The 42,030-nt window shown below is 40.5% G+C and carries 40 protein-coding genes and 1 pseudogene; 17 read left to right on the forward strand and 24 right to left on the reverse strand.

Going from position 1 to position 42,030, the window contains the following annotated elements; genetic code table 11:
• Positions 1-14 precede the first annotated feature (14 nt).
• Both H6G26_RS08335 and H6G26_RS08340 read left to right on the forward strand, forming a co-directional pair.
• Positions 15-794 carry a Uma2 family endonuclease gene (locus tag H6G26_RS08335; RefSeq protein WP_190728803.1) on the forward strand — a complete coding sequence of 260 codons (780 nt, stop codon included), beginning with the start codon at positions 15-17 and terminating at the stop codon, positions 792-794.
• Positions 795-1,022: 228 nt separating this feature from the next.
• Positions 1,023-2,489: an AIPR family protein gene (locus tag H6G26_RS08340; RefSeq protein ID WP_190728804.1), complete on the forward strand. Its 1,467-nt coding sequence runs from the start codon at positions 1,023-1,025 to the stop codon at positions 2,487-2,489.
• 293 nt (positions 2,490-2,782) lie between these two features.
• On the opposite strand, the gene H6G26_RS08345 is transcribed toward H6G26_RS08340, so the two are convergent.
• From H6G26_RS08345 to H6G26_RS08365, 4 genes are all read right to left on the reverse strand, one after another.
• Positions 2,783-3,226, reverse strand: coding sequence for a type II toxin-antitoxin system VapC family toxin (locus H6G26_RS08345; protein WP_190728805.1), 444 nt, complete (start codon positions 3,224-3,226; stop codon positions 2,783-2,785).
• 11 nt (positions 3,227-3,237) lie between these two features.
• Entirely contained in the window at positions 3,238-3,648 is a 411-nt protein-coding gene (locus tag H6G26_RS08350; protein ID WP_190728806.1) for a hypothetical protein, read from the reverse strand.
• A 339-nt stretch (positions 3,649-3,987) separates the two neighbouring features.
• Positions 3,988-4,305: a DNA-binding transcriptional regulator gene (locus tag H6G26_RS08355; protein WP_190728807.1), complete on the reverse strand. Its 318-nt coding sequence runs from the start codon at positions 4,303-4,305 to the stop codon at positions 3,988-3,990.
• Positions 4,306-4,692: 387 nt separating this feature from the next.
• Positions 4,693-6,522, reverse strand: a complete 1,830-nt coding sequence (locus tag H6G26_RS08365) for an N-acetylmuramoyl-L-alanine amidase (protein ID WP_190728838.1) — start codon at positions 6,520-6,522, stop codon at positions 4,693-4,695.
• An 86-nt stretch (positions 6,523-6,608) separates the two neighbouring features.
• Here H6G26_RS08365 and H6G26_RS08370 point away from each other — a divergent pair, with 86 nt between their 5' ends.
• Both H6G26_RS08370 and H6G26_RS08375 read left to right on the forward strand, forming a co-directional pair.
• The gene (locus H6G26_RS08370; protein ID WP_190728808.1) at positions 6,609-8,243 is read left to right on the forward strand and encodes a CTP synthase; all 1,635 of its coding nucleotides are present in this window, start codon (positions 6,609-6,611) and stop codon (positions 8,241-8,243) included.
• Positions 8,244-8,372: 129 nt separating this feature from the next.
• Positions 8,373-8,795, forward strand: a complete 423-nt coding sequence (locus H6G26_RS08375) for a hypothetical protein (RefSeq protein ID WP_190728809.1) — start codon at positions 8,373-8,375, stop codon at positions 8,793-8,795.
• Positions 8,796-8,804: 9 nt separating this feature from the next.
• On the opposite strand, the gene H6G26_RS08380 is transcribed toward H6G26_RS08375, so the two are convergent.
• The 4 genes from H6G26_RS08380 to H6G26_RS08395 form a co-directional block, all read right to left on the reverse strand.
• Positions 8,805-9,428: a type I restriction endonuclease gene (locus H6G26_RS08380; protein ID WP_190728810.1), complete on the reverse strand. Its 624-nt coding sequence runs from the start codon at positions 9,426-9,428 to the stop codon at positions 8,805-8,807.
• Between the two features lie 3 nt (positions 9,429-9,431).
• Positions 9,432-10,334: an ROK family protein gene (locus H6G26_RS08385; protein WP_190728811.1), complete on the reverse strand. Its 903-nt coding sequence runs from the start codon at positions 10,332-10,334 to the stop codon at positions 9,432-9,434.
• Between the two features lie 96 nt (positions 10,335-10,430).
• Positions 10,431-10,640 (reverse strand): hypothetical protein, encoded by a 210-nt coding sequence (locus H6G26_RS08390; protein ID WP_190728812.1) that lies wholly within the window; start codon positions 10,638-10,640, stop codon positions 10,431-10,433.
• 73 nt (positions 10,641-10,713) lie between these two features.
• The gene (locus tag H6G26_RS08395) at positions 10,714-11,610 is read right to left on the reverse strand and encodes an ABC transporter permease (RefSeq protein ID WP_190728813.1); all 897 of its coding nucleotides are present in this window, start codon (positions 11,608-11,610) and stop codon (positions 10,714-10,716) included.
• Between the two features lie 352 nt (positions 11,611-11,962).
• Between H6G26_RS08395 and H6G26_RS08400 the strand changes: the two genes are divergently transcribed.
• Together H6G26_RS08400 and H6G26_RS08405 are read left to right on the forward strand one after the other, a co-directional pair.
• Positions 11,963-12,364, forward strand: a complete 402-nt coding sequence (locus tag H6G26_RS08400; protein ID WP_347242447.1) for an element excision factor XisH family protein — start codon at positions 11,963-11,965, stop codon at positions 12,362-12,364.
• On the forward strand, positions 12,352-12,687 hold the full coding sequence (locus H6G26_RS08405) for a XisI protein (protein ID WP_190728814.1): 336 nt from the start codon (positions 12,352-12,354) through the stop codon (positions 12,685-12,687). Before H6G26_RS08400 ends, H6G26_RS08405 begins: the two co-directional genes overlap by 13 nt.
• A 73-nt stretch (positions 12,688-12,760) precedes the next feature.
• Here H6G26_RS08405 and trxB read toward each other — a convergent pair whose 3' ends face one another.
• Together trxB and H6G26_RS08415 are read right to left on the reverse strand one after the other, a co-directional pair.
• Complete coding sequence (gene trxB / locus H6G26_RS08410; protein WP_190728815.1) at positions 12,761-14,131, reverse strand: thioredoxin-disulfide reductase; 1,371 nt, start codon at positions 14,129-14,131, stop codon at positions 12,761-12,763.
• A gap of 154 nt (positions 14,132-14,285) precedes the next feature.
• Entirely contained in the window at positions 14,286-15,071 is a 786-nt protein-coding gene (locus H6G26_RS08415) for an Rpn family recombination-promoting nuclease/putative transposase (protein ID WP_190728816.1), read from the reverse strand.
• A 109-nt stretch (positions 15,072-15,180) separates the two neighbouring features.
• Here H6G26_RS08415 and H6G26_RS08420 point away from each other — a divergent pair.
• The 5 genes and pseudogenes from H6G26_RS08420 (at position 15,181) to H6G26_RS08440 (ending at position 19,802) form a co-directional block, all read left to right on the forward strand.
• Positions 15,181-15,769: pseudogene (locus tag H6G26_RS08420) on the forward strand (Uma2 family endonuclease).
• Between the two features lie 187 nt (positions 15,770-15,956).
• Positions 15,957-16,478, forward strand: coding sequence for a type IV pilin-like G/H family protein (locus H6G26_RS08425; protein ID WP_190728817.1), 522 nt, complete (start codon positions 15,957-15,959; stop codon positions 16,476-16,478).
• Between the two features lie 188 nt (positions 16,479-16,666).
• On the forward strand, positions 16,667-18,859 hold the full coding sequence (locus H6G26_RS08430) for a hypothetical protein (protein WP_242053639.1): 2,193 nt from the start codon (positions 16,667-16,669) through the stop codon (positions 18,857-18,859).
• Positions 18,860-19,101: 242 nt separating this feature from the next.
• Positions 19,102-19,479 (forward strand): XisH family protein, encoded by a 378-nt coding sequence (locus H6G26_RS08435; RefSeq protein WP_190728818.1) that lies wholly within the window; start codon positions 19,102-19,104, stop codon positions 19,477-19,479.
• Positions 19,467-19,802 carry a XisI protein gene (locus tag H6G26_RS08440; protein ID WP_190728819.1) on the forward strand — a complete coding sequence of 112 codons (336 nt, stop codon included), beginning with the start codon at positions 19,467-19,469 and terminating at the stop codon, positions 19,800-19,802. Before H6G26_RS08435 ends, H6G26_RS08440 begins: the two co-directional genes overlap by 13 nt.
• A gap of 8 nt (positions 19,803-19,810) precedes the next feature.
• On the opposite strand, the gene H6G26_RS08445 is transcribed toward H6G26_RS08440, so the two are convergent.
• The 7 genes from H6G26_RS08445 to tnpA all read right to left on the reverse strand — a co-directional run bounded on the left by H6G26_RS08445 (position 19,811) and on the right by tnpA (position 26,820).
• Positions 19,811-24,001 carry a glycosyltransferase gene (locus H6G26_RS08445; protein WP_242053640.1) on the reverse strand — a complete coding sequence of 1,397 codons (4,191 nt, stop codon included), beginning with the start codon at positions 23,999-24,001 and terminating at the stop codon, positions 19,811-19,813.
• Positions 23,988-24,278 (reverse strand): DegT/DnrJ/EryC1/StrS family aminotransferase, encoded by a 291-nt coding sequence (locus H6G26_RS08450; protein ID WP_190728820.1) that lies wholly within the window; start codon positions 24,276-24,278, stop codon positions 23,988-23,990. The genes H6G26_RS08445 and H6G26_RS08450 overlap by 14 nt, the downstream gene beginning before the upstream one ends.
• A complete protein-coding gene (locus tag H6G26_RS08455; RefSeq protein WP_190728821.1) occupies positions 24,251-24,436 on the reverse strand; it encodes a DegT/DnrJ/EryC1/StrS family aminotransferase in 186 nt (61 codons plus the stop codon). Before H6G26_RS08455 ends, H6G26_RS08450 begins: the two co-directional genes overlap by 28 nt.
• Positions 24,417-24,848 carry an FdtA/QdtA family cupin domain-containing protein gene (locus H6G26_RS08460; RefSeq protein WP_190728822.1) on the reverse strand — a complete coding sequence of 144 codons (432 nt, stop codon included), beginning with the start codon at positions 24,846-24,848 and terminating at the stop codon, positions 24,417-24,419. The genes H6G26_RS08455 and H6G26_RS08460 overlap by 20 nt, the downstream gene beginning before the upstream one ends.
• A gap of 223 nt (positions 24,849-25,071) precedes the next feature.
• Positions 25,072-25,803, reverse strand: coding sequence for an N-acetyltransferase (locus H6G26_RS43720; RefSeq protein WP_190728823.1), 732 nt, complete (start codon positions 25,801-25,803; stop codon positions 25,072-25,074).
• 91 nt (positions 25,804-25,894) lie between these two features.
• Entirely contained in the window at positions 25,895-26,275 is a 381-nt protein-coding gene (locus tag H6G26_RS08470) for a tetratricopeptide repeat protein (protein ID WP_190728824.1), read from the reverse strand.
• Between the two features lie 224 nt (positions 26,276-26,499).
• Positions 26,500-26,820 (reverse strand): IS200/IS605 family transposase, encoded by a 321-nt coding sequence (gene tnpA / locus H6G26_RS08475; protein WP_347242444.1) that lies wholly within the window; start codon positions 26,818-26,820, stop codon positions 26,500-26,502.
• A 164-nt stretch (positions 26,821-26,984) separates the two neighbouring features.
• Here tnpA and H6G26_RS08480 point away from each other — a divergent pair, with 164 nt between their 5' ends.
• Entirely contained in the window at positions 26,985-28,232 is a 1,248-nt protein-coding gene (locus H6G26_RS08480; protein WP_190728825.1) for an RNA-guided endonuclease TnpB family protein, read from the forward strand.
• A gap of 734 nt (positions 28,233-28,966) precedes the next feature.
• Positions 28,967-29,185: a DUF4327 family protein gene (locus tag H6G26_RS08485; protein ID WP_012407469.1), complete on the forward strand. Its 219-nt coding sequence runs from the start codon at positions 28,967-28,969 to the stop codon at positions 29,183-29,185.
• A 67-nt stretch (positions 29,186-29,252) separates the two neighbouring features.
• Here the strand turns inward: H6G26_RS08485 and H6G26_RS08490 are convergent, their stop codons facing one another.
• The 3 genes from H6G26_RS08490 to H6G26_RS08500 all read right to left on the reverse strand — a co-directional run bounded on the left by H6G26_RS08490 (position 29,253) and on the right by H6G26_RS08500 (position 33,725).
• Positions 29,253-30,527 (reverse strand): protein kinase, encoded by a 1,275-nt coding sequence (locus tag H6G26_RS08490; protein WP_190728842.1) that lies wholly within the window; start codon positions 30,525-30,527, stop codon positions 29,253-29,255.
• 144 nt (positions 30,528-30,671) lie between these two features.
• Entirely contained in the window at positions 30,672-32,663 is a 1,992-nt protein-coding gene (locus H6G26_RS08495; protein ID WP_190728826.1) for a serine/threonine phosphatase, read from the reverse strand.
• A 249-nt stretch (positions 32,664-32,912) separates the two neighbouring features.
• Entirely contained in the window at positions 32,913-33,725 is an 813-nt protein-coding gene (locus tag H6G26_RS08500) for a transporter substrate-binding domain-containing protein (protein ID WP_190728827.1), read from the reverse strand.
• Between the two features lie 226 nt (positions 33,726-33,951).
• Between H6G26_RS08500 and H6G26_RS08505 the strand changes: the two genes are divergently transcribed.
• Complete coding sequence (locus tag H6G26_RS08505; RefSeq protein ID WP_190728828.1) at positions 33,952-35,151, forward strand: PLP-dependent aminotransferase family protein; 1,200 nt, start codon at positions 33,952-33,954, stop codon at positions 35,149-35,151.
• Positions 35,152-35,478: 327 nt separating this feature from the next.
• Here H6G26_RS08505 and H6G26_RS08510 read toward each other — a convergent pair whose 3' ends face one another.
• The 3 genes from H6G26_RS08510 to H6G26_RS08520 form a co-directional block, all read right to left on the reverse strand.
• Positions 35,479-36,105 carry a J domain-containing protein gene (locus H6G26_RS08510; RefSeq protein WP_190728829.1) on the reverse strand — a complete coding sequence of 209 codons (627 nt, stop codon included), beginning with the start codon at positions 36,103-36,105 and terminating at the stop codon, positions 35,479-35,481.
• A 218-nt stretch (positions 36,106-36,323) separates the two neighbouring features.
• Positions 36,324-36,935, reverse strand: coding sequence for an ATP-dependent Clp protease proteolytic subunit (locus H6G26_RS08515; protein ID WP_190728830.1), 612 nt, complete (start codon positions 36,933-36,935; stop codon positions 36,324-36,326).
• A gap of 165 nt (positions 36,936-37,100) precedes the next feature.
• Positions 37,101-37,763 carry an ATP-dependent Clp protease proteolytic subunit gene (locus H6G26_RS08520; RefSeq protein ID WP_190728831.1) on the reverse strand — a complete coding sequence of 221 codons (663 nt, stop codon included), beginning with the start codon at positions 37,761-37,763 and terminating at the stop codon, positions 37,101-37,103.
• Positions 37,764-38,001: 238 nt separating this feature from the next.
• Between H6G26_RS08520 and H6G26_RS08525 the strand changes: the two genes are divergently transcribed.
• The 3 genes from H6G26_RS08525 to H6G26_RS08535 all read left to right on the forward strand — a co-directional run bounded on the left by H6G26_RS08525 (position 38,002) and on the right by H6G26_RS08535 (position 40,913).
• Positions 38,002-39,258: a VWA domain-containing protein gene (locus H6G26_RS08525; RefSeq protein ID WP_190728832.1), complete on the forward strand. Its 1,257-nt coding sequence runs from the start codon at positions 38,002-38,004 to the stop codon at positions 39,256-39,258.
• A gap of 12 nt (positions 39,259-39,270) precedes the next feature.
• Entirely contained in the window at positions 39,271-40,551 is a 1,281-nt protein-coding gene (locus H6G26_RS08530) for a VWA domain-containing protein (protein ID WP_190728833.1), read from the forward strand.
• 149 nt (positions 40,552-40,700) lie between these two features.
• On the forward strand, positions 40,701-40,913 hold the full coding sequence (locus H6G26_RS08535; protein ID WP_190728834.1) for a hypothetical protein: 213 nt from the start codon (positions 40,701-40,703) through the stop codon (positions 40,911-40,913).
• Between the two features lie 869 nt (positions 40,914-41,782).
• Here H6G26_RS08535 and H6G26_RS08540 read toward each other — a convergent pair.
• The coding region (locus H6G26_RS08540) for a chemotaxis protein CheB (RefSeq protein ID WP_277883779.1) at positions 41,783-42,030 on the reverse strand (248 nt) is incomplete at its 5' end.

Here is a 42,030-nt window from a genome sequence, read left to right on the forward strand (position 1 = left end):
ATACTTGTCAAAGCATGAGTGAAACACTTGCTGACGTTGCCATACCGCCTCAGTTTCCCGATCACGCTCAACTACCAGAGTCTGATGGTACGTTTGTAAAAAATTTTCAAGAGCATCCCCAAACCATCATTTTCACAGACTCAATTATTCAAGTTTTGCAACGCCTACATCCAGATGGACAGTATTGTATTGGTCAAGATTGTGGTATTTACTGGCGAGAGACTGAACCACCAGAAAAAGGACCAGCAGCACCGGACTGGTTTTATGTTCCTGGTGTACCACCAAGGCTAGATGGCAAAAACCGCCGCTCCTATGTTTTGTGGCGGGAATATATACCCCCATTGATTGCCGTAGAACTAGCTAGTGGTAATGGCGATGAAGAACGAGATGTCACTCCTTTACCTCTAGCTGGTAGTCGGGAAGGCACAAAACCAGGTAAATTCTGGGTATATGAGCGAATAATCCGAATTCCCTACTATGCCATTTATGAAATTAGTAATAACAAACTGGAAGTTTATCACCTGGTAGATTTTTCTTACCACAAGATGCAGCCTAATGAGCGAGACCACTACCCAATTCCTCCTTTAGGAGTAGAACTAGGGTTATGGCAAGGAAGCTACTTGAATAATCCTGAGCAATTTTGGTTACGCTGGTGGGATTTAGAGGGAAATCTGTTACTGATTGGTCAAGAAAAAGCCGAGTTGCAAAGGCAAAGAGCCGAGCAAGTTGAACGAAAATCTGCACAACTAGCAGAACGGCTCAGGGCAATGGGTATCGACCCAGATGTAGAGTAATATTTACCAACCTTATGGGAAACTGAAAAACTTAGTAATCACAGGTAAAAGCTTACCACAGAAGAGGTTAGAGAGCAATGCTTGATTTTTTTGTAGGAGTTGAGAGAGCGTTGTTTTTAGAAGGTTGTGTGGGTTTTACAAAAACGTGGCAGTTTTCATATCTTAGATGCTACATCAAATTTATGTTATATAATATACTAACATTAACCGTATATATAAGTAATCATTATGCAAGAGTCAGAACTGGAATACTCAAATTTATCTGACTTATTATCACCCTACAGGAAAAAAGAAAGGAGTATCGGTAGATCATTTCTAAATTGGTTTTTAGAAAATATTTTCGCCATGGATGATACATCTGCTGACGATGCAATTTGCGATGGAAGCCAGGATAAGGGTATAGATGCAATATACGTTGATGAATTAAATGAAGAAATTATAGTTTTTCAATCCAAAACTGTTGAAAGTGCAAACAAAACTATTGGTGATACAAGTTTAAAGGAATTTGCAGGAACTCTTAACCAGCTTTCAACTATTGAAAACATTGAGCTTATAGAGAAAGGAAATGCTAATGAAATACTAAAAAAGCTCGTAGTAGACCTAAAGCTGAAAAACAAGATTACAAATGGATTTATAGTAAAAGGTATTTTTATAACTAATGCATCAGCCGATCAAAATGCAGCAGAATATTTGGCTTCTAACGAGAGTATTAAGCTTTTTGACAAGAAAAAGATAGTAGAAGTACATATAGACTTTGAGAAACAAGGTGGAGTTAATGATGAATTTGTCTTTGATTGCTCTCACGTAACCCCTCTAAACTTTTCTACTCTCGACAACATCGCAGAGGTATGGGTATTTACTGCTTTTGCAAGCGATTTAGTAAAAATGTCTGGAATTGAAGATGCTTCATTATTTCAACAAAATGTACGACTGGCTTTAGGTTCAACAAAAGTTAATAAAGCAATTAAAAAAAGTATCTTAGATCCAAATGAACATGTTAAATTTCAACTGTATCACAATGGAATTACTATAATTTGTGACTCGGCTAAACATGAAAATGAAAAAATAATTATAGATAACTATGTGGTAGTGAATGGTGCTCAGAGTATTACTACTCTCTACAATCAAAGGAAAAATATTACTGAGAATTTAAAGATACTTACTAAGATCATAAAACTTAATACTAACGATGTAAGTCTTGTAAAAAAAATTACGACTAATAGCAATAATCAGAATGCTATCAAGCCTAGAGATTTACAATCAAATCAAACTATACAACAAAGGCTAAAAAAAGAATTTGAAAGCATTGATGGCTATGAATTTGCCGTCAAAAGGGGAGAAATATTGGATGAAGGTAAGGTAATAAGCAACGAAGATGCTGGAAGAATGCTATTAACATTTGATCTGAATGAACCTTGGAACTCCCACCAAAAATCGCAGATTTTTGACGAGTACTATTCAAAAATATTCGGTAGACCAGAAGTTAATGCCCAAAGAATAATTCTTGTATATGAAATCCTCTCTGTTGTTGAAGAACAACTAGACCAAATTGACCATAAACAATATGCTTATTATTCGGCGACAAAGTATTTTCTACTATATGTTATTTCTCAAATTATGCAAAAGGATGAAGTTGGTAAAGCTGTATATACAAATAAATTAAAAATTGTGTTAAATTCTAAAGACTTAAACTAATTTAAGAGAATAATAACTGATATCCTCAGAAACAACATTATTGTAGATTTAAACTACTTTTTGAAAGACGAAAAAAATCTACTTTTGATTACAAAAAAGTATCTAAAAACACAACTGAGTTGCAAAGTTTGTGCATGGAACTATTAAAAGATTATGAAAAAGACCTGAAACGGGCAAAAGCAAAAAGTATATCTGAGCAGTGGAAAGCCTTTAAAGAGCAGGATCTAGCTAAAAATAGCGATGTTTATTAAATTGGCACTTAATTTATTAGTTCAGCATACTAGGTAAAGCAATTAAATCCAGGATTCGACTGAAAAGCTGTAAACTTGCTGAATCCTAGTGAAATCGCTGTCAGCAGAGACGAGAGTAATATTATGATAAATTGTTGTTGCGGCAATCCATAGATCATTATCATCAAAACCGAGATCCTGAATGCGGGCACTACGGCGTTTGTTTTTTTCTTTTGGGGCAAATTGACGAAAAATGCGGTTCTTCAGTTGACTGTATATCTCAGCTATTTCTTTGTTGATCAGATAGATATCAATCTCTGTCAAGAATGCTTGAACTACTTGTAAGTTCATCTCTCGACGCTCTGATTTTTCCGTCATGTAGAGCAACTCACCATAGCTAATGATGCTAATCCCAAAAGGATCTTGAGCATAGCTTTGAGCAGTTGCCACAACTTGAGGGTTGTTGTTAATGAGATAACTACAGTGATTGGTATCGAGCAAATACATAAATTATTGACTTAAAACTTCGCTTTTGAGCGAGTTGCATCAAGAAATGCTAGGCACTCCTTTAGGTCGTCTCCATGCCAAGTACCAGCAAATTTGAGCAAGTCTTGACCTGTAGAGCCTCGTCGGATCACAGATTGAGAACGATCGCCACGTTGTTTGATTTCAGCGATCCTAGCAGCAAAATCTTCAGGTGGTTCTGCTAGAGTCTCATCCTCCAGAAGAGAATCGGGCGGAATGTGTGCTTGCTCTAAAGATGCCAGAATCGAAGCTCCAGTGGAAGGTGATTTGGTCACTTCTGATTGAGATGCAACTGTTTTCTGAAGACCAAGAAATGCTAGATATTGCTCAACCTGAGTTAGTTGGTCATCTGGAAGTTGAGCAATTTGTTGTTGAAGTTGACGGCGGCGATCAAGCATAGTCATCGGACACCTCTCAGGAACTAGTAAACTTTCATTCTACTTGATTGATACAGTAGGAATGGTTTTGACGATCGCACTATAAACCCTCTTTTGTCACTTTCGGCAGAGAATAATCTGTAACCCTTGCCCGGATAGGATTTTAACTGTAGAGCTTTGTTTGAAGGTTTCTATTAGCTTGCGATCGCTAATCTTCCCACTAAATCTAAGTTTCATCATTTAGCCTCAATTTTTATTTCCCCAGAGTGACAAAAGAGGGATAAAAGTCACAAAGTTTGAACAAAGAGCAATGGGCTACGCCCCGCCGCAGGCATCGCACTCCAGCAAGTACGCAGGGTTAACCCTTTAATCAATCACGCTATTCAATCCCCGTTTTTTAACTAGGTGCAACAGCTTAAGAGCAGTGCCACTGGGACGCTTCTGACCGATTTCCCACTTTTGAACCGTTGATAGACTTGTATTTAAAATCGCAGCAAATACTGCCTGGCTGACATGAGATGATTCGCGTATTTCCTTAATTTGCTTAGGCTCTAGCGGTTCAATTGGAGACAAGCACAGACAGTCGAATTCACGCAATGTAGTCTGATCCATAAGTCCAGCCTTGTGCAGCCCCATAGCCGTTTCGTGAACGGCTTCAAGAATCGCTGATTTCTTCTTCGGCATTGCAAATTACCTCCATTACGCTTTTTGAACAGTCCGCCTCCTAGATCGGCTTCGTAAAGTCCTGCCGTCATTTCGTTTACAGCAGCGCAGAGGCTAACCCTCTTTGCGTGCCCAACGGTTAAACCATCGGGTTTGGTAGATTATCATGCTATGGTCATTAGCTTCGCTTATTATATAGCACTAAGTGCTATGTTTGGCAATACACTATAAAAGTCAAAAAGCTTGAACAAAGAGCGATCGCAACATTGAGCAAGAACTAGCTAAAAAAGAGCAATGGGCTACGCCTCGCTGAAGGGGATGGCTTCTCTCCGAGACGCTACGCGAACGCCCGCCGCAGGCATCGCACTCTATTAAATACAATGAGGAACTAGTGTTGTACCTCAAAATTTATCTCACACTCCTAAACCACTCAGTAATTCCCTGAGCGATCGCATAAGCCATTTTCTTCTGTTCTTCTGGGTTCACTACCTGCTCAAATTCATCGGGATTGCTCATAAAACCCAATTCCAGTAACACCGATGGCGCAGCAGATGGACGTGTCAGCGCTAGGTTGTTCCAAAACACACCATAGGAAGGTCTGCCGAGGTTTTTGACTACATAATTCTGTAAAAATATTGCGAGATTGTGGGCTTGGGGATGATACCAAAAAGTGCCGAATCCCTTGGTTTTTTCGGCATCGCCATTATCGGGTAGAGAGTTGTGATGTATGGAAAGAGCGATCGCAGGTTCTTCTTGGTTGATAATTGCTTGACGCTCTACTAGCGAAACTTCCTTATCATCCTCCCGCGTCATTACCACCGTTGCTCCTAGCTTCAGCAACTCATCCCGCAACAACTTAGATACCACCAAATTCACATCTTTTTCTAAATATCCAGTTGGGCCACTGGCACCAGATTCTTTACCTCCATGCCCTGGATCAAGTACAATCTTGAAATTAGCTAAAGGCTTGCGTTTTGTGTTCCCAATTTTCGGCGGATGACGCAAAGCCAAAACCAGGGTTGTACCGTCGTATCTCAGTTTATATCCCCATTGTTGAGCTTTTTTGAGGTTAAAGGTGTATTTTACTTGTTCTGGTGTCTCCTGTTGCCAATCTAGGCGAGAAATTAGGGGGTCATCATCCAGGCGAATAATGTCCGTTTGGGCAGTGGTATTGTAGAGAGTGAGAGCGAGAGCTTGCTCACTTTGTTGCACGCTCACAGGTACGGGAACTTGTAAAGGAAAAACTATCTCTGTCACATCAGGGAGTTGACGGTATCCGACACTGCGAATTATTGTTTGTGGCGGAATTGCACCAGGTAGAATGCGGGTTTCCTGACTATTAATCCAAGCACCATAGTCTAGGCGTAACCATTCACCTTCCCTACCTGTTACTGTTGCGCGTGTACCTTTAGGCAGTGGTGTAAGTCGAGAATAATCGGTGCTTGGTCCAGTACGAGCAACGCCTGACTCTACTGTAACCTCAGAAACTGGCAACTGTGCTTTTGAAAGGATTTGAATTTTACCAGTCCCTGGTTGAGTTATCGTCTTGCCATTGAGCGTCAGTTGAAACTGAGGTTGTCCCAAATCTACCTCTTTAATGGAGTCTGGGACAACAGCACCAGAAATGATGTTGTTACCGTAAATTAGGGATGAAAAAGCAGGATCAGGTTGTTGCAGTGTAATGCAACCCTCATACTTTCCTACGCTAGACTGGGCATGAGGCTGATTTTGCCCTGTCAAAGCTGCCAAATTACTTGGTAGTTGTGCCTGTTGAGGTTGAGGTGAAAGGGCAATAGTTTGATTAGCTAACTTGACAGAGACATTAGCGTTAGGGGGTGCGATCGCGCTAAAACAAATTATTTCTCCCGGTAGTCTGGCAATGTCAGCTGCTGGAGTCAGGGAATTTTTAGCAAAGGCTAACCCCTGTGGTAGCTCAGGGCTAGTGTTAAGCCTTGTCACCTTAATCTGGAGTTCTTGATTTTGGTGACGCACGGTAAAAAGATTCTCCCCCAACTGCAAGGGGAAACTAGGGGAAAAATGACCAGCTTTGCTGCGGTTAATTGGCTTACTATTGATCAAAACCTGGCCATTTGGTGGTGCAGTCCCCAGAAAAAAGATTTTTTGGGCACTCGTCTGGTAGTTTGTTTGGGGAAAAACGACTATAAGAGATGGCTCTGCCAATGCTACGGAGGATGTGAGAATACAGCCGAATATTACTAATCCTAAAAGGTTTTTCACAAGCTCAATCACAGAAGATTACACCACAACAACTGTGGCACAATGACGGGATGTATTTTTAGAAGTTGTTAGAAATTCAAACTACTATGACTAAGTTTATTTTTGTAACTGGGGGCGTAGTTTCCAGTATAGGTAAGGGCATTGTAGCAGCAAGTTTAGGGCGTTTGCTCAAGTCGCGCGAATATTCTGTGTCGATTCTCAAACTCGACCCTTATATTAATATTGATCCCGGCACAATGAGTCCTTTTCAGCATGGGGAAGTATTCGTTACCCAGGATGGTGCGGAAACAGATTTGGACTTGGGGCATTACGAGCGCTTCACCGATACCTCAATGTCGCGTTTGAATTGTGTAACTACTGGCTCGATTTACCAGGCAGTTATCAATAAAGAGCGGCGCGGAGACTACAATGGCGGCACTGTACAGGTTATTCCTCATATTACTAATGAAATAAAAGAGCGGATTCTACGAGTTGCTAAAAGTACAAACCCATCTGTAGTAATTACAGAAATCGGCGGTACGGTGGGAGATATTGAATCACTGCCGTTTTTGGAAGCAATTCGTCAGTTCCGCAAAGAGGTGGGGCGGCAGAATGTGCTGTATATGCACGTAACTCTCGTACCGTGGATTGCCTCTGCGGGTGAAATGAAAACTAAGCCAACACAGCATTCAGTTAAAGAACTGAGATCCATTGGTATTCAACCAGATATTTTAGTTTGTCGCAGCGATCGCCCATTACCCAAGGGATTAAAGCAGAAATTATCGGGATTTTGTGATGTGCCCGAAGAATGCGTCATCACTTCCCAAGATGCCAAAAGTATCTATGAAGTACCCCTGAATCTAGAACGCGAAGGAATGGCAGAACAAGTACTGAACTTGCTGCAAATGGAGCAACGCAAACCAGATTTGACGCAGTGGCAAACCTTGGTACAACGGTTACATACTCCCAAGCACGAGTTAGAAATTGCCATTGTCGGTAAATATGTGCAGTTAAGTGATGCCTACCTATCTGTAGTGGAAGCACTAAACCATGCTGCAATTTCCACTTATGGCAAACTGCGCCTGCGTTGGGTGAACTCAGAAGATTTGGAAACTCAACTGCCCGAAACTTATCTTAAAGGTGTTGATGGCATAGTTGTGCCAGGAGGTTTCGGCGTTCGGGGGGTGGATGGCAAAATTGCCGCCATTAAATACGCGCGCGATCGCCAAATTCCCTTTTTGGGTTTATGCCTGGGAATGCAATGCTCTGTGATTGAATGGGCCCGGCACGTAGGAGGATTAACAGGTGCTAATAGTGCTGAATTTGACGCTCATACAACTGATCCGGTAATTAATTTATTGCCAGGACAGCAGGAAGTTGTCGATTTAGGGGGTACAATGCGCTTGGGGCTATATCCTTGCCGTGTTCTTCCTGATACATTGGCTTTCAAGCTTTATCAAGAAGATGTAATTTATGAACGACATCGACATCGGTATGAGTTTAACAACGCTTACCGCGATTTGTTATTAAAGTCTGGCTATGTGATCAGTGGGACTTCTCCCGATGGACGCTTAGTTGAAATTGTGGAATTACCCAAGCACCCATTCTTTCTTGCTTGCCAATTTCATCCAGAATTTCAATCGCGCCCCAGTAGCCCTCATCCTTTATTTAAAGGGTTTATTCAAGCAGCGATCGCTCTTTCTCTTTCGATAGGTACACCAACACCATTGGAGGTGTCATAACAATTAAAAATTAAAAATTAGAAATTAAAAATAATTTTTAATTGGTACACAGCAACATTAACTTAAGGCTTCAGTACATTTGGTTATACAGGGTGCATCATTCGTAAATTTCAGACTTGAGGAGATGTTGTGGCGTACTGGGTGAAAATCCTTTACGAGAGGAAAGAATATGTAGTGAACTTTGAACGTGTCCACGCTTTTTGTTATGAACTAAACGGTAGGGTTACTTTTTGGTTACCCGATAGTGCCATTCCGATAGTGATTAACCCGCACAGTAACTTGGAAGATTATCAAAAAATCCTCGATTATTTAGAATGTGTGACTGGGTTGGAATTAGATCATGCCCACTGGGTGAAAATCCTTTACGAAAAAAATGAATATGTAATTAATCTCAACTGCATCAGTTCCTTTTGCCATGAACCGAACGGCAGGATAACTTTTTGGTTGCCAGATGGCACTATCCCCATCATCATCAACCCTGTGAGTAATCCCGAATCTTATGAAAAAGTTGTGAAATACGTTTATAAGGCAACAGGATATTCTTTGTCTTAGTATTACGAATTACGCGATTAATTCTCCAAGGCGCTTCAATATACTGAGTACTTGGTGTAGTTCTGAATCACGTTCAATTGATAGCGCATAAGAACGTGTATACCAAGGATGTTCTTGTTGAATCAATTTTACAAAAACAAATTCCCTACCGTTGATTAGTAAACCAAAAGTCGGTTGTACAGGATTTGGACGATCAAGCATATAAGCTAGTGCTTGAGGTAGGGCTGTCATCACATCAAATTTACTGCTTTTAGATTCGATGACAAGTACCCAAAAACGTTTTTGGATGACAAGAACATCAATATTTCCTTTAACTATAAAGCTCTCATCTTCAGCGCAAATCTCAACAGAAGTCTCGGTTTCAATCACAAAAGTAAGTTGATAAAATCCAGCTAAATCGAGTAAAGGAGACAGCACTACCATCTTTACCGCCTCTTCTGACATTAGACGGTGCTTATTTAAGTTTAAATAGTTGCTTTTTACTCGCGCCATCGCTTGCTTTTCACCATCAGTTAGAGTTGGTAAGTTTTCTGTCCACTCTGGAAAAAAGTTGGTGTCTGTGGCAAGTTGCAAACCAAATTTTTCTTCTAATTCGTAAAGACTGATGTCTCTAGCTGGGATTGTTTGAACCATAATTTAAAACCTTGAATAGTGTTGCAATGCCAACTTTGCTGCACCTACTATCCCTGCAAAATTGCCTAACTCTGCTGGCAATATTTGTAAACCCGCTCGTGATAAAGGCTGAACTCGCTTCTCAATTTCTGCCTTCACTGCTGGGGAGAAAAATTCAAAGCTGCCACTTATGCCGCCACCAATGACGATCGCTTGCGGTGTTAGTACATAAATCAAACTCGTCAATCCAATTCCCAAATCTTTACCATATTGTTGCCAAAAAGTCAATGCTGCAGGATCTCCTTGTTGTGCCAGAAAACCTAATTCGATGGGTTCCTTGAAAGTGCGGCGGCGAATTGCATTAACACAGGCGTATTGTTCCAAAGAGCCTTGATTGCCACTATTACAAATTGGCCCATCTGGGTTGAATGAAATTAAACCCAATTCCCCGGCGGCTCCTTGATGTCCAACAAATAGTTTGCCATTTAGAATAATTGCGCCACCAACCCCAGTTCCTAAAGTTAGCAGAATCAGATTTTGAAAGTGGCGACCGGCTCCCAGCCAAGCTTCTCCCAAACCAGCGCAGTTGGCATCGTTAGCGATCGCAGTAGGTTTACTAGTTTTGGTTTCTAACCAGTCTGCTAGAGGCACATCAAGCCACCCAGGTAAGTTGATGGCGATTTTCGCAATGCGTCCTGCTGCATCGGATGGGCCAGGAGTCCCAACACCAATAGCAACAGTTTGATTATTTGGATCAATTTGCGCGATCGCATCTACGATCACTGCCAGCACGGCCTCTGGTGTTGTTGGTTGGGGAGCCGCCACAGTCAAGGATTGCAGGCAAGTACCATCGGCTGTAAACCGCCCCAGCTTAATTGCTGTTCCCCCCACATCAATGCCAATTACTTGAATTTTGTCATTTGTCATTTGTCATTTGTCATTTGTCATTTGTCATTGGGCATTGGGCATTGGTAATTGGCGAACAGCTATTCTCTATTCCCTATTATTGGGTGCGAGTAGTTTTCATCCCCGATCTGTTAGCGCAGCGTCTTTGCTTGGGAGAAGACGCGCGGCTTTCAACTCCGATTTCTGTAAATTAGCAAAATTCGTGGTACGGAAACTCGATTGCTCATGCCAACCTGTAACTGGCGCACCTCTTAAAATACCAGCAAGGGCAACAGAAAGGATAAATCCGCCAGTAGCGGCGGCAATTAACGTTAGATTATCTTTCATACAAATCTCTCTATTGTTTATTTGTCAATTGTTATTTGTCATTTGTCCTTTGTCCAAAACTAATGACCAATGACTACTTTCGGATTCTATTTTCTCTACGTAAACGGGGATTGACAAATTCATTCAACCCTTCACCAAGTAGTGATAACCCTACCACCATGAATGTCATGGTTAAACCAGGGAAAAGTGTAGTCCACCAAATGCCAGTAGGTAGAGCTTCTAAGGCTTGTTTTAAATCATGTCCCCATTCTGGCACTTCTTCGGGAAGTCCTAGCCCCAAAAAACCCAAACCGCCCAACACCAAAATTGCATCAGCAGCGTTGAGTGTAAATAGGACGGGTACGCTTTGAATGACGTTGAAAAATAGATAACGAGAAAGCACAACCCAAGTAGAAGCGCCCATTGCTTGAGCCGCTTCGATGAACACTTCAGTTTTCACGCTCACAGTGTGGTTGCGAACAACGCGGTAATATTGGGGAATGTAGGCAATGCTAATAGCGATCGCTGCATTTAATATCCCACGCCCCACCACAAACGCCAGTGTCACAGATAGCAGTAGTCCCGGTAGAGTGTAGATGCTATCCATAATAAACAGCAACACTTTATCCAATTTACCGCCGAGATAACCACTCAGCATCCCCAGAGGCACACCGATAATCATACTCAGCGCTGTTGCCAAAATCACCACCTGCAAAGCAGCTTGAGCGCCAAACAACGTCCGGGAGAACACATCATAACCCAAACGACTAGTACCAAACCAATGTTTAGCTGAGGGTGGCTCATGAATTGGATTAGAAAGAAAATCTTTGGGGTTTTGCAGCCATCCCCAAGCTTGCAATACGGGAGCGAAGAATGCCAGGAAGATGAAAAATAGGGTAATGGCTAACCCGATGAGCATGAGTTTTTGGGAAAGATTGAGACTTTTGCCAAACTGTAAAAATGTCGGTAGTCGCCGTTTTGTAATGGCCATGTGCGATCGCCTGGATCAAAGCTTGATACGCTGACCATTTTACATATCAGATAGGGGATTGCGTAAACATCGTGAATAAAAGTCTAACTGTTTCGCGGTGGATACAGAGCTAGACTGAGTTAGAGGTGAGATTATGCCTTATTTTTGGTGGAGATAAATTACTAGCCAAGTGTTACCGCAAAGGTAAATGATTACAAGTAAAGAAAAATTTTAATACAATACAGTTCAGATAAGACCAAAACACTTGTAGAGACGGCTATTTATAGCGTCTCGAAAACCCACAATTTTGTACAATTAGCCCTTAACCCAAGCGTATTGGATTTTAATATACTTTGATATACCTGCAAGAGATATTTATCATGACGCTGTTAAGAATGCCTTAGTTAAAGAAGGCTGGATAATTACAGATGACCCCTTACATTTAAAGTGGGGGCAAAAAGATATGTATGTAGATTTAGGAGCCAAGCAACTCTTAGCCGCAGAACAAGGAAGTAAAAAAATAGCTGTAGAAATTAAAAGTTTTGTCAGTCCCTCAGAAATGGCAGACCTTAAAGATGCTATTGGGGGATTTATCATGTATCGTGCTGTTATCCATCGCCTCGAACCAGAAAGAACATTATATTTGGCAGTGCGCGACAGTGTATTTACAGCTTTGTTTGAGGAACCGATTGGTACACTTTTAATAGAGACTGAAAATCTAAATTTACTCGTTTTTAATCCAGAAGCTGAGAGGATTATCCAATGGATACCTTAGATAATTATCGACGTATGATCAAAGAGGTATTAGTACCCTACACACAAATTCCTTATTCACACGCAGCCATTGAATGTAAAGCAGTATTTGATAGCGAAAATGATAGTTATTTGCTGATAACTTTAGGCTGGGATGGTGTTAAACGAATTCACGGTTGCTTAGTTCATCTCGATATTATTGATGACAAAATTTGGGTGCAACGGGATGACACAGAAGATGGTGTTACCTACGAATTAGTAGCAGCAGGAATTCCCAAAGAGAAAATTGTCTTGGGATTTCACCCGCCAAATGTTAGGCAACACACAGGGTATGCTATTGCCTAACTTATTAAAGCTAACATTTAAGCGAGTATTGGATACTGGGCAGAGTCTTTCCTAGTCTCCAATACCCAATATCTCAAAGATTACTTTCAATCAACTGGCGGTATTCGCTCTTTTGCTTTACACCTTTAACTTCCTTCACCAGCTCCTTATCTTTGAACAATTGAACCGTTGGTGTTCCTGTCACACCAGCATTTTCAGCAATATCTCGGTCTTTGTCGATGTCAATTTCTACAAAGTGGATTTTGCTGTCAAATTCATCCACCACTTTATTTAAAATTGGCTTCAGGGTATGGCAAGGGCCACAGCCAGGAGAGACATATTTAACAAGGAGTAAGCGATCGCTTTCATGGAACAATTTCCGTAAAGCATAACCTCCCTCATGGCGCGTCGCATCCAAGTAAAATCCAGCTTCTTCCTCGGCTTCAGTCTTTTTGGCTGGCTGATGTTCTAATTCATTGTCTGCTATTTCTGGTTGTTGATGGAATTCTTGAATCAAGCCAGTGAATGACAACCAACGTTCTGCCAACATCGCCGCCATACAGCCAGTACCCGCAGCCGTGATTGCTTGCCGAAACTCATGATCTTGTACGTCGCCAGCAGCAAAAACGCCTTCTACACTGGTTTCTACAGAACCGGGCTTAGTGACAACATAACCGACCTCATCCAGTTCTAATTGCCCCTTGAATAAAGAGGTGTTGGGACTGTGACCAACGGCGTAGAATAAACCCTTAGCGTGGAGTTTGCTTTCTTCACCAGTCTTGGTATTACGGACTTTCACCCCTTCCATGTGGCCGTTACCGAAGATATCCACGGCTTCTGTGTTCCAATGCACTTGGATTTTCGGGTTGTTCAAAACGCGGTCTTGCATGGCTTTAGAAGCCCGCATTTTATCGGTGCGTACCAACATATTTACCTTAGAACCGTATTTGGTGAGGTAAATAGACTCTTCCGCCGCCGAGTCGCCAGCACCAATTACAGCCAATTCTGCGCCATGAAAAATTGGTGTTGCACCATCGCAAATTGCACAAGCGGAAATACCCCGACTCCAAAATTCATGTTCGTTGGGTAAACCCAAACGCTTTGCTGTTGCACCCGTAGCAATGACGATGCTGTTGGTTTTTATTTCCCTCTCTTGCGATCGCACTGTAAATGGACGCTGATTCAAGTCAACTGATATAACATCTTCAGTATATAGTTCAGCCCCCCAGCGCTCTGCCTGAGCCTTCATTTGATCCATCAGTTCTGGCCCGGTAATCCCTTTGGGAAACCCTGGAAAGTTCTCAACTTCCGTCGTTGTCATTAATTGCCCACCCGGTAAACCCCCGGCTTGGAAACCTTCAAATACAACGGGTTTCAGGTTAGCGCGTCCCGCATAAATAGCTGCTGTGTACCCTGCTGGGCCAGAACCGATAATTACTAAGTTTTCTGTTGTTGTGTTAGCCATGAAAATATACAAACTCATAACGACTACGCTTAATATAGCATAACAAACTGTGATTGGCTACGCCAAATAGTAAGCGATGTCTGCGACGGGCTACGCCTACGCCAAATGCCTAGGGTACTATGCGCTCAACACTTGCCAAACATCTTCTTAACTATTAAGACTGTTCTTGCAGATATTTCTTGATAATTTCAACGTCTAGCTCTAGAAATTCAGCTATTTCTTGAATGCTCATACCTTTCTCAACACATTTTGGGGCTAATTTCAGCTTGGTTTCTGGTTCTGTCTTTGCCACGATACTCTCGTACAATCGAGTATTTTTGAATGCATCTAAATCAAGCATGGCTTCAATTTCCTCTAAGGTAAGATTGGGAAACTTATAAAATACAATGGCTTGGATAAATGCTATCACTTTCTTTTGAAGGTTTTCATCCAGGAAGTCTTCTCGTGCCTGAATGATTAGCTGTTGGGCTAAAGAAGGAGCTTTTGTAGGTACTTCTACAAATAGTTTGGCAATTCCTATCCCCAAGGAATCTTCAGCCCTGGTAGAAAGTTCATTTAGATAAATGCAGCGTAGATGTTGTTCTACTAAAGCCTGATAGCGTGGATGAGGTGGGGTTTCATGGATACGTTTGTCGTAAATAACAATTGCGTACCAGCCTGAGTTGGCTGGTTTATATTGACGAAAGTAAACAAAAATTTCCCCAAAAAGTCGTTCGTAAAATTCTTCATCTTTGTAGGTTTGCAATTCTACAAAGTACATAGGTTCATTTTCAAATCCCTTGACAGTAGTAAATAAACCATCTAAACGAAATGATTGTTGCTTAACTTCAGGTGCAATAAATGTGTAGATATTAGGATTAGTGTCAGGTTTATTAATAAGTTCAAAAAATATCTGTGGTAGTTCCTTGATAAGTTCATAAAAAATTACATCTGTTTTCATTGATGCTACTAATGGCGAACTATGAGGCGTTTTTATTTCAACACAATACATTCTAGCTTTCGTAGGTTGAGGTACGTATGATAGAGATTAAAGCGTTATTTGGCGTGTTATGTCCCTCACCATCACCGATTTAGAGCAGTTACACACTGAGCATCCAGAATGGCAGATGGAACTGGTAGAGGGAAAAATCATAGTTTCTCCTTTATCAGATTACGAGTCAGAGGAAATTGGCGCTCGGTTGAGTACCTTCTTAAATATCTGGGTCATGTCACGCAAACTAGGGCGTGTAACTGGTTCTAGCGCAGGGTTTGTTTATCCTACCGAATATAGAAGAAGACGACTTAGAAAAAAGAAATGTGCGTAGTTTACCGCCGTAGGCATCGCCTGACGTATCATTTGTTCGCCCTGATCGGCTGAAGAAGACCAAGCGCGACTTTGTAGGGTTGGTTCCAGACCTGATGGTTGGGATTAAATCTAAAGGCGACAGAATTAAACCGCTTGAAGAGAAGATTCAGTTATTTTTGCAACTTGGGTCTGTAGTCGGCATACTAATTGACCCTGACAAATTAACAGTAACGGTTTACCGATTAAACCAAGCTCCAGTGGTGTTGGAAAATGGAGACACACTTAGATTACCGGATTTGCTACCAGGTTGGGAAATGGCAATATCAGAACTGTGGCTACCTGAATTTGAATAAAGCACTCTCACAAACAAAATTGAAAATCTAGCCCCTGGTATACATCAGGGGCTTTTGAATGCAAGGATTTTGGATTGTGTAACCGCATCTCCCAAAACTTTTTTTCTGAAGGTGATAGGAAAGCGATCGCAGGTGGGTAAGTTATATCTAGAACAAACAAACACTTCCTACCCCAGGGTAAACACTTATGAAAACCGAACTAAAAGCTAAATTTCTTCAACACATCCTCAACAAGAAGAACGAAAATGAAGGTTTTACACTCATTGAATTACTAGTAGTAATTATTATCATCGGTATTTTGTCTGCGATCGCTCTACCTTCTTTCTTAAACCAAGCAGCAAAAGCTAAACAATCTGAAGCTAAAACCTACGTTGGTTCAGTTAACAGAGCGCAACAATCTTACCGAATAGAAAATACATCGTTTGCTGGCACTATTGACCAACTACAAATTGGTATTCCTGTTTCGACGCCTAACTATGACTATACTCTCTCCGCTGCGGCTCTCAACACTACTAGTGTTACAGCAACAGCTAAAGATCCCTCTTCTCTTAGAGGCTTTAATGGTGGTGTCACCATTCTCACAAGTGGACAAACCGCTGCTGTTGCTTGTCAGACAAAGGGAGTACAAGCTCAAAATGCCCTTGTCGCTCCTAGCTTAACTAACACCAGTGCGGGTTGTGGAGCAGGTACGATGGAGGAAATGAAATAAAGTTTAATTCTTTGTTTTTGAAAATGCTAGATGGATTGCAATGCATCTGGTATTTTTTTATCTGATTTTCTCAAACCTTGTGGGGGTTAACAGCTGTTAATCCCTACATTGCTTTTTATTTTTAAGCTTATTTTAAATCAGATTTCGTCTCTTTGGTAATAAATTATCAAACTGGGTCAAGGGTATTAATGATGACTATTAATTTAGATAATCAAGTTTCTTCAACTCAAAAATTGTTAAGTATTCAACAATATGAACAAAATATTGTTGAAGATACCAGAGAAGTTTCTAATTATTGGTATTTAGGATTAGCCTTCTTATTAGAGGGCAGAGAGGAAGAAGCGCAAATTACATGGATGACTCCTTTTCTAGAATTTGAGGAAGAATCAGAACAATGGCTGCAACAATTAACTGAAATTTTATTAAATGCTGCTCAACAACAAGAAGCAAATTCCAACTATCAATTAGCTTGGGTAATTCGTCAACATATCAAAGAATTTTTTCCTGATGATATTAATAATATTTTAAAAATAATCGAGCTAGACATTGATTTAAACATTCATGCTCTGGAAAATAATATTAATCAACTTATTGAAGTTATATCTCAACTAACAGAAGTTCCTATTTTTGATGAAAATTTATTAACTACAGTGCTTGAAAAGTTAGTTTATCCTGATCCAGTTAATATTCCTCCCTTTGTTAATCAACTGGTTGAAACACTTGTACCTTATTTAGAAAACTCTGAAAATATTATTCCATTACTAATAGGAAAAGCTGATGCCTATTATCGTTGTTCTAATTATTATATCTCAATTTATTTGGCTGAATTTGCTCTTCGTTTAGAACCTAATAATTTAGATTGTATTATCAAAATAATTCCTCCTCTACAAAGATTAGGACTAGATTATATTAAAAAATCTATTGATTGGGTAAAAAAATATTTGAACCTGGCTCAAGAACCAATTGATCAAATTATTGGTAGTCACTATTTACTAGAAGCATTCTTAACTTCTTGTGAAAGTTGGGAAGAATCAGTTCGGGCTTACCAAAAACATAAATCATGTTTATCTAATCTTGTAATTAGTAAACCAGACAACGAAACTTTAGTGCGAATTTTATCTGTTGGTTCTTTTTTACTATATATGGAAGATAATCCACGTGAAAATAGATTAATTCGTAATGGATTAGCTGCTTTATGTCAACAAGTGGTATGGAAAAGTTTTCCTGAAAATATTAACACTTATAAACAACGTTTTAACTCAACTCGTCCTTCTCTAAAAGAGCGTCCTTTAAGAATAGGCTATTTATCAGAATGTTTTCGTACTCATTCTGTGGGTTTCTTAGCTTGGTGGTTATTAAAATATCATAATCGTCAACAATTTGATATTTATTTATATTCTTTAAAGGAGAATATTTACGATCCACAACAACAAGCTTATAAAATAGAATTTGGTGATCGTTTTCATCAAGAATGTTTTTCTATGGTGGCAATGGCAGATAAAATTAACCAAGATGAAATAGATATTTTAGTGGATTTAGATAGTTTGACTTCTTATGGTAATTGTGCTATTTTAGCCCTTAAGCCTGCACCAATTCAAGTTAGTTGGTTAGGTTATGATGCAACTGGTTTCTCAACAGTTGATTACTTTATTGCTGATAACTACGTATTGCCAGAATCAGCACAAGATTACTATACTGAAAAAATTTGGCGTCTCCCTCAAAATTATATTGGTATAGATGGCTTTACTGTAGGAACACCCACTATCAGCAGAGAATCTTTACATATTCCTAATAATGGAATTATTTATTTTAGCTCCCAAACCGGATTAAAACGTAATCCCCATAACATCCGGTTACAGATGCAAATTATTAAACAAGTTCCTAATAGTTATTTTCTTCTCAAAAGTCATCGAAGTAATCATCAAGATTTACAAGACTTTATTGGCCCAATTGCTGAAGCAGAAGGGGTTGATTTAGAATGCTTAAGATTTCTACCTTCTGCACCTACAGACATGGAACATCGTGCCAATTTAGCCATTGCTGATGTTGTCTTAGATACCTATCCATACAATGGTGCAACCACAACCCTAGAAACTTTATGGATGGGTATACCATTAGTAACCAGAGTCGGAGAACAATTTGCAGCGCGTAACAGCTACACAATGATGATGAATGTAGGTGTAACTGAAGGTTTAGCTTGGAGTGATGAAGAGTATGTAGAGTGGGGTGTGCGCTTGGGTAAAGATGCTGCATTAAGGCAGCAAATTGCTTGGAAACTGCGACAATCAAGGCAAACATCACCTCTGTGGAATGGTAAGAAATTTGCCCGTGAAATGGAGAATGCCTATCAACAGATGTGGCAGAACTATAGCGGTTCTTAATTACATGGAATACAGACCTAACCCCCAGCCCCTTCCCTGCAAGGGAAGGGGAGTAAGATTCAAAGCTTCTTTCCTTTTAGGACAGAGGAATGGAAGCTAGGTCATAGTGTATTGTTTCTATAGACGGGTAGCGATAGCGGTTCGGATAAGACTTGATCCCCCCAACCCCCCTTAAAAAGGGGGGCTAATAATGGCTCTATTTCCCCCTTTTTAAGGGGGACTAAGGGGGATCTTTAAGGACTATGCACCTAAACCGAACCGTATTGGCTCATGACCCACTCTCAATTAGCGTAGGTGGTGTGAATGCCTCTATTGATTTAGCTGCTGAAAAACTCATTGCGGCAGAACGTGAGGGAGAAAAAATTGCTGTTGAAGTCAAAAGTTTTTTAGAGAAATCTTCTGCAATCTCAGAATTTCATACAGCATTGGGACAGTTTATTAACTATAGAGGCGCATTAAGGCGACGACAGCCAGAGCGTGTTTTGTATTTAACAGTACCTTTAACAACTTACAAAACATTTTTTCAACTTGATTTTCCCCAAGCGATGATTGAAGAGAATCAAGTCAAAATGATTATTTATGATGTAGAGCAAGAGGTGATTTTTAAATGGATAAACTAGCTCAGTATCGGCAGATTATACAACAGATATTACAGGGTTATAGTGAGGAAAAACCCTCTGGCAGTAATATAGATGTTGAGAATATTTTTGATATAGAACGTGACCATTACCAAGTAGTCCATGTAGGCTGGGAGGGTCAAGATTGGGTACATAGTTGTATCCTCCACATTGATATTAAGGGTGGAAAAATTTGGCTTCAGTGGAATGGTACAGAAGAAGATATTGCAGAAATTTTGGTTAGCATGGGAGTTCCTAAAGAAGATATTGTGTTAGGATTTCAGTCTCCTTTCATGAGGAAGTTTACAGAATATGCAGTGGGTTAGACCATTTATTAGAAAGCAGGCATTATCTCTAACTTGGATGCGATCAAGCTATCTACATCGCAAGATGGAAGTGTTTCTGCTTTTGCTTGTGCGATCGCAGATTCATTATCTGTTGTTAAAGCAATTCGAGTATTAATTCTAGGCAAAAGAGTTTTCCATTGTGCATCACTTAACTTACCTAGTAGAGAAATTTCTGGCCCCTCAGTTATATCTATATCATCTTCCATGAGCAAATTCATGGTCAAAGAAGATAAGAGTATATCGGCTTCCTCATCAGAAATATTTTGAGTATCTATGAGAAGAGTTATATGACTTTTATCTGGGTGAGTAGTGAGGGTAGAAATGGCACTTGCTAAATCTTGATATAATAAGTCTTCTGGCTGTGACCAGTCTGGGAAAATAATTAGGTTGATATCTCCTAAGCGGAAATTTTGACTCAGAGTATCTGCAAGATATTTACTAAATAGTTCTTGGAAGAGGTTGCCTATTTTAGTTGAGTAAGAGCGACTATCAAGAAAACTAGGATTATTTTGCATTTTTTCTTTGATTTGGGCGCTCTTTTGTTGGCGTAATTCAGGATCAGTTCCGAGTGCGATCGCTAACTGTATATAAGACTCTCCACTATCCGCAACTAAATCAGGTATATTCAATGTTTGGATCATTGCTGCTCCCATTGCTGAACGGAAGCTATTTCCCTGCCTAGCAATTACTGGTAAATTAACTTGTAGTGGTTCTATCAAAGAAGTTGTTCCAGCAAAGGGAAAAGAATCTAGATAAACATCGGCAATACTGAAGTATGCTTTAACATCTTGTCGATTTGGTACGGGCTGAGGATCTAAGACTATTAATCGGTCTGCTGTTATTCCATGCTTTAAAAATACTTTATTCAAGTGATTCACAAAAGCTTTTTTAGGATAAGCGGTTGACCAATTTGGCCCAAATGGCAGAAGTACTAAAACAGATTTTGGTACACCAAAAATAACTTTTGCCCACGTATCAATCAGTTCAGGGATAATTTTGAAGTAGTTAGCGGCAGAGATGAAAATAACAGCATCGTCAGCAATACCTAAACTTTGTCGCTCACTTTTTACAATTACTTTGTCTTCTTCATTACCATAACTAAAGCAATGAGCACTTCCTTCTAGTTTCACCAACTTTTCTTGATATTGCTGCTCTGCCGTTGCCGATGGATCGGTTAGTGTACCAGAGATGTAATAATCAATATGCCGCATTCCTGTTGTTACCACAGATCCGCCACTTGTGACTTGTATTCTAGCTAACCTATGCATTGATAAGAGGCAGATTTGATTCGTTATTAACGTCACATTCGTAGCAATGAACAATATATCGATATTATCAGCACGAATAATATTTACCTGTTCTGTTAAATCTTGTGGTAGTAGTTTAAAAGAGTTTGCACAGCTTTGGCAATATTGCTCTAGTTGATGACCAGTTTGATTAAGAGAGTATAAAATTACTTCAAAGTCTCGACTGATATACTCATAAACAGGAAGGTAAGCAAATGTTTCAGAGCCAGGTATAAAATATGCAGCTAGGACACCCAACCGAATTTTTTTTCTAGTTGTAGGCCTATCAGCAAACTCGTAATCTACCTCATAACCCTTAAGCTTCAGTAGAAACTCTATAATCTCTCCACGTTTAACATAGATATCTTTAAGATTATGCTCATTAAAATATAAGGGAACAAAATTAGCAATTGAAGCAAAGTTATTAACTATTTCATTCCACAACTGAGAATCAGAATTTTTTAATATCGATGTGTGTAAGTAATTAATCCACCCCTGCATATAGTAATAATAATTATCTGCATCGCCTACTTCTTGAAAGTGGAGTGGCGAAGAAAATAGGAATTGTAAATAGTCCTTAAGTAACCAACGGGGTATGCGAGAGAGGTCGTGCTGTAACGGTAACTGGTCAGCGCGCCGATACAGCATAGCTGCTAGTAAATGCTGAATTGCCTTTGGCTGATCAAAACCTTGAGATATGATTTTAACGATATTATTAACAAAAATCTGTTCTTCATCAGTCAGACTTTCATATTTGATGCTACTATTCACTAACATCTTATGTGTTTTACCTAACAGACCTAGATACATATCTGTTATCTGCTCATCTGAAATATTCAAACATTCTTCTGCTAGTTGTTTTCGTAACTGATGCAACTCTGCATTTTGTTCACTCAAAGTTGCATATCTATAAAGAGCTTGTTGCCTCGTTGCTTGAGGATATCGTGTATCACTGTAAATTGTCTTAAATAGCTTTTGATAATCTAATAAAATAGCATCCTTTAAAGCAACATTTCGACGAGTTTGTTGTTGTGGATGTATCCTAAATTGAGATAAAACTTTATTAACAAAACCAATTTTGTATTGGCTCATAATTCTGAGCCACATTTCTAAATCTACAAGTTGACAAAACTCAGAATTAAATAATCCAACTTTTTCAAAAACATCTTTTCTAATGAGAACTGTGCTTGGCTCTCCAATCTTATTAATTGGATTATCAAGTATATTTGGATCTAGCAAAAGTTGCTGTCCTGATTGAATCAGCTTTAATCTTGACCAACTTTTGTGTACATCCTTAGCCTCGTGATGCATTAAAAAGTTTGAATCATAAACAGTATGACCAGTATTATTGAAGAGTGTTCGCGGCGAAAAAACTAAACCTATCTCTCCATCTTGTTCAGCCAAATTAACCATTTCTTCAATAGCAGTTGGCTCTAGTAAATCATCTTGAAATAAAAATTTTATATATTTTCCTTTAGCTTGAGAAATACAAAAATTCCAATTTTGGGATAGTCCATACTGAGCATGTTCAAGAATTAAAAATTCAAAAGATGATTTTTTTTCTAATAATTTAGCAATCTCAACTGTTCTGTCAGTAGAATTATCATCAGATAAGATTATTTCTATGTTTGGATATGTCTGCCATAAAGCACTGGCAATTGATTCTGCAATAAAAACTTCACCATTATAAGTAGGAATACAAATAGTAACTAGAGGTTGAGGCTTTTTTATCGATGTTATTTTATAAGTTACAGCATCAGATAAGTTAAGCTGTTCTTCTTGAGGCTCTTTATCTTCTTTGCTTTCATCTACTTTAGCTTCGAGAAAACTTTGCCTAAATAAAGATTTTAAGTGAGCTATTTCACCGTTTTTAGCTGAGATTTTATCTTTTAGTTGATGTAATAATACAAAATTAGTAGCATCTAAATCTTTAGTTAATTGATATAATTCAATTAGCCCAAAATCATATTTTTGCTTGGCAACATCTAGTACATCTTGATCTTGCAGTAGTTCAAACAGTTTTTCTACTCCAATACATTGGATAAAATGTAAATTATGCAGCAAATATATAAAAGCTTTTTCTAGATTGTATTCAATTTCAGTGTTAAAGTCTGGTTTTTTAATGTGATTTGAAAATGCCTCCTTGAATATTTCAATACTAACATCATTAAAGATATTTCTATGTATTTGACAAAGTTCAAAATTTGAACGAGCTTGATTAGATATGCTACTGAGGTTAGCATTATCGGCTCTGATTCTATACTTAATAAGTTTATTATTTAAAATAAATAAGTTATGTTTTTTCAATAGCTTCAGCCACATTTCAAAATCTTGCAACTGAATAGATGCTAAATTAAATAGTCCAGCATCTAAAATTAATTCTCTACATATAAAACCAGTTACAGCATTAATATAATTACCATTAAAAAAGAAATGTCTTAGTATTTCGCTCTTTGTTTTATTAGGATAATTAAATAAGTTTTTTGCAAAATGACTATCAGTTATTATATGGCTATTTTCATCGATAAAATCTACCCATGAAAAAACAGCTTTTTTTTGAGATGTAACTAAATAGTTATATTGTGTTTCTAGTCTATGAGGATAACAAATATCATCTCCAGACATAAGAGCAACATACTTTCCTCTAGAATCTAATATAGCTCGATTGATTGCACTACTTGTCCCTTGATTCTCCTGATAAATATAAGTTATACGCTCATCTCTAAATTGTTTTATGATGTCATCAGTCTTATCGTTAGAACCATCATTAACAATAACTAACTCAAAATTTTTATATGTTTGAGTAAGAACACTTTCTATGGCTTCACCTATATATTTTTCATGGTTATAGGTAGTCATAGTTACGCTAATTAAAGGATTAGATAATGTCATATTTAAATACCTCCAGCAAAATTTTAACAACTTTTTGTACTTCTGTTTTATGCAGATGAGGACCAATCGGTAAACTAAGTATTTGGCTAGATATCGTTTGTGTAATTGGATAACTATTTATTTGCCAATTGGTTACTAACTCTTCTGCATAAGCATCTGATAAATGAGGCGCAATAGGATAGTGAATTAAAGTACTAACTTCCGCACTATTTAAGTAGCATTTTAATTTATCTCTTTGAGGATAACTGACTACAAAAAGATGCCAACTCCAACGCAATATTTAGTTTCACAGTAAACTGCAAACTCTTCTTCAAAAGCTGCCACTTCCTGACCAAGAATATACCAGCCAGACTCCATGACGCGCTGATAAGCTGCATCAAGTTCTTCTTTTAGCTCCAGATAAGGAGCTTTTAAATCAAGAAATGGAACTTCCATTGTCTATGCTCTTTACAGCTTTAATAAATTCATCATAATCGCGATAGTAGTCAGATTCTTCGTAATAGGTGGATGCTAGAACCATACAAACAGAGCCTGAAGAGAAATTATCTAGTTCTCGCCAAACCATAGAGCTGATATAAAGACCGTAGTAAGAGCGATTTAGAGGAAAACGCCATTTGCCATGTCCATCATCTAAAATCACATCAAAACTACCAGACATAGCAATGATTAATTGCTGTAATTCTTTATGAGCATGGCCGCCTCTTTCTGCGCCTCCAGGAACATCGTAGAGATAATAAACTCTCTTGAGATCAAAAGGAACATGCTTATTACCTTCTATAAATGTTAAATTTCCTCGCGGATCTTGTACTTTTGGTAGATGAATAATACGACACTGTTCAATACTCATGATGAGAGGTTAATTATTTTAAAAGATTTTTAAATTGATATGTATCAGTCCATAGCAAATTATCGCAATATTAAGCATTTGAAAATATTTAATACTTATGTAATACATTGATTTGCTATTTTCAACAAATTGAAGATACACTAAATAGATGCCATCATAAGTCATCAAGCAAAATAGCTTTTAGTTTTAACATCGTATTCAAATATGAATAAAGTTAACCAGCTTACTCGTTATTGCTGATATCTTTGATAACTCGTGCTGGATTACCTGCGACCATTTTACCAGCAGGAACATCTTTGCTCACAACGGATGCAGCCGCAACAACAGATTTTTCACCAATAGTTACTCCTGGTAAGATATTTGCTCCCGCACCAATAGCTACTCCATCACTAATTTTTGGTCCTCTAACACGATCTTCGTCGTAATCTAGTTTTCCTATAGCTCGATCATTTGTAGTGCTAACTAGCACGCTAATAAATACATCATTACCAATTTCACAATTACCTGTAATATGGGTAAGATCCATGATTTTAGTATGATTACCAATATTGGTGTTGTAATTTATAGTTACATTTCTACTAATAAGACAAAAATTGCCGATTGTAACCTTCTCTCTAATTGAAGTGTTCTCACAAATTAAGGTATTATTACCAATACAAATATCATAATAGATTACTGTATTTGGTCCAATTACACAGTTATCACCAATAATCAGCTTTTCTTCATAGTCGATTTTTCTGGAAACTGTACCCGTTCCTTTAGGTCGCTTGCCTAAATAAGCACCTGGGAAAATTTCTACATTGTCACCGATTATTACTCCTGCTTCTATAACAACATGAGGATGAATAATCACATTGTTGCCTAGAATAGCTCCAGCAGAAATAACTGAGTAGTGTCCTATAAATATATCTTGTCCAATTTTATCTGTTTCAATTATTGCGGTTTTGTGTAGCATAATCAGCCTTTAATATTCAGTCGATATCTGAAATAATTTAATCTTAGTCTTAATAAACAAACTAATTAATCACTTAATGAGCGCTCTTTCCCTATTGCTTCTTAACCTGCTCTAATACAACTTTGTAATCTTGCCGTTCGGGGTGCAACTTCACCAGCTTCTCCAAAAGTTCCATAGCACCTTTAGCATCTTTCAATTGCAACCGCAGCAAAGACAGTTTCTCTAAAGCAAGTTGGTTTTCTGGTTCCCGTTGCAAAACCAGTTCATAACCCCGCGCCTGTTGCTGTAATACTGACTCAGCAGAGGGAGACGCAATTGCTGGCTTAGGTTGGCTAGCCTGTTGAATTGCTGGAATGACTGCAAATACCGTAGAGCCAAAAAACGAGAACATCGACACTATCGTTAAAATCTTTTGTCGCCGCCCAATCTGCTTTTTGCGGGCGATTAGGTATTCTTCCCCTGAACCAGCCATGTATCAATTATTGCTGCTATAAATGCTTAGGTGTCAGCAACCCTCCCGTTATGAGGTTACCCATCCGCCCAATAGAAACTAACATCTTAAACTGGAAATTTTTTACACAAACTTTAAAAGCTGACTCCGAGGAGGAGAGAAGTTTATCAGAATTCGCGGAAAATCCCATCCGTCTATAGCTCAGGGGATGGATAGTGGTCTGCGGAGCGGAGCGAAGTAGACAATCATTCTTTTCCGCCTGACTGTTCTTTAATATAAGCCTTGACTATTTCTAGTGGCGCTCCACCGCATGAGACTACACATTTAGAATCGTGCCATAGTTTAACTTTTTCACCCCAGTAAAACTTACCTATTTCTGATTTGTATTGTTGTCTTAAAATCCTGCTCGTTGCAGATTTAAGCGAAGCCATTAAATCAGAAATATTGTTATCTGGATGTAAATTGACAAGTAAATGCACATGATCAGGCTCTCCATTAAATTCCTCAAGGACGCACTGATTAGCGGTCAATACGCGCACAAAAATAGGCTCCATATCTGCAAGCATAGCTTCTGTGAAAACTAACCTACGAAACTTGGTTATAAAACCATGTGTAAATGGATGTCAAAAACTACGTGCGCTCCTTTTCTTAGACTATTTCTATTCACTTCGAGTCAGCCTCAAAATCTATGGTATAGTTTTTACAGTAATATGTTCAAGCAATTCGACTCATGCCGTATGGTTGCCAACAAATACTATTAAATCCTGATAATGATCTAAAGGCAATCTTAGAGTTTCTGTGTGGTGAAGCAACAAAACTCTCTAATTGCGGAACGTACTATGCCCGACAACTTTACTTTAAAACGGGTAGAATCCCTAGCAAATTTGATTTAAATAATCAACTTGCTGATAATATTCATTTTGCAGCAATGTACTCTCAAGCAGCCCAACAATGCTTAATGAGTGTAGCAGAGTCATTCAAATCATTTGTGGGACTACTTAAAGGAATAAAAAATGGTACTGTAACGCAAAAACCTAAACTTCCAGGTTATCGAGATGGCGGGTTAAGCTTGGTAACATATCCGGCTCAAGCTATAAAACTAAAGCCTGAAGGTCTGCGATTCCCATTGGGTAGCAAGGTTAAAACATGGTTTGGACTAGCAGAATTTTACTTGCCTATGCCATCGAATCTTGACCACAAGCAAATTAGAGAGTATCGAATTCTTCCTAGAAATGGTGAATTCTATTTAGAGCTTGTTTACAAACTGTCAACCGTTAAATCTGATCTAGATTTTAACAAAGCCATTGGTATAGATCCAGGGCTTAATAATTGGCTAACTTGTGTTAGCAATGTCGGTACATCTTTGATTGTCGATGGTTTACACCTCAAGAGTTTGAATCAATGGTATAACAAACGAGTGTCTGTTCTTAAAGAAAATCAACCACAAGGTTTTTGGTCTAAGCAGTTAGCTCTCATCACCGAAAAGCGAAATAGACAAGTCAGAGATGCCGTCAATAAAGCTGCTCGACTGATATTGAATCACTGCCTTGAAAACAAAATAGGAACAATCGTTTTTGGGTGGAATGAAGGTCAGCGCCAAAACATCAATCTTGGTAGCAAGACTAATCAAAAGTTTGTTCAGATTCCTACTGCTAGGTTGAAAGATAGAATCGCTCAACTCTGCCAACAGTACGGGCTAAGGTTTGAGGAAACTGAAGAAAGCTACACAAGTAAAGCGAGTTTTTTAGACTCTGACTTGCTACCTATATTCGGCGAAAAACCTGAAGGGTGGCAAGAGTCTGGTAAGCGAGTTAAGCGTGGCTTGTACGCTTGTGCAAATGGTACAAAAATAAATGCTGATGCCAACGGTGCAGCGAATATTTTAAGAAAAGTAGCGGTGAAGCTTGGGCTAGACCTGAGTAGAATCAGTAGCGGCGATTTGATAGCGCCTTTAAGAATCCGGTTCTGGATTTCTTAAGAATCCCCATCCGCCCATGCGGTGGGGAGTATCAAGGTGAGCTTATGCTGTACTGACAATTTTGCCATGCGATCGCTCTCCAGATCTTATTCACTGGGCAAAAAATTAAGATTATATAAAGATTTGCGATTATTCAGCCTAAAGTTAGATGTTTGCGATATTGTAAATATCGTTTAAATAAAAAGAAAGAGTAGATATTTCTACTCAATTGCAAATTTACCTGTTAGTCAAAAGCTTTCAAACTAGCCCGTATTCTATGCGTTCTTCAACAAGCACACATATTTTTTGTGATTAAAACAAATAAAATTTTCCTACTTGTCCTTAGTCAGACTTCTTAGTGCAACTTCCCAGACGGCTAATTATTCCGCTCGGTGTCTACAATATATCTATGACAAAGGGTACTGTTGCACTCTAGTGGAGAAAGGGTAAAAGTTAAGAGTAAAAAGAAAAGGGGAAACAAAAGCATCCCTTATTCCTTCACCTCTTCCCCCTCAACCTCTGCCCGGCTTCTGCAAAAAGTTTAAGGACTGCTTGGTGAAATTGGAGTTTTGTGGTGGTAATTACCGTACAAAACTGGATTTACCAGTAATTTAGTAGAGTTTGTTATGGTATAGTTAAAAAGTTAAGACTAGCTTTACCAAAAATTACACCACTCTACGATCCAGCAACAATTGCAGAATGGGAAGCAGTTTTAATCAAGTATTTACCAACAAAATCTGAATTCAATCGAGGTTATGACTCAGCAAGTGATTCACCCAATGGTGAAATTGCAGCGCAATGTGCAATCACTCATAGAATCGAATATTATCAAGCCAAGCGATAGCATCTGGAAAATCGCTTTGCTCTACGGTAATGAATGGCAGCACTGGAAACAGGAACTGCTTGACTTTGGCTTTAGTATGCAAGACCCAGTTAGTGAATTGCTAGCTGTAGAAACTTGGGATGAAGAGTAGGGAATAGGGAATAGGGAATAGGGGAAGAATTCTAACTCTTAACTCCCCACTCCCCACTCCCCACTCCCTAAAGTTGGCAACCAGCTAACGCCGCAGCTAATTCCTTCGCCGTTTGATAGCGATCGCGTGGCAATGGTTCTGTAACGCGATCAATCACATCTCTTAATTGGGAACTAATCGTGGGAACTTTTGCCACATCAAACCTGAAGTTTCGCCCCCTTTGGCGGTAATACTTGAACGGGTTTTCGCCTGTGAGCAAAAAAATCAGCGTTGGCCCAATTGCATACAAATCAGATTGAGTCAAAGGTTGTCCTCGTTCTTGTTCAGGAGCGCAATAACCTTCTGCACCAATCCGAGTACCGGGGACTGTGCCAATTTCTTTAACTGCGCCAAAATCTAGCACTACTATGCCATTTAAAGAACTTCGCACCATCAGGTTAGCGGGTTTAATATCGCGGTGAATCAGTGGAGGCTCTTGGCTATGAAGATATTCTAAAATATCGCAGGTTTGGATCATCCAAGCGATCGCTTGATTTGGTGTAACTGGCCCAGTAGTATAAACACGTTTCTCTAAATCTTGTCCGTGAATTAGTTCCATTGCCAAGTATTTTTTTCCGTCTTCTACAAAGAAGTCGTAATACTTGGGAATTCCCGGATGGTTAAGAGATTTGAGAGTATGCGCCTCACGCTCAAATAATTCTTGAGCTTTGGCAATTCTTACCATATCAGCATTCATTTGCTTCAACACCAGCAGTTGTGGCATACCCGCAATCAAGCCAGCCGCATCCCAAGCCAGATAAGTAGTACCCATACCTCCTTGTCCAAGAGTTTGCAACACTTGATAATGGCGAATTTTCTGTTGCACTGAGAGAGGTTGGCCGCAGTGGATGCAGAATAGATTATTTGGGGAATTGCCTTCATGGGTGCAAGTGTATCTACCTTGGGCTGACTGGAGTGTTGCAACAGCATTTTCTTCTGTTTCTTGGATTTGTTGTTGCGATCGCACACTAATTTCCAGTACTGTTACCTCCTGAATTTGGAATTGCAGTATTGGGCCTCCCTGTGCCAGTTGCAAAAGGGAATTATCTGGTAATGGACTCTGAATCACAAGGACACCGTTGAGGAAAGTCCCATTAGTACCCTGACTAATCAGCCGCCAACCACCGCCATTATCAGCAGAATCTACTTGTCTTAGTTCTAGATGATGCCGCGAAACTAAACTATCAGTTAAAACAACGTGATTATCTGCCGCTCGACCAATGCGGATTATGGAAGAGTTCTCAAAGCACCACTGGTGGAGGGGCGTTTTCTGTTGCGGTTCTAACAGGGTCAGACTAACCACGACACAACCTATAAGGTAAGGGGACTGGGGACTGGGTATTGGATATTGGGTATTGGATATTGGGCATGGGGCATTGGGCATGGGGCATTGCTTTTTTCTCCCTCATCTCCCTTATCTTCCCCATTCCCCACTCCCGATTTATTTTTAACTTTCCAGATTTGGGCGCACTTTTGCCCGAATAAGTATACCAGTAATGTTGTCATGACCATTGTGTTGGTTCGCCAAATCAATTAACTCTGTAACACCCCGTTCTAAGTTAGCGCCAGAACTAAGTAAGGGTTCTAAGTGAGTCTGCCAATGGGTTTCTAGTAAATCATTATCTGATAGACCGTCTGATGCCAACAACAGAAGAGTATCTTCATTGATATCGAAAAAGCCTACATCGGGATTAATCGAGTTTTCGTCACGAGGCCCCAAAGCTTGGGTGAGTTGGTAGGCATCCGGGCGGGCGTAAGCTATGCTTGCTTCCACACCTCGGTTAATTTCCCGTTGCCCAACTTCGTGATCTACTGTGACTTGTTCTAGCCCCCGCTTGCGCGTTAACCGATAGAGACGGCTATCTCCCACATGAGCAACTGCTGCTTGAGTATCTTCAATTAATAGCATTACTAAAGTTGTACCCATGCGCCCCACTCCAGAACGGGCATCTTGTTGATTTAGCTTATAAATCGCCTCATTCGCTAAATACACTGCCTCACGAATGCTATCTTCTGTTGGCAGTTGGTTGGTAATCCAATGTTCTTGAAAGTATTGCCGTAGGGTGTTGACTGCTAACTCACTGGCGATCTCGCCACCAGCGTGTCCACCCATACCATCACAGAGAATATACAAACCATGCCCTTGCAAAACTCGACTTTTAGGGAACTCCAACTTCTCAATTTTGGTTTCAATACCAAAGTAGTCTTCGTTACGATGACGCTGACGCCCCACATCTGTGCGTCCTGCATCTTCTAAGCTACTTAACTGCATCGCCAGTACAACAGTTGGCATATCATCAGTTTTGCTGATCATATCTTCTGGCTCATCTGATTGCAGGATAGTAGTGGGCACAGTAGTATTATTCTCCTTGATTGGGGGCGAAGTTGCGGTTCCTAGTGCTTCCAGTTCAACAGAGATTTCCTCCAAGCACGATCGCAACTGTGCGATCGTCTGAATTTTACCTACCTCTAAATCCCCCAACATCTGCACTACAGAGCCAAATTGAGTTCGTTGAGATTGCCTAAATAGCGCTTGCCAAACCCGCCCCAAAGCTTGAATGGTTAACGGTTCCTCTGGAATAGCAGATGTTTGGGCTTGGGCATCTTCTGGCGACTCGGTGACAAGTTGAGAATTCGATGGTTCCACATATAATCTTTGTAGCGCCAGCGTTTGGTCTTCATCCAATCGCAAATTTGCCAAATCTAACAGGCTTTGACGACAATTTACTGGTTCCAATAATGCCCAAAGTTGGGTCATTTCATAACACCAGTGTAAAATTTTTAACGAACTTGTCCTTTCTAGTTGCCACAGTTCGAGTAAAGGCTGCCAATGTGAGCGATTCTCGATGATGACAACCTGCATATCCCCCTGCTGCCATGTATCGTGAATCGCCGGTATCACCCGATGACCTTGGGATTCTAAGGCAATATAAAGTTTAGCAAGGTGAGGAATTCCACTTGCTTCCACTGATGGCGTTAGCAAATCTGATTGCTGACTTGCTAGTATTGCCTCAATGGGTGATATTTGATACGGCTGACAGTCTAGAACTCTCACACCTACATCAGTAATGGTGTCAGTTTCCGTTTGGGTAGGTAGTGGATCTAATAATTGATAACGCTCTTGGGAGTCTAAATAGGAGCCTAATGCAATCTGAGAACTAGGAGATAAAGGAAAGGAGGATATTGCTTCCTCATCTCCCTCTACTCCCACATTTCCTTCATCTTTCTCTACTCCCAAATTTCCATTCGTTTCCTTAACAATAATTGCCCAAAACACTGTTCCACATTCCGTGCCACAGTTATGACAACGTAGTGCATTCACAGGTACATCATCGGTACTGCATTCAGGACAAACCTTGTGAGTCAGGGATGTGCCACAGCTTTGGCAAAATTTGTTGCTATTGGGGTTTTCAAATTTACACTGAGGGCAAATCAGCATAGTGGAAGTTCCTTTATTCCCGTTCCAAGGTGCTTCTAGCCACTAAATCCAAGGTGCCACAATTGGCTGTCCCTGACTACAGTAGACTTATAAGAGATTGTAGTTTATCAATGAATTTTGGTGGCAGTATTAATTGTGACGTATATTAAATAAATATTTAATATATTGGTATCCAATTCCTTATAAATGGGGAGTAGAGGAGACAGGGGGACAAGAGGTGAGAACTTGAAACAACTCTTTCCCCTTGTCTCAAAGTCCTCTTGCCCCATGCCAAGAGTCTGGCAATTGCGGAGGTTCAGCATGAAACCATTTTTGATAAATTTGCTTGTAAGTGCCATTGGATAACAAAGTCGCTATAGCTTTGTTAATTGCATCCAGATGGGGAGAGTCCTTAGGTGTAGCAATCCCGTAGTATTCTTCAGTAAGCAGATCGGCAACAACTCTGATACCTTTGAGTTTGCCATTTTTAATTGCATATAAAGTAGCAAAAGCATCGCTAACCACAGCATCAACATTGCCGTTGAGTAAGTCTTGGAAAAATTCTGGCCCAGAATTAAAAGTACTAATTTTGGCGTTAGGGATGGTTTCGGCAAAATTTGCCCCAGTTGAACCAATTTGTACAGCAATTTTTTTACCTTTGAGACTATTGAAGTCTTTAATATTTTGGTTATCTTCGTGGACAGCGATTGCTAGTCCGGCTTTAAAATAAGGTCGTGAAAAAGCAATTGTTTTCAAGCGTTCAGCAGTAATGGTGATTCCGCTAATTGCTGCATCGACTCTTTTAGCTTGCAAGGTCGAGATCATGCCATCAAAGGGCAGACTTTCAAACTGGACTGCAAAACCTGCTACTTTAGCAATCGCATTCATCAAATCAATATCAAAACCTTCCAAGTTACTGCTAGCCCTTTGGATTTCAAAAGGGACAAAAGTGGGATCTGTCGCCACCCTAAGAGATATAGCATCTAGATTATTGGTGGGATAGAAACTTTTACAGGCAATAATCAGTAGCAAAGAGCCTAAGCTTAGAATTAGCTGCTGCCACTTGAACTTAATTAATTTCACTGTAGTAATCCCGTTCTATCAGTCAATATTCACGATAATTGTCATGATGTTATAAAAAAGAATACATCCGTCAGCACCAGAATCCATCATGAATTCTAGGCGACTAGCGAAAGTTTAAGACCCCACTCTAGTGAAAAGTTTAGATCAGAAGCTTCCTCTGATCTAAACTTTTCGCCAATTGTCTTCTTGTGTATTCCGTATTCTGACTCCCAATTTTGAACTACTTATGGTTTCTACCACCCCTACTTACCGAATTACTGATTTGTTCGCCGAACGAGCAAAAAACATCGCACCACCAACCTACGGTACAGAGTTAAGCAAAATTCTCACTGTCAGCTTTGCCTATGGTCTAGCTGACCCAATTCTTTTTCCTCATGCTGACTTGGCTGCTGCAAGTGCCATTGTGCTGGCAGAAGAGGCTCCGATCGCCCTCAATTACGGCCCACCTTCAGCTCAACTGTATGAGCAAATTATCCTCCGTTTGCAGGCTAAAGGAATCACTGCCGATCGCGATCGCCTGATCATTGGCTATGGTTCTGGTCAGATTCTCGGTTTGCTACCAGATGTGTTTGTGGAACCTGGTGATGTAGTAATTGTGGAAGGGCCAACCTTTTTAGGAGTAGTTGCTAGATTTGTCCACGCTGGCGCACGCATAATTACTATTCCTGTGGATGAGTTGGGGATGGATGTAGATGCTTTAGAAGTGGCATTAAAAGATTTAAAGAAACAGGGTATTCGACCCCGATTTATTTATACTATTCCCACCTTTCATAATCCCACAGGCGTTACTATGCCGTTATTTCGCCGCCAAAAACTGGTAGCATTAGCGGCTGAGTATGGTGTTCTGGTGGTGGAAGACGATGCTTATAGCGATTTACACTTCCAAGGAGAAACTATACCCCCCCTGGCAACTCTCGACCAAGAGGGGTGGGTTTTATATGTGAGTACCTTCTCGAAAATTATTGCGCCTGGTATCCGGCTAGGCTGGGCTTGTGGCGATCCAGCGATTATTGAACGGCTAGCAATGTTCAAAAGTGAGGGGCCTGTGGGGCCATTTGTCAGCCATGTAGTCGCTCGTTACTGTGCCACAGGCAAGTTAGAGAATCACATTCAGGAGCTAATCGCCTGCTACAAACATAAGTGCAATTTATTGTTAGAAGCGATCGCCTTAGAGTTTCCCAGTGATGTAGTTGCTCTGCGTCCCGATGGCGGCTTTTTCGTTTGGTGTAAATTGCCACCAGATATCAGCGCCAAAGCCCTCCTTATGGCTGCCAATGAACACGGCATCAGTTTTCTGCCAGGGACTCGCTGCTATGCCAATGGACAGGGGGATGATGCCTTCAGGTTAGCTTTTAGCTTTCAACCAACACAGAAGATTGTTGAGGGAATCGCTACATTAGGAGCAGTGTTGCACGGATTGCGGTAATTATTTAGGAGGCAGGGGGCAGGGGGCAGGAGGCAGGAGGGACAAATCATCCAGAGATTCCACCCCTGATTTGGCAGCCCTGAACTCTCGTAAAGAGTAGGAAGCTAAGACAAAAGTGGGGGTCTTAAACTATGCACCCTGATTGGTTCCAATACAGTTCAGAATGAGCAACAAAAACCTCATGTAGAGACGCGATAAATCGCGTCTTAAAATACCAAGTATTTACACCAACAACACTTAACCCAAGCGTATTGTGATTGGTTCCAGCAGAAGATAGAAGGCGGTCTTTTTCCTGCCTCCTGCCTTCCTCGATAAATTTTGTAAACTTTAAAAAATTTGTTCTAATCGTTGGAAATCTCGCTGCACTTCGTACCAGAGACTTTTATTATGGGGGTCTGTCTTCAGAGCTTTTTTAAGATAAATTCTGGCTTTGAGCAGTTGGTTTTCAGAAATTAACGCCCGTCCCCAAATTTGATAAGCGATCGCTAGCCATTGGCGAACTTCTGCATCTGTTGATAAACGATCTGCTAAAGCTTCCGCCAGGGCGATCGCTTGCGGAAATCGTCTTTCTTGCAAAAATCGCTGCAATTGCTCATAAGTCTTCCACTTCAGCCGTTCTTCTATTTCCAACAGATTAGGCGGCTTTGCTTTTCCTGGTTCTTGGCTTGTCACCGTTGTTACTGGTGTTTTCTGCCTATGCGTTGCCCTAGCGTCATCACGCCCACCAGATGTTGACACCTGACTTGAATGTATGGCAGTTTCCTCTGGCAGTACCACTGTCAGTAGGAGTTTGTACGCCTCTGTCAACGCAATAAACTTATCTTTGGCTTTGTTGTCGTCTGGGTTGATATCGGGATGATATTGCTGTGCCAATCGCCGATAAGACGATTTGATGTCAGCAAAAGAGGCTCCCGATCTTAAACCTAGTAAACGGTAGCAATCTCCAAGATCCATCTTGAGCTATGAGCTATCGAATATCCAGCTAGAGGCTATTAGCTATGAGCTTTCAGCCTGAACTATTAATAATAAAGGCTAATTTGATATTTTAAAGTTCAATGTTGACAGTTTCTTTAGGGAAGGGAGTAGGGAATGGGGAATGGGGACAAGAAGCAGAGGTGCGGGGAGCAGGGGGCAAGGTCTTTTCTGCCCCCTGCCTCCTGCCTCCTGCCTCTCTACTCCCCTGCTACTATAGAGGTTCGTTCTTCAATCACACGGTCAATTAAACCGTATTGTTTTGCTTCTTCGGCAGACATGAAAAAGTCACGATCCATATCTTTTTCAATCTTTTGTATGGTCTGACCGGTTTTATCGGCATAAATGCCATTGAGTTCGTGACGAATCCGCAGAATCTCTCTAGCTTCAATTTCGATATCGCTTGCTTGTCCACGGGTGCCACCTGAAGGCTGGTGAATCATAATCCGTGAGTGAGGCAATGCTAACCGTTTGCCTTTGGTGCCAGCAGCCAGCAGGAAAGACCCCATTGAAGCCGCTAAACCGACGCAAATAGTCACGACATCTGATTTGATATGTTGCATGGTGTCAAAAATAGCCATGCCAGAAGTGACCATTCCACCGGGGGAATTAATGTATAAATAAATATCTTTACCTGGATCATCTGAGTCCAGATACAGCATCACAGCGATAATTTGATTGGCAATTTCATCATCAACATCTCGCCCCAAGAATATAATCCGTTCTCGGTAAAGGCGATCGTAGATGCTAATCCAATCTGTATATTGTCCTCCGGGCATCCGGTAAGGAACTTTAGGAACGCCTATAGGCATAATTTACTCCGTTTTTAATTAGTCATTAGTCATTGGTCATTGGTCATTAGTCATTGGTCATTGGTCATTAGTCATTGGTCATTGGTCATTAGTCATTGGTTATTAACAAAGGACGAATGACATAGACGCGCTAGCGGCTTCCCGCAGGGTAGGACGAATGACAAATTAAAGGACACTGGCAGGAAGTGGAGGATTTGCGAGTTCTTCTTTCTCAAAAACTCGGTCAATAAGACCGTATTCCTTTGCTTCATAGGGTGTCATATATAACAGCCGATCCATATCTTTAGTAATTTTTTCTGGAGCCTGTCCAGTGGTGCGATGCAGTATATCAACTAACGCCCCTTTATTTACCAAAACTTCCCTAGCGCGAATTTGAATATCCGTTGCTTGACCTTGGGCGTAGCTCTTAGGCTGATGCAGGATAATCGAGGAGTGAGGCAAACTAGCGCGGCAACCTTTTGTACCAGCACTGAGGAGCATTGCTGCCATACCCATCGCGGAACCGACGCAGATGGTGTGGATAGGAGGCTTGATATATTTCATTGTGTCGTAGATGGCGAAGGCTTCGGTTTCAAAGCCAATGGGTTCGCCACTGTAACCGGAAGTGCCGGTAGAGTTGATATAGATTTTAATTGGCTTTTCTGGGTCGTCGGACTGCAAAAACAGCAACTCGGCCACGATTAATTCTGTGACAGCAGGCACCAGTGGCATCCCCAGATAGACAATTCGCTCCTTCAATAAGAGGGAAGGTAAATCTGGCGGCGGTGTCCGGTAGAAGTTATCGCCGTAATATGGGGCTTGAACAGCCTTAATTGGGGAAATGTCCATAGCAACTGATCGCCTGAAACTATGCCGTTAACTGTAATACATCCTAGCGCGATGATAGCTCTCCTCAAGGTGCGGATTTCTCCCTAATGCTTCAGGCAGCTTCGCATCTGCCAATGTTTGGCTTCTAAGATATTCTGATTATATTCATGTATTTGTGTTGGATAGGTTTTCCGTAGAGCTAAAGTGGTGCTTTAAAGTTATTTATTAATATGTATATCCTGAATAAGGACTTTGAGTTATGAAGGTTAGTTTGCAGCCTGCCTTGAATGATGGTAATTTGGACGCGAATCAACTGAATAGTCAACGTCAGTTGGGAATTTCGATTTCAGCGATCGCAGAGACTCAAGACCGGAATGTGCCTCTGAATTTATGCTTGATTCTCGATCATAGTGGGTCTATGAATGGGCGATCGCTAGAAACGGTCAAAAAAGCAGCGAATCGTCTGGTAGATAGGCTCAACCGTGGCGATCGCCTTAGTATTGTAGTTTTCGATCACCGTGCCAAAGTCTTAGTACCTAATCAAAGTGTCGAAGATCCAGAAAAAATCAAAAATCAAATTAACCGCCTAGCCGCCGATGGTGGAACTGCGATTGATGAAGGATTGCGCTTGGGGATTGAGGAGTTGGCAAAGGGAAAAAAAGATACTGTTTCTCAAGCCTTCTTATTAACTGATGGAGAAAATGAACACGGTGACAATAATCGCTGTTTAAAATTCGCCCAATTGGCTGCTAGCTATAATTTGACTTTGAACACTTTAGGATTTGGTGACAATTGGAACCAAGATGTTTTAGAAAAAATTGCTGATGCTGGTTTAGGTACTTTATCTTACATTCAAAAACCCGATCAGGCAGTGGATGAGTTTAATCGCCTGTTCAGCCGCATTCAAACCGTGGGACTGACTAACGCTTATCTGCTATTATCCCTGATGCCCCATGTCCGGTTAGCGGAACTCAAACCTGTAGCCCAAGTTTCCCCAGACACAATTGAGTTACCACTGCAACAAGAAGCTGATGGACGTTTTGCTGTGCGGTTGGGAGATTTAATGAAAGATGCAGAACGGGTGATATTAGCTAATATTTATTTGGGACAATTGCCAACAGGTGAACAAGCGATCGCTAATGTACAAGTCCGCTACGATGACCCAGCCGCCAATAAGGTAGGTTTAGTTACACCAAATATCCCAGTTTATGCCCATGTAGTGAAAAACTACCAAGCAGATCCGAATCCCCAGGTGCAACAGTCTATTTTGGCATTAGCTAAGTATCGCCAAACCCAGCTAGCCGAAACGAAATTGCAACAGGGCGATCGCTCTGGTGCGGCGACAATGTTACAAACGGCTGCTAAAACTGCGCTGCAAATGGGAGATACTGGGGCGGCAACGGTGTTGCAAACTTCTGCTACCCAGCTACAATCTGGTGGAGATTTATCCGAAAGCGATCGCAAGAAAACCAGAATTGTCTCCAAAACAGTTTTGCAAGATACCCCTCCCCAGTAAACTCAGGTTTAGATGAAAGTTAAATTGCTCTCGGCGTTAAATGACAATAATGTTGATGTGGCTAAAACTTGTAGCCAACGTCAACTAGCAATGACGATTTTTGCAATCGCTGATGAGTTTGACCAAAATCTACCCCTTAATCTCTGCTTGATTTTAGATAGAAGTGGTTCCATGCATGGACAACCGATTAAAACGGTGATTCAGGCTGTAGAAGGATTAATAGATCGGTTAAAAGGAGGCGATCGCATCTCAGTTGTGGCTTTTTCCGGTTCTGCGGAAGTCATTATCCCCAACCAAGCGATCGAAGACCCCGAAAGCATCAAATCTCAAATAAAAAGCAAACTGACTGCTAGCGGCGGCACTGCGATCGCTGAGGGTTTGGAACTGGGAATTACAGAACTGATGAAAGGGACAAGAGGCGCTGTTTCCCAGGCGTTTCTGCTGACGGATGGGCATGGTGAAAGCGGTTTGCGGGTTTGGAAGTGGGATATTGGGCGAGATGACAACAAGCGTTGTCTTAAACTGGCGCAAAAGGCTGCCAAATTGAACCTAACTATCAACACTTTCGGATTTGGCAATAGCTGGAATCAGGATTTACTAGAAAAAATTGCCGATGTCGGTGGTGGGACTTTAGCGCATATTGAACGCCCTGAACAAGCTGTAGAGCAATTTAGCCGACTGTTTGGACGAATTCAGTCGATTGGGCTAACTAATGCCTATTTGCTGTTATCTCTAGTGCCTAATGTCCGACTAGCAGAACTGAAACCCATTGCCCAAGTTGCCCCAGACACAATCGAGTTACCAGTGGAACCCGAAGCGGATGGTAGCTTTGCTGTCCGTTTAGGAGATTTGATGCAGGATGTAGAACGGGTAGTTTTGGCGAACATTTATCTGGGACAATTGCCTGAAGGTAAACAAGCGATCGCTCATCTACAAATTCGCTATGATGACCCATTGGTTAACGAAGAAGGTTTACTTTCGCCCTTGATGCCGGTGTATGCAGATGTAGTGCGAGCGTATCAAGCGACATCTAATCCCCAGGTGCAACAATCTATTTTAGCATTAGCGAAGTATCGTCAGACCCAGTTAGCTGAGGCGAAATTGCAACAAGGCGATCGCACTGGTGCAGCCACGATGCTACAAACAGCTGCTAAAACCGCCTTACAAATAGGAGATAAAGGGGCAGCGACAGTGTTGCAAACTTCCGCCACTCGTCTGCAAGCTGGTGAAGAACTTTCGGAAGCAGACCTCAAGAAGACTAGAATTGCATCAAAAACTGTTTTACAGGAATAATAAAAATTCAGTTTTGCTGATTAACGGTGTGAAAGTTTCGCGCCAAGGTGCAAAGCGAGAAAAAATATTTTATTGCTCAATTGAGCAACAAAGTAAAGTAGTCGCATATTCCTAACTTATTGATTAACAACCAGCGAAGAATTTGACTTATGCTGCTCCAGAAGATTGTCCAAGAATTGCAAGACATCCCTGAAGACAAGCTAGCAGAAATTTATGACCTAATTCACTACTTTCGGTTAGGTTTAAGTCAAGAACGTACACAACCTCTTGCGGTGAGCGAAGTCGAACCGCGCATCCCTGGTTTGTTGAAAGGACAACTCGGCGATGCTTTCTTTGAACCACTGCCAGAAGAAGAACTTTAGCAATGGGAATGAGCTAACTCATCGACACCCATATTCTGCTGTGGTGGCTCTTTGACGACCTAAAACTCCATGTTTTTCCATTTGCGGAGTTAGTTAAATCGGTAATACCTGTGTTGTTAGAGAAAAATAAATAAATTTATTAGTATAATTACGAATCGATTTTAACTTTCTCAAGTGTCGCAGGGACTTCAATTGTTCCAATATAAAGTAATTGGGCTGAAAAGTTAAATATAACTACGTGACAATATTAATGTCTAGGTATGAAATCTATATACTAAGCAACAATTGAAGGATTTTTGCTGAATGAAGCGATGGCTACGCCCGCCGCAGGCATCGCAAGCTAACGGCTTAACGATATACCAAAATGAATGCGGAAATTACTTAAATAAACAAGCAAACTGGGGTTTGAGAAAGTAAAAGCTTCTTTTACTTGCGGAAAACACCAAAATGAGAAAGCAAACTGGGGTTTGAGAAAGCAATATCTCTTTTTGCTTGCGGAAAACACTAAAATGAGAAAGCAAACTGGAGTTTGAGAAAGCAATATCTCTTTTTGCTTGCGGAAAACACTAAAATGAGAAAGCAAACTGGGGTTTGAGAAAGTAAAATGCCATTTTGAGTAAGCAATGTGCCTTTTTGCTTATTGAATATGAAGTTTTGAGAAAGCAATAAGCCTTTTTGCTGATTAAATATAAATTTAAGTTAAATTTGTCTTCTGATGAACTCAGCGAAGTATCGTCAAACTCAATTAGCCGAGGCGAAATTGCAACAAGGCGATGTCTTACGACAAGCCGCTACGCGTCTACGCCTTGTTGCAGCCACAATGCTGCAAACAGCAGCCAAAACTGCCTATTTAATTAATAAATTACCCCTTATGCTACTAATTCCGTCATTATTAGGCTGCTCAAGCTCTTGGCGATCGCCTCTGGAGTCAGAACGAAATCTACTTTCCCGGTGTCAATAGCAGCTGAAGGCATATCGAAGTACTCCGAAGTAGTTTCATCTTGAGCAATCGTCATGCCGCCATACTTTTTGATTGCCATCACTCCTAAAGCACCATCTCTGCCAAACCCACTTAGGACAACAGCAATCGCCCGCATTCCGTAATTAAGTCCTACCG

This window comes from Nostoc sp. FACHB-888, from assembly GCF_014696655.1.
Taxonomy (GTDB): Bacteria; Cyanobacteriota; Cyanobacteriia; order Cyanobacteriales; family Nostocaceae; genus Nostoc.

Bases quoted from the DNA above. Each gene is read 5' to 3' on its own strand.
- H6G26_RS08335 (WP_190728803.1), top strand. From the start codon at position 15: ATGAGTGAAACACTTGCTGACGTTGCCATACCGCCTCAGTTTCCCGAT.
- H6G26_RS08340 (WP_190728804.1), top strand. From the start codon at position 1,023: ATGCAAGAGTCAGAACTGGAATACTCAAATTTATCTGACTTATTATCA.
- H6G26_RS08345 (WP_190728805.1), bottom strand. From the start codon at position 3,226: ATGTATTTGCTCGATACCAATCACTGTAGTTATCTCATTAACAACAAC.
- H6G26_RS08350 (WP_190728806.1), bottom strand. From the start codon at position 3,648: ATGACTATGCTTGATCGCCGCCGTCAACTTCAACAACAAATTGCTCAA.
- H6G26_RS08355 (WP_190728807.1), bottom strand. From the start codon at position 4,305: ATGCCGAAGAAGAAATCAGCGATTCTTGAAGCCGTTCACGAAACGGCT.
- H6G26_RS08370 (WP_190728808.1), top strand. From the start codon at position 6,609: ATGACTAAGTTTATTTTTGTAACTGGGGGCGTAGTTTCCAGTATAGGT.
- H6G26_RS08380 (WP_190728810.1), bottom strand. From the start codon at position 9,428: ATGGTTCAAACAATCCCAGCTAGAGACATCAGTCTTTACGAATTAGAA.
- H6G26_RS08385 (WP_190728811.1), bottom strand. From the start codon at position 10,334: ATGACAAATGACAAAATTCAAGTAATTGGCATTGATGTGGGGGGAACA.
- H6G26_RS08390 (WP_190728812.1), bottom strand. From the start codon at position 10,640: ATGAAAGATAATCTAACGTTAATTGCCGCCGCTACTGGCGGATTTATC.
- H6G26_RS08395 (WP_190728813.1), bottom strand. From the start codon at position 11,610: ATGGCCATTACAAAACGGCGACTACCGACATTTTTACAGTTTGGCAAA.
- H6G26_RS08405 (WP_190728814.1), top strand. From the start codon at position 12,352: ATGGATACCTTAGATAATTATCGACGTATGATCAAAGAGGTATTAGTA.
- trxB (WP_190728815.1), bottom strand. From the start codon at position 14,131: ATGGCTAACACAACAACAGAAAACTTAGTAATTATCGGTTCTGGCCCA.
- H6G26_RS08415 (WP_190728816.1), bottom strand. From the start codon at position 15,071: ATGAAAACAGATGTAATTTTTTATGAACTTATCAAGGAACTACCACAG.
- H6G26_RS08425 (WP_190728817.1), top strand. From the start codon at position 15,957: ATGAAAACCGAACTAAAAGCTAAATTTCTTCAACACATCCTCAACAAG.
- H6G26_RS08430 (WP_242053639.1), top strand. From the start codon at position 16,667: ATGATGACTATTAATTTAGATAATCAAGTTTCTTCAACTCAAAAATTG.
- H6G26_RS08435 (WP_190728818.1), top strand. From the start codon at position 19,102: ATGCACCTAAACCGAACCGTATTGGCTCATGACCCACTCTCAATTAGC.
- H6G26_RS08440 (WP_190728819.1), top strand. From the start codon at position 19,467: ATGGATAAACTAGCTCAGTATCGGCAGATTATACAACAGATATTACAG.
- H6G26_RS08445 (WP_242053640.1), bottom strand. From the start codon at position 24,001: ATGACATTATCTAATCCTTTAATTAGCGTAACTATGACTACCTATAAC.
- H6G26_RS08455 (WP_190728821.1), bottom strand. From the start codon at position 24,436: ATGGAAGTTCCATTTCTTGATTTAAAAGCTCCTTATCTGGAGCTAAAA.
- H6G26_RS08460 (WP_190728822.1), bottom strand. From the start codon at position 24,848: ATGAGTATTGAACAGTGTCGTATTATTCATCTACCAAAAGTACAAGAT.
- H6G26_RS43720 (WP_190728823.1), bottom strand. From the start codon at position 25,803: ATGCTACACAAAACCGCAATAATTGAAACAGATAAAATTGGACAAGAT.
- H6G26_RS08470 (WP_190728824.1), bottom strand. From the start codon at position 26,275: ATGGCTGGTTCAGGGGAAGAATACCTAATCGCCCGCAAAAAGCAGATT.
- tnpA (WP_347242444.1), bottom strand. From the start codon at position 26,820: ATGCTTGCAGATATGGAGCCTATTTTTGTGCGCGTATTGACCGCTAAT.
- H6G26_RS08480 (WP_190728825.1), top strand. From the start codon at position 26,985: ATGCCGTATGGTTGCCAACAAATACTATTAAATCCTGATAATGATCTA.
- H6G26_RS08485 (WP_012407469.1), top strand. From the start codon at position 28,967: ATGACTCAGCAAGTGATTCACCCAATGGTGAAATTGCAGCGCAATGTG.
- H6G26_RS08495 (WP_190728826.1), bottom strand. From the start codon at position 32,663: ATGCTGATTTGCCCTCAGTGTAAATTTGAAAACCCCAATAGCAACAAA.
- H6G26_RS08505 (WP_190728828.1), top strand. From the start codon at position 33,952: ATGGTTTCTACCACCCCTACTTACCGAATTACTGATTTGTTCGCCGAA.
- H6G26_RS08510 (WP_190728829.1), bottom strand. From the start codon at position 36,105: ATGGATCTTGGAGATTGCTACCGTTTACTAGGTTTAAGATCGGGAGCC.
- H6G26_RS08515 (WP_190728830.1), bottom strand. From the start codon at position 36,935: ATGCCTATAGGCGTTCCTAAAGTTCCTTACCGGATGCCCGGAGGACAA.
- H6G26_RS08520 (WP_190728831.1), bottom strand. From the start codon at position 37,763: ATGGACATTTCCCCAATTAAGGCTGTTCAAGCCCCATATTACGGCGAT.
- H6G26_RS08525 (WP_190728832.1), top strand. From the start codon at position 38,002: ATGAAGGTTAGTTTGCAGCCTGCCTTGAATGATGGTAATTTGGACGCG.
- H6G26_RS08530 (WP_190728833.1), top strand. From the start codon at position 39,271: ATGAAAGTTAAATTGCTCTCGGCGTTAAATGACAATAATGTTGATGTG.
- H6G26_RS08535 (WP_190728834.1), top strand. From the start codon at position 40,701: ATGCTGCTCCAGAAGATTGTCCAAGAATTGCAAGACATCCCTGAAGAC.